Origin of the sequence: Congzhengia minquanensis (assembly GCF_014384785.1) — a bacterium.
Lineage (GTDB): Bacteria > Bacillota > Clostridia > UBA1381 > UBA9506 > Congzhengia > Congzhengia minquanensis.
Window position 1 is genome coordinate 1 of the sequence record NZ_JACRSU010000001.1, and the last position, 57,671, is coordinate 57,671.

Sequence of the window (57,671 nt, forward strand, 5' to 3'; positions counted from 1 at the left end):
GGCCTCTCGTTTTAAAAATGGTTATGCGAATGTAATTTTAAATGGTGTGGAAGGCTATATTGATTCACAATTTAATTTTTATGAGGGCAAACGCTGATGTATTTAGGCCAAGGGGTAGTTGTGATGACTACCCCTTTTAATTAATATTGAAAGAAAAAAACTTGTACTTTGTAAATTTATGTGATAATATAAAGATATTAAAAGCACGATTAATAAATTTTGTATAAGATTACGAGTAAAAATTTGCTGATAACTTCGGCTATCGTGGCGAATACCACGACCCCGAGTCGAGTTATATCTACCTCCGCATGCGATACTTAGACCCCAAAACAGGAAGCTTCACCACAGAAGATCCTATCCGCGACGGTCTGAACTGGTTTAGCTATTGTAATGGCAATCCCGTTAAGTTTACCGATCCGTGGGGAACTCTTCGCGAAGGTTATGCGGATGATAACGGCGTTTATCATACAGATCCTGATGCTGAAGAATTTGGCGAAGATTCCATTACGTGCCGTTTCCTATTCAAGTGATCCTAATTTTATTAATGGATTAGGTTATTTTGGGCAAGTTGAATCGGTTTCTGATGTTGCTCAATATCAGAACACTCCTTTTCTGAACAATGAATTAGACTCTCCTTTCTATACAGATATGAAGTTCACCAATTTGGAATGGGGTGAAGAACCGACTGTTGCTGAGGAATTTGGTCTTAACAATGTAGATTGGTCTATGTATTTAGGTATGACTGGATCAATACAAATTACTGGATTTACAAAGCATGGGTTAGCACAAGTAATAGGCATAGATGGAGTGGCTAGCGTTAAAGATGCTGCTGTAATTGAAGCAGTTAAAACGCCTATCGAAGTTATATATCAAGAAGCCAATGATACGATTAAATATATAGGCGAAAATGCTGTTGTAGTTCTAAATAAGGCAGGTAAGGTTGTAACCGCATGGGCAAAAAACATATTTGGAACAAGATAAAGGATAATATATGATTTCGTTAAAAACTGATTCAATTAATTTATTATACGATTGTTACATAAAACAAAGATCAAATTTACTTTGGGTATTAGAATGCAAAGATTTAATTAATATTGACCATAATTTAGGAAATCAATTGCGTGATGCCGTTGGAGATGAATTACTTATTTATGGTTTTAACGGAGATGAGCCTAATCAATATGGTATTTTACTTGAAAGTCTTATTGATGAAATTGGTAGATTGTTTATCTATAATTAAAATTAGGAGTGCTACCCCGAATATTTAGAACAATCCAAAGGAAGTGTGGGGAAACCCAATAATGCTAATTTTACATGGGAGGAGTTAATTGAACTTGGAAAAGAATTTCTCGGAAAATAATTTTGCTATTTGTTTTCAGTTTTCACTGGGCATTCGTGGGGAATTAACAACATTTGAAAAGGAATTAAGTGCATTAAAAAATATGAAACAAATTATATACGAAAAGAAACAAAAATTTCAAAATTATTTGATCCTCTTGATGCTGATTTTTTTTGTTATCAAAAATCATGCGAATATATGCGTGATTTAGATATCAAAGAAAAACATATCGGGGTATGTCCGAGAAATTTCCAGTGGAATTTGATGAATTTTTAAATGATATTTTAATACACAAAACATTATTAAATAAGATAGGAAAACAAGCAGATTGTTCTATCAGGGTAGCCTTGCAGGCAGATGAATCACAAATATATTTTGAAATTACCCCAAAACAAATGTCTTTACTTGCTGAAATAGGGTTAAGATGCGAGTTTTCAATTATATCTTTGGGGATGGTTGCTGATATTTAAAAAACTGTTCTCAACGTGGAATAAAAACTAAATAATTTATAAAGGGCAGGCTTATGTCTGCCCTTTAAATCATTTTGAATTTAAATGAAATAACCTCTTGAATTTTGTAAACTGGTAACCAGTTAGGCTGCAATGTTTTTTTAAGTCATATCATCTCCGAGTGCATCAATAACATTTTCTTTTTTTATCTTGCGAATGGCATAAAGCATAGTAATAAACATCACAAAAAATACGCTGAATATACTAATTCCAATGCTAGCCCACGGAAATTGAAAACCAATATCTGCTCTCCCGCTTGTCAAGCCTTTATAAGCGGTGTGCGGAGCTGGTGGGCAATGTCGGCAAGCGAATCGGCCAGGTGTTCTTTTTCATTCTTTAGCGCATCGTTTTGTTCACGAATTCGCAGGGTCATTTTCTATTTTTTGCCGCAGACGTTTGATATAAACAGTTAAAGTGTTATCGTTCACAAATTCTCCGGCTGCGTTCCATAGTTCATCAAGCAGTCGTCCACGGGTAATAATACTTTTAGAATTGTTAACGAACACCAACAACAGGCGATATTCCAAGGCGGATAGATAAATTTCCACACCGTCTTTTTTTACAATGCCACTCGCTGTATCGACAGTAACCACACTGGCTTCATCGCCGGAGGCAGTGAGAAAAATTACGGGTATATCCTGCACTTCTTTAATTTCGGTGCAGACCGAAAAGCCGTTTCCATCCAGCAGAGAAACGTCAATCGGCGCCAGGTCGAACAAGTTGTCCGATAGAAGGGCGAGGGCGACGCGCCGGCGCGCGGGTAACAGCAAACCCTTCCGAATGAAGCAAAAGCACAAGATTTTAAGCAATTGCCTGATCGTCTTCAACCAAAAAAATACGTTTCATTTTTCATTTCACTCTCCTTAGCACTTCGAAACAAACCACCTTTATTATAGTTCTTTTAACAGAAATACACAACCCAAAATACAACTTTTTTATGCTCAGCAAATAAATACCTGCCAAAACGGTTACACTATTTTCTGAGGTGAATGAGCATGAATGATAAAAACAAAAAATGCGGTGCGGAAAAAACCGCTACCAATAACCAGTGGACTTCAACGGCACAGGACCGTCCGACTGACAAATCGGAACGCAGGGATGGCCCGGGCGGAGAGGATGCAGATTAACTCTGCCCTCTTTACATATTTCTTGTAATGCTAACTATAGGCAAGTTTTATGTTGCCAATTTTATGTTAGCATTTATTTATAAGGAAGTGATGTGTATGAAAGAAAAATATTATAAGATTATTGGTGAAAATATTGCGTATTACAGAAAGAAAAAACATTTAACGCAAATCGGTCTTTCTATGAACGCAAATGTGTCCAGAGCCTACATAAGTCATCTTGAGGCAAAAAACATGAATCGGGTGCCTTCTTTAGACATGCTGTTTCACCTGTGCGAAATTTTAGACATTGAGCCATATCAGTTGTTTATTGAGCCAAAGGAACAAATAAAAAAATAGCTGTTAAAACAGCTATTTTTTTACATTCTGCTATTCTTTAGAACTTTCAGAATTTTTAAAATTTTCAACGCACACCAAGGAATGTAACATTCTATGGTCTTTAATTTCAAGAACTTTAATGTGCAGGCCATCGCTGTCAAGTTCAAATTTGCTTCCATCTTCCGGAATAGATCCAAATTTGGAGAAAACATATCCCCCAAAAGTTTCAAATTCGTTATCTGGATTTAAAATCACACCAAGATTTTTTTCAACTTCTTCAATTTCGGCATTTCCTGTTATGTTCCAGGTTTTTGAATCAAGCCGCTCAATGTCCATTCTTTCCCGCGGTAAAATTTCCTCGTCAAAATCCCCCACCAGCCTTTGAATTAAATCATTCAAAGTAATAATGCCTGTCATGCCGCCATATTCGTCAATTACAACCGCAAAGTAATGGCCGCTCGCTTTCATGTTTTTAAACAGCGTATCCGCTTTCAATGTTTCAGGTACGAAATAAGGAACCGTGACGGCCGAATTCATTACGTTTTCACGACTTTTGTTTTTCAGCCTGAAATAGTTTTTTGTGTTTAAAATGCCGATGACGTTATCAACCGTTTCGTCGCACACAGGAAACATGGAATGAGGACTTTCAAAAATCGTTTTTTCCCACTGTTCGTCTGTTTCCTCCAGCCAAAGCAAGGTTACCTCTGTGCGGTGCGTTGCAATCTCGTCGGCAGAAAGGTCGTCAAATTCAAATACGTTTTGAATAAGCTCCTTTTCTTCCACGTCAATGGCGCCTTTTTCACTTCCAGCATCCACCATCATTCTAATTTCTTCTTCGGTAACTTCTTCATCATCACTGTTCGGATCAATTCCCAAAAGCCTTAAAATTGCATTGGTAGACAGCGTTAAAAACCAGACCAACGGCGCAAATATTTTAGAAATTGCCGAAACCAGGGTCGAGATTTTAAGAGCCAGGGCTTCCGCGTTTTTCATGGCAACCCGCTTTGGAACCAGCTCGCCGAAAACCAACGTAAAATAAGATAAGATTAACGTAATTAAGACAACAGAAATGGTGTCCAGAGTTTTTTCTGAAACAGGCACGCCAAGGCTCATCAATCCGCTTACCAGCAAATCGGAAAAATTGTCCGCCGCAAAGGCGCTTCCTAAAAAGCCGGAAAGCGTAATTGCCACCTGAATAGTGGCCAAAAATCTGGCCGGCTGAGAAGTGAGCCTAGCTAAGCGCATAGCCCTTTTATTCCCCGCTTCTGCAAGCTTTTGCAGTTTTGTATCATTCATGGATATAACAGCAATTTCTGCACTGGCAAAAACAGCGTTCAGCGCAATTAATAAAACCTGCAGCAGTAATTGCCAAAGTAATGTATTACCCAATTTATTTCCTCCATTTTATTTTCAGTCATTATTTTTATACACAAAAAGGCACAACCCTACGTCAATAGCTGCTAAAGCCGTAGGTTATGCCTTACAAACCGAATATAAAGCTTTATAAAAAAAGAATTTGCAGTTTTATCATCTTCATCGCAACTATCCATGTTATCAAACATCACCTCCTCACTTATTTTAGAAACAGTATATCACAAACTGTATAAAATGTAAATATTTTAATGTTAAGTATTTGTTAAAAAATTTATTTCAACCGCGTTGTTTTGTTTACTTCTTAAATTAATCTCTAAAATATAAGTCTCTTGTATATACCTTATCCAAAACATCTTCAATATCAGGGTGGTATCTGTTAGCAAGAATAACATCTGACATTTTCTTAAATTCAGCTAAATCTTGAATTACCCTTGAATGAAAGAAAAATTCCTCATGTAATGCAGGTTCATAAACAACGACTTCTATTCCTTTTGCTTTTACTCGTTTCATAACGCCCTGAATAGATGACTGCCTAAAATTATCAGAATTTGATTTCATTGTTAACCTGTAAACGCCAACAACTTGTGGATTTTTTAAAATAATTCTATCAGCAATAAAGTCTTTTCGGGTTGTATTTGCAGCAACAATGGCTCCGATAATATTGTTTGGAACATTATCATAGTTGGCCAACAATTGTTTGGTATCTTTTGGAAGACAATATCCCCCATAGCCAAAGGATGGATTATTATAAAAATTACCAATTCGCGGGTCTAATCCTACCCCCTCAATAATTGCTTTTGTGTCAAGATTTCTCACTTCTGCATATGTATCCAGTTCATTAAAAAAGGCTACTCTGAGAGCAAGGTAGGTATTCGCAAATAACTTAACCGCTTCTGCCTCACTAAATCCCATAATTCGTGTTTCAACATGTTCTTTTAGAGAGCCATTCTTTAGAAGTTCAGCAAATGTATGCGCGGCTTTAACACAATTTTTATCATTATTATCAGTCCCCACAATAATTCTGCTGGGATATAAATTGTCATACAATGCTTTGCCCTCCCTAAGGAACTCGGGACTAAACAAAATTTTATCTGTTTTATATTGCTTGCGGACATGCTCTGTATATCCGACAGGAATTGTTGATTTTATTACCATGAAAGCGTTTGGATTAAATTTTAAAACAAGCTCAATTACCGCCTCAACTGCAGAGGTATCAAAGTGGTTTTGTTGAGGGTCATAGTTTGTAGGTGCTGCAATAACTACAAAATCTGCATTTTTATACGCTTCTTCTGCATTATCAGTTGCAGTTAACGATAAACTTTTTGATGATAAATATTCCTGAATTTCATTATCAGCAATGGGAGATTTTTTGTTGTTTATCATGTCAACCTTTTCTTTAATAATATCAATTGCGGCAACTTCATTGTGCTGGGCTAACAAAACTGCAATAGATAATCCTACGTAACCTGTTCCAGCAACAGTTATTTTCAATGAAAACACTCCTTAAATATTATAAAATAATTTATACCATTTAACCAAATCTGTTAACTCGTCATAATAAAACAGCTTCTCATAGAACAAACTGATTATAATCCAAAATCTTTAATTAATTTCAGTCTTTTAATTTCCTTCCGTGAAGCATGATTTTTACTAAAAAACACTTTCCATACGCCTACAGTTGCTCTCATCAAAAAGCAAAACGGATATAATAATGGATATCGATTTAAAATCGGATACTTTTCTTTCATCGTTTTATTGCTCACTACTACATTTCTCCTCATACCCCCTGAATTTTTTGTAAAATGATAAATTCTATAAAATCCTTTTTTGTGCTTGCTAATATATTTTGTTTTACCATACTCATGATAAAGCATGCTATCATTGTTTCCAGCAGAGACTAAAAAATCCTCTGCCAAATTAAGAATAAGACTATTATATTCCTTTGGTACCTCATAAACAAAATCAGCTTCGTTAAAGTGAAAATATTTTATCCCAAATCCAATACAAATTAATAAAAACTTATGATAGTGTAACTTGTGTAAAATATAATTCAGTTTTTCATAATTAATTTCATTTTTATATGCTTTTAAATAAAGTAAATTATCCATAAGTTGACGTACTGTTACCAAACCGGATATATAATGTTTAATAAAATGGAGAAAATTAAAAATCAAACCCTCTGTAATATTTAGCGTGCTGCATTGAATATTTTCAAAATCAAATTGTATTTTTTGATTCGAAAAACATCCCAAATCAGAAAACCAAAGTTCTGCAATGACTTTATCAAAATATTCTGTATGTAATTCAATTCGGCCATATACTTCGCTGATGCATTTTATATGGTGAGAACCGAAAGCTCGTTCTAAAATTTCAAATCCATTTTCCGCAAGAATTTTGCAGCTTTTTTTTTCATCTTGACTATCAATATATATATCAATATCTGACGAAATTCTTGAAAACGGTTCTGCGTAAAGCTTTGCTAATGTCTGCCCCTTTAAAATGCAACATGATATTCCATTATTTTCAAGTTTTTTAATTACTTCCGCCAATTTTACTGTTCGTAACAAATTATGATAAACTTCTAATGCTACAGCACTGTCTGAAATTTTAAGATTATCATTTTCCCATTTTTGTGCACCAATCACAATTACCGGCCAAACCCGATTGTCCACTGCATATTTTTTTATGAGAGGAATGTCATAACTTCTATTTATATCTGGCGCAATATTTTGGGCAGCACAGGAAAATAAATAAAGCATATTTTCGAACTCATTCGTCACACGAAACATCCTTTCAATTATCCATCATTTTCATTTCGATATTTTATAATTTTTGCCGGAACACCTGCAACGATAGCAAAATCAGGCACGTCTTTTGTAACAACCGCACCAGTCCCTATTATAACACCATTTCCAATAGAAATTCCCGGCAGAATCGAAACTCTGCCTCCTATCCATACGTCATTGCCAATGATGACGGTTTTTGATTCTTGATATCCCTGTTGAATCATTGGAATATCTGTTCTAGTAAAGTTATGATTTTTTGAATAAATAACGCAATCTGGTCCCATCATAACATCAGTACCTATTATGCACTTTCCACCAATGCAACATCTTTGTCCTAAACCCGAATTATCGCCAATTTCTACTTTTCGTGAAAATGTCGCATTATTTTCCACGTTTACATTTTTTCCGCATTTTGCAATAAAGTTTCTAACACAAAAATATCGAATTTTTTTAAAATATTTTCCTAAAAATAATACCTTTGAAGAGGGGAGGTGTTTTGCAAATAAAATATATATAGCATAAAAAAACAAACTTTTTAACTTCACAAGAATACTCCTTTTTATCAGTCTTTAAAGGATTTGAAATTAAATTTATACTCTTCCATAATAAGTGAAATTGCAAAATCGTTTTGATTTTGATTAATATTTTTTTGTGCCAAAGTGACATTTTGCGATCCTCTTATTACAAACAGCCACTGTGGAAAGTCGTTTGTATAAACGGCTTTGGTTCCTTTTTTAAAAGCCATTGCTTTTAACCATATATCGTCCGAATAATAGACATATTTTTTTATTTTCTCCACACAAAAAACATCATTATCAACACTATTTACAGGGAACAAGGCACCTGCACCATGTGTCGGACACAAACAGTTGGTTGGCGTGTTTAAGTATATTGCTTCTTTAACCCATTCTTTATAAGAACAAATTTTTCCGTCTGCAATTTTTATTTCATGGCCGCGATTACAACACACACAGTTTGGATATTCTTTATTTTTGTCTATCAATCTTTCTATGGCATATGAAGGATATAATAAATCATCATCAAAAGTAATAATCTTAGAATTGGGAAAAGTCCGAAAAGCATAATAATATTTTTTATGTCCTTTTAAATCGTCATCTACCAGATATATTTCTAATCCGCGCTTTCTTTGCCTTAATAAAGTTTTTGGCAAATGATTAATGCTGCTAAATTGCTCTTTTGAAAGCCATAGAATGATTTTATTTGGTTTTACAGTTTGATTCATCAGTGTTTCAATAGCATAAAAAACCGTGTGAATTCTTGCCGGAAAGGATGTTAATGAAACAATTACTTCTATCTCTCCATTATCTGTAATACCATTTTTCTTTGAAAATCTATTTTTTAAAGTGTAACGGAACCTTATGTAGATATTCGTAATAATTCCTATATATTTATAAAGTTTTATTTGTGTCTTTTTTGGCTTTCCTTTTGAAATATTAGCCAACAAGTCATACATTTTGTCCAACATTTGAAACAGCCCCTATTACACATCATTTAATTTAAGCCATAACATCTTTAGTTTTTTTTGCATTAAAGAAAAGTAAATAATAAAACCCATTCCAACACATATACAGGATCTAATATATAAGTTTTGAATATTATTACTAAACAGCATGTTTAGTATATAAACAATTACTCCAAGCAAAACATTAATAAAAAGAATTTGTCCTATTTTTTTCCAGGGAATGACATCTTTATATTTATAACCAATAACGTTTGCTGTATAATACAATTTTAACGCAATTCCGAAAAACTCGCTGATTAAGGTTGAAACTGCAGCGCCAATCATTCCAAACAATTTTAATAACAAAAAATTAAGAACAACATTTATAAGCAAAGTTATAACCGACGTTTTTAATACTAATTTTGTATTATTTGTTGCATTTAGAACAATTCCCCAAGATGTAATCTTAACCAAGGATGTAATTACATACACTTTGAAAATATTATTTCCTTCAAGATATTTTGCTGAATATAATATATTAATTACTATATCTGAAAAAACAAATAATATCATACAGGCAAAGCATAATACAACAGCTGATAATTCAATTGATACGCCCCAGGCTTCAATAGCCTCTTGTTTTTTGTTTTTTCCTATTAATGACACCATTTTAGGAAGCATCACCGTCGTAACGGCAACAGTCAGTAAATTAATTGGAAGTTCTTTTGAAACATTGGTATATACCGCCATCGCATCAGTACTGTAAAATCGTCCTATCATCAACTTATCCAACTCAATATTTAGGGTTGATACAATTGCCGCAATTCCCAAAGGAATACAATATTGTAATATTTCAATAATAAGATTTTTTTTAATTAATATATTTAATTTGCCCGACATTCTATATGCAGCATAATATAATCCAATAACAAATATTGTCTGAACGGCAATATAAATAATCATATAGGTATAAAAGTTTCCGTTATTTAATGCGAATAATACAACAGTTATTAAAAGCATAATACTATATAAGAGCCTATATAACATAAGATATGCAGTTTTATGATATGCAATAAATAAATTATCTGCAGAATTATTAAAAATGCTTATCCAAGGTAATAATAACACTGCAAATTTATATGTAAACAACATATTGTTATTGAAATACTTTACTACAAATGGGTATAACACCAACAACAGAATCGCAATTATTATGCCAAGCAACGAACCAAACGTAAAATATACAGATAAAAATTCTTGCCTGCATATTTTATCCTCCGTTCGGTTTAAAAAATAATTTATACTAGCCGGTAACCCTAAAACAAAAATAGAGGTTGCAATTGTTGCAATTAAATAAATTTGTGAATATGTTCCATATTCAGTTAATGTTCTGAATCTCGATAAAAACATAGTGATAACCATATTTATTAACATAGTTATTACTTTAGTAACGGTCAGCCAAGCAGCTTCTTCACCCACCTTCATAATATCATACCTCATTTTGCAATACATTAAGTATTCTTTTCAAGAATTTATTCCAGCTAAAATTCAAACGAGTCGATTCAGCACAATACTTACGCATTTTTTTATATTCAGCAGTACCATAAATTGTATGGGCTTTATTAAGTGCACGTACCAAAGAATTCAATGAATAATTCTCACAAACAAAACCGTTTTTTTCATTTTCAATCAGTTCGCCAACAGCTGTAAGTGTTTTACCTTCTTCTGTTTTAAAACCGATAACAGGTGTACCGGAGGCCATTGCTTCCAATATAACATTTCCAAACGATTCATAATAAGACGGTAATACAAAAAAAGATGCTTCACGATAAAACAATTCAGTATCTTTTCGAAACCCGGTAAAAAAAACATTTTTTGTTAATTGCAGCTTTTCAACCATATTTTTTACATACTCCAAGTCATCTCCTCCACCGACAATAATTAGATAACTATCTTTGTAATTGGATTTTTTAAAAGCTTCGATCAACATTCTTATGTTTTTTTCACGGACAACTCTTCCAACAAATAAAAAGATTTTTTTATTTGTTGGTATAGAAAATTCGTCACGAATTGTAGTTTTTTCAGTATTCATTGGAATAAATTTTTCTGCCACACCGGGATGTACTACTGAGACCTTTGTCGTATCACCGATAGCGTGATAAATCTGATTTTTCATATTATTACTGAAAACGACAATATGTTTCAGTTTTTTCAGTGCTTTAAGCTGAAAAAAACTTTCTTGCTTTAACTGAATATATCTGATTAATTCTAATATAAATGATTTTATATTTTCAGTTTCTTTCCTTTTTAAATTGTAATATTTTATAACACCAAGAGGTATATAAACAATTTTATTGCTATTATAATAATGACTGATTGCATAGGAAAGAAGATTATCTCTTGAAATAATAAAATCGGGTTTTTCATGTAAAATAATATTTTTTAAATCTTTAAAAGCATTTTTATATTCTAAATAAGGATGAAACAATACTGTTGCTTTTTTAAGATACCGACTGGGTTTATACCGAATAACTTTGCAAAAGTTGTTATTATCCTGTTGAACGCTATCTGTTCGTTTCTTTGCGACAACAATTGCTTCGAATCCCAGATTGTTCAACTCTTTCGCCATATAATAGATGGTGCTCTCTACACCGCCAATGACGTCAAAGCTATTTCTGTGCAATATGATAACTTTCATTTTGCCCTCCGGTTACTGATTAAGATATTTTACAATTTTTGCAGGATTACCTGCGACAATTGCAAAGTCCGGAACATTTTTTGTAACAATTGCTCCCATTGCAACAATTGCACCCTTTCCAATGTGAACACCTTTCAAAATTGTTGCGCTTTCACCAATCCATACATTATCTTCTATAACTACAGGTGCACTTCTTGAATGTTTCCACTTCCAAACATCATCATCAAAAAAATTATTGCATATGTTTATTCTTTCACTTACAGACGTTGGATGATTATTATTGTCGTAAATGGTAACATTATTTGAGATAATAACATTATTTCCAATTTTAATATGATTAACTGCTCCAATACGTGTATTATAACGTACAGTTACATTATCCCCAATTTCGATTATGCCGTTATCTTGCGTGTGATAATTTCCAAATAATACGCAATTATTCCCAAAGGAAATAGAATACTTATAATCGTAACGGCATGATACATAAAAGTCAAAAACAGTATTATCTCCTACAATACAACATTTTTTTATGTTAATTTTTTTTATCCAGCACAAAATACGATTTATATATCTTTTTTTTAAATTCATCTTTTTCCAATTTCCAATCACCGATATATACCTCCAATCACTTTATATCAACTTCTTCATGTTCTACACGAATATGATATTCTATAAAAGCAATCGCAAATCCTATTGTTCCCCATAGAGAAGTTAATTGCATCATTGAACTCGAAGAAATTGCGCCAATCGGAAATAGTAAAACTGACCATTTTAAAAAAAATGCTAAATTCCTATCGTTACAATTTTTTAAATTATTTTGAAGATATTTTAATTTCCGTATAAAATAGAACATTGATAAAAAGAAAAATATAAAAACAAATATTCCATAATCAGCAAGAAGCTCAATTAAAAAGTTATGCGCTACGGAAACATGACCAACATTATAAAAATTTTTAGAATACTCATTCATAACAACTCGGTGACACCCTGCTCCAACCCCTAGCCCAACAGTTTGCAAGCACATTAGTACACCATTTTTTGCTAAATTAATACGAACCAATCCTGAATTTCCTTCTGTTGATATTGAAGTTTGTAAATTTTTTGCATCTAAATCAACCAAAGCATCTTTAAGCCAAGTAGAAAACTGCGGTACACTGCTTAACACAATTGCTATAGCAATTATTGCAAACAAAATTCGACCCCATTTATCCTGAAACATTTTTAATACGGTAACTAGAGAAAAAATTAATATAACAATTAATATTGTTCTGGATTGACAGGCTGCAACACAAATGAACGTTGTTAATACGCTGTATATGGACATTATTTTAAAAAGAAGTCTTTTTTCATATATCATACCATAAAGTATAAAAGGAAACATTTGAAGTAAAAACATAGCAAAATCATTTGGATTTCTATAAGTAAATCCAGGCATATATTGCAATTTCAATCTACCCTCAGTGTCAATATAATCTTTTAGCAAATGCTTTCCTGTGCTTGCTTCCCAAAGTCCAATGGTTGTTGCAACTACACTTAATATTATAAAAAAATGTACCATTTTATATATTTTTTCTCTTTCGTCTATATGGTCAATCATAACACAAAAATATAAAAAAATTAACAGTATATAATAAATATATTGTATACAAAGCTTTTTGTCAGGTGCCCATATAAGTGAAAAAATGGAATACACAAACCATATAAGCATAAATTGAAGCATCTCATTTGTCTTACATATATTTTCTAATCGTAAATTTTTATGATTCCACGCAATTATAAATGCAATAGCAATGCAAAAATGATACAAGGAAGCTACGCCTACATACAACACTGATGACAATATTGTGGAAACAATTGTAATATACACAAATAAATTTTTGAAGTTAAGAGCCATTTTATTGGAATATCCTTTCAAATTGTCCTTTTGAGTTCACCAAATTTTCTCGAAGTTGAACTTTTATTGACTTTTTTTGCGAAACAATATCTTTAATCGCATCTTTGATTCCTTCAACAGAATTATGACATATATATCCGCTGTTTTCATCAATAAGTTCTCTTACAACTGGGAGATCTGTCGCTAAAACTGGCGTTCCAACTATCATAGATTCTGCAGCTACCATAGAAAAAGTTTCATGATAGGAAGAAAGCAAAAACCAATCGGCGGCTTTCATGTACGGATACGGATTTTCCTTGTATCCAAGTAAGATTACTTTGTCGTGAATGTTATAATTATGAATTAAATGCTCAATTTTAGCATATTCAATACCGTTTCCAGCTATATACCATTTAAATTTTAATCCTTCTTTCCACAACGGCAACATAGCCATTATCGTCCTCTCAATTCCTTTTTCTGCTACAAATCGACATGCCGAAAAAAAAACTACCCCTTCATCACAACCAAATGAAATTGATTCCGACAGACTTTTTTTACGAATTTCGTCTACTGGAAGATAGTTATAACAATAATCGCATTTGGATTCTAATTCAGGAAAAAGAGAAAGGAATGATGTTTTTGTTGCTTTAGATACACAAATTATTTTATCCAGCTGCGAATAAATCTTTCTATTCTGCTTGGTTCCTAAACCCGTTGCAACAAAATCACTATGTATCCAGCCCATTTTAACATCTGAATCGCATTTTTTTAAAATAAATCTAACAAATCCACTCACCATTGTTTTTTTGTTGGTTTCATGGTGATATGCTACGGCATAATCATAGTGCACTTTTAATTTTTTTTGAAACAGGAATGCAATTGATATTGGCAATGAATTTCCGAAAACTTTTGACCAAGCAGTGGATAAAATTTTAAAAATTATCTGAATTATATTTTTAGTTTCCAACACTCTTGAAAAACTCATCCCCATTGTTTTAACCAATAAGCTAGGTTTTAATATCTTGATATCAACAGGTATTTGGTTTTTACATACGTCATCGTTGTTGAAAATTAATAAATCAATCTGTATATTATTGTTTATAAGCTGCAATGCTTTTAGCATATTTACTAAAGCATGTTGTATACCACCAAGCTCAAATGATTTATTAACAATCAAAATTTTTTTTTTCATATTATGTTTAACCTTTACATCAAAAACTAAATTAAATACTCTTATAAGAAGTTAATTCAAAATATTTCTCCAAATATTGTTTCATCTGAAACTTTGAAAAAACACTGAATTCTGATACTCTACGATTAGTCAGACTTCCTTGGAATATACTATCAATCTTTGTTGCCGGGTGTATCACTAATTCTACGACATCAATATTGTTGGAAATCATTCTATCTCCAAAGTCCATCTTAATGAATGATTCTTTTGAATCAATAAAAGTAGCCAATCCATTTGGCGACTTAACACCTTTATGTATCATTTTACGCTTCCAAGAATTTAAAACAACGAGCTTTAAATTTTCCATAAAATTAAATTTTAAACTATTCTTTAAATTATTCTTTGGTTTAATCCATACTTTCTTATGATATCTCATTTTTTTTATATTTAACTGCAAAGCAAGCGTAAAGAAAAAATCAAATGCATACAAATTAACATGTACATTTTGGTGCGTATTCCAATACTCTGGTTCACCAAATAATCTTACATATTCATCATACTGTAGAATTAATTCTTGGGTCAACTCCGTTAAATTAATTTTTTTATGTTTCATTTTTTCTACAAATATTGACGGTGAAAAAAAATTACCGTTCGCATCAACTAAAGTTGACACATTTTTGGGATCAGAAAGCGGTTTTCCGCAACTAACTGTCCAATGAAGTCCGAACGATATATGCGGATATTTTCTTTTTACCTCTATGGCTGATGAATAATAAGGCATATTCATCATCACATTTGTCGACGTAACAATTCCGCTTTTAATGCATCGTTCAATCCCTTCATTAACACCAGGCGACATGCCATAATCATCAGCTGTAACAATCAGTTTCATTAACCATAACTCCTAAAAAAATGTTTTAACGCTTGTAAGTAATGCTTAGTAAATGTTGCAATATAGAATAAAAAGAAATTACTATTTGCAATTTTTACAAACAACGATTCTGAATGATTAAATGAATAATTAAGTAATTCAGAATTTATAATCTTAAGTAACTCTTTATGAATTTGTGCATTTTTTCTGTCTTTTCTATCTACACATTCCCATATTTCTATAATTTTCTGACAATTAAAAATATTTAATACATTAATACCAAATGTTGAAAATAAACAGTTCTCATTTCCTGCCCAACGCCCGAGTCTAATTTCTTCAGAAAATAAATCGCAAATATATTTCTTATCAAACTTCTTTGAAATTTCCTGATACCATTTTTTACTCTGCTTTAATGCCTGTAACGATGTATTATGCACCTTACATGCATAATAACGATACCCCATAAAAATTGGTGGAATGTTTTTATGAAGCGAACTTTTCCCAATTTGTCCGAGGATATCTCCATTTAAAATACATGAGTTTCCTGCATCCTTTATTAAAGTTGCAATCAACTGTAAGGTATATTCTGAATACATTCCTTTACCAAATATTTCGTTTGCTATATCAAATTGTTCGGCTGTTGGTATTTTATCTTCAATCAAAAAATGCTTTATTTTATATTTTTTTGTAATCTGCATAGGAACTGCCAAGTCTGAATCAGTTAAAGACATTTTATGCGTCATTGTATAAGATTCAAATTTTTTCCCTAGCAAAACCGCAAATACTACTCTGCTGTCATATCCCCCGGTTAACGGACATTTAATTTCAAAATCATTAATAATTTGGTTCTTTATATGATTAATAATCTCTAAACTCTTTTGGGCCGCGATCTGAGGAGAAATGATATTCTTTATATCTTTTTTCGTTATTCTAACACTGCAATTGTTTTTTATTTCGTAATAATGATTTGGCAATAATAAATAAACGTTTTCATGGAAGGTTATATTGTTCGGAAGTGTTTTAGCTTGGTCACTACCTTTTAACATATAAAGACTATTTTTAGATAAGTTACATTTAGCATATTTTGCGACTAAATATTCATGCGATGAAATATGCTGAATTTTCTTACTATTGGTGTAATATACAGGCAAACTGGCTGTTGCGTCTGTAAATACATAATAAGTTCCATTTATATTCAAAAAAATTATATATTTACCTGCCAATCTTTTAGAAAATGATATAAACATATCTAATGTTTTTATCTTTTTTGCTATATAATCTGAAAGATTTCTTGGTTCAATAATACCGTCACCATCGATACAATAGCCAATTATAACAACGGAAATGTAATCTGTGATAGCATATTGAAGGTTAGTTTTATTGCTGATATATATATTCCAATCTAAAAAAGAAATTTTTTTATCAAATTCAGAAACATTAGATCCTTTATTATTTGTCATGTAATATGTAAATACTGCATTTTTAAATATTGCATCAATTTTGTTCATTTGTAAATCTCCCAAGTAAAATGGAATTATAAATTTCGCAATAAGTTTCTGCAATACTTTTCCATGAAAATTTTAAAACTTTTATTTTACAATTTTCACAAAAAACATCATAATTTATTAATATTTTTTTTATAGCGCGAACGATATCATAGATATTTTTGGGATCAATGTGGTATCCTACCGTGCCCTCTTCAAACTGTCCGTCAAAACCTTGTCCAGCAGTGTAAATCACAGGCAGCCCCTGACTCATAGCTTCCGCATAAACCAAACCAAAAGATTCTGTAAAAGAAGGCATTACAAAAATATCATTCTTTCTGTATATATCAATCAATTCTTCTTTTGGCAACGGTTCTAAATAATTGGTATTTTTATCGGAAATAATTCTATTAAATACTTTTTTGTTTTCAATTTTCCCGATTACAGTAAAGCTAATTTTATATCCTTCTTTTTCTAAAATTTTAATTGCTTTTTGCGTGGTAATTATATTTTTATTTCTATCAATTCGTCCAGCATAAATCAAATTCAATTCTTTATTCATAAGTCGGCAGGTATGCGGTAAATCCATATTTTTCACTAAATGATTCAACCAAAAGTCATCAATTCCATTTGGAATGACATATGATTTTTTCAATAATTCTGTCTGATACTTTTTGGGAACATATTTATTAAATATTTGATTTTTATAAGAATCAGACAAAAAGAAAATTGCAGCAGCATTTCGCATAATTTTAATTCCGCGCCTGCGCAGATGTACCATATACTTCAAAAAGTAATTCACATCGGTATTGCGTATTGCCACCACATATGGAACACGATATGTTTCCGATAATCGCATAGCGCAGTTACCATCAGTAAAAAGTGTATAAGCATGTATACAATCAAATGTTTTTATATGAAATTGAGAATCAATACTTTTCAATATTTTAGTCTGCTTATGATCAAAAACTAACCTATCCCATTTTGCAAAACATTCCGAAACCGTAACGTTGGAATTGGATTTTATTACAGTTTGTGTTTTGTCATAAGTCGGAACAAAAATATGATTTTCAATATTTAAATTTGTTAAATGCTCAGCCATTATTTGGTGTAGTGGCGTTCCTAAATAATTACAATTTATATGTAACAATTTCATACAACACCGTTCCTTTGAAGATGAAATTTATAATCTCCAATAACGCAGTCCCTTGCTTTTGAGATCACTTACTTTATACAACCCCTTTACATCAATCAAAATTTTTTCATTTTGCGGAATATCTTTATAAAGATTGTTGATATCATCAAGAGTCATTGCTTTAAATTCATTATGTGCTACAGCAATAATAATACAATCAGCATTTTTCACATCACTCATTGTTTTTAAATCAACGTCATATTCTGTCTTCGCATCTTGTTCGGTTGCCCAAGGGTCAACAACAACAGGTGAAATTTCATATTCCTTTAATCTTTTTATAATATCGGCAACTTTAGAATTTCTAGTATCAGGACAATTTTCTTTAAACGTAAGTCCCAAAATAACAACCTTTGCCGATTTCGGCGATTTTCCTGCTATAATCATCTGTTTAATTGCTGCATCTGCAACAAAGGCACCCATTCCGTTATTAACCTTTCGACCGGAAAGGATTATTTGACTGTGATAACCAAGCTTTTCTGCCTCATAGGTAAAATAATAAGGGTCAACACCAATACAATGGCCACCGACAAGTCCTGGTCGGAAGCCCAAAGCATTCCATTTCGTGTTCATTCCATCTACAACTTCATTTGTATCAATATCCATACGATCAAAAACCATAGCCAATTCGTTCATAAATGCAATATTTATATCGCGCTGGCTATTTTCCACCACTTTAATCGCCTCTGCTGTTTTAATGGTTGAAACTGAATGCGTGCCAACTTCAATGACTAGGTCATATATTTTTTGAATTTGTTCCAGAGCTTCCGAATCGCTGCCAGATACAATTTTATGAATGTTTTCCAATCTATGAATTTTATCTCCGGGATTTATTCTTTCTGGTGAATATCCAACCTTAAAGTCAGCGCCGCATTTTAAGCCAGATTCTTTTTCTAAAATCGGTATGCATATATCTTCTGTAACACCGGGGTAGACAGTAGATTCATAAACTACAATTGAGCCTTTGGTTAAATGCCTTCCAACTGTTTCGGATGAACTGATTATCGGTGTTAAATCTGGTGTTTTGTCTTGATTTATCGGTGTAGGCACAGCAACTATTATAAAAATGGCTTCTGACAATTTCTTCGCATCTGATGTAAATTCAAGCGGAGTATTTTTTATAATTTCATCGCCTACTTCAAAGGTAGGGTCTATTCCATTTTTATACTGTTCAACTTTCATTTGATTATAGTCATAACCAATTACATTTATTTTTTCTGCAAAAGCGACAGCAATTGGCATACCAACATATCCCAACCCAATAACCGCAAGTTTTCCTTGTCGATTTATAAGTTTCTCATAAATAGATTTCATTTTTTAATACTTCCTTAAAACCTGATTATAAAATAATTATATCATTAAATAAAAATTAAGTCAACCAAAACATAACGGCTCCAATTTGGGGTATAATAAGGTTTAACATGAGATTTTTTTGGAGGTAGAAAAATGGTTTCAGGTGATACAATTGAGCTCTTAAAAGAGTGTGACGCAGGTATAAAAATGGGAATTCGTGCAATTGACGAGGTTATGGACCGCGTAGACAACCATAATTTAGAAAATATATTGCAGAATAGCAAAGAGAAGCACGAAACAATTGAGGATGAAATTAAGGAGTTGCTGAATTCCTACGGCGATTCAGGAAAAGATCCATCTGCAATGGCAAAAGGCATGTCTTGGCTTAAGACAAATATGAAAATGTCCATGGATGAAAGCGACGAAACAGCGTCGGACTTAATTACGGACGGCTGCAATATGGGTATAAAGTCTTTGCAGAAATATTTAAACGAATATGAAAGCGCAGACGACAGGGCAAAAAGCCTAGCTAAAAAAATTATTGCAACAGAAGAAACACTTTTAGAGGATTTGAGAAGCTATCTTTAAAAAAACGGAAACGATTTAAAAAATCGTTTCCGTTTTTTCTAATTGTTTGTTACATAAATTTTTGTTCCCAACGGAACGTAATATGTAAGCCATTTAATATTTTCAGGCCGCACCCTGACACAGCCATGGGATATCATTTTTCCAACCCGTGCGTCGCGGTCGGTACCGTTGTTATTAATTAATGTGCTGTGAATTGCATAACCGCCATAAAACCGCATAATTGGCCCTACATAATATCCGTCATACTGCCATCTGGTCTGATATTGATAATACCGATACTGTCCCGTTATCGTTGGCGTGCCCGGCGCTCCAATGGAACATTTAAAATATTTAATACATTTCCAGCTTCCGGCTTCCCTTAAAAAGACAGAAACCATATAATTTGATTTAGAAACCCAAATCAAATAATCGGTATCACTCCAAATATGGTTGCTATTCACAATATCTTCCGCTTTTCCTGCCCAGGTATCAATGGAAAAAAGCGGGCAAACAGCTATGTGCGCGCCGTCAGACACCGTTAGCTGGCCATCTGCATCACGAAATGCATAGGTCTCCACAAAAAATTCCTGTCCCAGTGCAAAATCAACATCGCAATAGTTGAGATATTTGATTCCGGTTGTGGCCACCAGCTTAAATTTAGCGCCAATTTCATATTCCGGAACTGGAAACTCCAGCGTCAATCTGCCTGCGCTGTTAATTTCCGTGTGCTGGTTATAAAGCCATTCTCCGGCTTCGTTAAATATATTAAAACGCAACGTAGAAGGTTTTATCTCGCCTTCCGGCTGAACAACATCAACAACCAGCGTAAATTTATTAGATGTAATTTTCCCCTCTGCAGATACAGCGGAAAAGCACGATAAAACTGCAGTAAAAACCAAAAGGAATGAGAAAATGTTTTTCTTCATAGAAGCTCCTATTCTGTTGTGTCAAACAACAATCAAATTTTAATCTTATATAGTTATAAATATACCATAAGCACATGACTAAGTCAATTATTTTTATGAAAAAGCACCCGCTAAAATAGCGGGTGCTTTTGTTTGCATTCTGTTCATCACTGTTTCTTCGGTTTCATAAACATTTGCTCAGCTGCCATCGCCAATATATCTTCGACATCGACAGCGTCTGGAGGGAATTTACACAATGCATCAGACACTTCCCGAAACTTTAAAATTTCGTCAGAAACTTTTTCTGGTTTTAAATCAACATACATTTTTTCCAGCAATTGAATCAATTGCTGGTTTGTTTTCTCACGTGCATGTACAATGCCAGCGATTGCCTCTGCTGCTATCCCGTCTACATTATTTACGGAGTCTATGGCTTCACGGATGTAGGCAATATCCTTCATGATTTTATCAATTTGTTCCAGCACATATTCCATAGTTAACACAGATGTTTGATTTTCTGGTTCTCTAACAATATTATTTTCCATATTATCCTCCAAACTTTTATTTGGCGGACACGCAAGGCAAATTTTATTTTCTGATAAAAAGCGTGCCCTGCCTTTTTTAACAAGCCCTTTGGCCCTTTTGGGAAAAGTCGCTTCATATTCATTTCCATTTTCATCAACCACAATAATGTTTTTTGCTATGGGTATCATCCCCTTTATCGTTGGTGAAATAGGCGGCATTACAGTTTTTTGTTATGGTTGTCCTCCCCTTTGCCGTAATTGTATTATATCATCATTTCTTTTTTTCGTCAATAAAAAAGTCAGCTGAATCAATCAGCTGACTCTTAATCTTGGTCTGAGTGGGGAGACTTGAACTCCCGGCCTCTTGAACCCCATTCAAGCACGCTACCATCTGCGCTACACCCAGACAACGATAATTATTATAGCAAATAAATTAAAAAAAGTCAATAGGATTTTACGATATAAATAAAAAAAGTAGCGCCCTAAAGCGGTTGCTTCAAGGCGCTAAACTTATAACTAGTTTAATTCAGCAAAATATTTAATGGTTCTAACCATCTGGCTTGTGTAAGAGTTTTCGTTGTCATACCAGGAAACTACCTGAACTTCATAAAGGTCGTCTGCAATTTTCGAAACCATAGTCTGTGTCGCATCGAACAGTGAACCGTAGGTAATTCCGATCACGTCAGAAGATACAATCTGATCTTCGTTGTAGCCAAAAGAATCAGAAGCAGCAGCTTTCATAGCAGCATTAATTCCTTCAACCGTTACATCTGTGCCCTTAACAACCGCTGTGAGGATTGTTGTTGAACCTGTGGGAACAGGAACACGCTGAGCAGAGCCAATGAGCTTTCCGTTTAATTCCGGAATAACCAGGCCAATTGCTTTTGCAGCGCCGGTTGAGTTCGGAACGATGTTCACAGCGCCGGCTCTTGCACGTCTTAAATCGCCTTTTCTGTGAGGACCGTCAAGAATCATCTGGTCGCCGGTATAAGCGTGAATTGTAGACATAATGCCGGACTGGATCGGAGCATAATTGTTTAATGCGTTAGCCATGGGGGCTAAGCAGTTTGTTGTGCAGGAAGCAGCTGAAATAATTTTGTCTTCCGGTGTAAGCGTATCTTCGTTAACGCTGAAAACAACTGTTTTAAGGTCGTTGCCCGCCGGTGCGGAAATAACAACTTTTTTAGCGCCTGCATCGATATGAGCCTGCGATTTTTCTTTTGAGCAATAGAAACCTGTGCACTCTAATACAACGTCTACGCCAATTTTTCCCCACGGAAGGTCCGCAGCCTTAGGCTCTTTGTAGATAATAATTTTTTTGCCGTCAACTACAATGTAGTCTTCGCCGGCTTCAACTGTATGGCCGTCATATCTGCCCTGAGAAGAGTCGTATTTTAACAGGTGAGCAAGCATTTTCGGATCTGTTAAATCGTTAATTGCTACAACCTCATACCCTTCTGCGCCGAACATCTGTCTGAATGCTAAGCGACCAATACGACCAAAACCATTAATTGCAACTTTTACTGACATATTTTTACCTCCTAAAGTATTGTTATATATTTATCAAATATATCTTACACCATAATGACAAATTTTTCAAGTCCTCTAATTCAAATTTTTACAATTTATATAAAATTTATTCAGCGGGCTTATAATTTTTCAGGACTTTTACAGTTTTCATTACCGGTTTTTCAATAAGCGTCTCGCCGTCTACCGGACTGTTTGCAATTTCGTCCACATACTCCATACCCTCAACCACTCTGCCAAACGCCGCATAATTCCCGTCTAAATAATCGGCGTTACCGTGCATAATGAAAAACTGGCCGCTTGCGGAGTCTTTTACATTTGTTCTTGCCATGGAAACCACGCCCCGTGTATGGGACAGGCCGTTTTCAAATCCATTGCTGGAAAATTCGCCTTTCACCGTTCTTCCCGAACCGCCCATACCGTCGCCGTTAGGCGAGCCGCCCTGAATCATAAAATCTTTCACAGCGCGGTGAAATGTGAGGCCGTTATAATATTTGTCATTTACCAGCTCTAAGAAAAACGCCACCGATTTCGGCGCATATTCGGGTAATAATTCAATAACGATATTTCCGCCTTTTTCAAGCTCTATTTGAACATATTGTTTTTCCATTTGTTTGTCTTCATCTCCTTTTTTTCCACAACCTGAAAATGGTATTACAATACACATCATTGCCAATAAGAATATGGCAATTTTTCCTTTGCTCATACGCAAACCATCCTTATAAAAATTTTTCACAAGTTATATTTTACCATAATTTTTCAAAAAAACAAGTGAAATTAAATAAACTTTTTGTTAAATGTGAAAGGAAAGCGGTTTTGTCAAAGAAACATAACAGCCGCTAAACTTGCTTTCAGCCGCCTTTAAATCCGGCATAGTCTCAAAAATTCCAAAACAGGTAGCACCGCTGCCGCTCATTAAGGCGCATACTGCACCCAACTCTTTTAACTGCTGCAAAACCTTTGTTATTTTGCCGCACAGCGAGGTAGAAACCGCTTGCATTACATTTTTCATATAATGCGACGCAAGGTGCAAATTACCCATTTCAAGGGCGCTGATCAACGCACGGTTGTCAACTGTGCTGTAAACCAAATTCTGATCCACCATGTCATAAATGGTTTTGGTGCTTATTTTCTCATTTGGATTTACCAAAAGAATCCAAACATTCTCCGGAAGACCGGCTACTGAGGTTAAAATTTCACCAATTCCAGTGGCCAAGGCTGGCTTTTCTTGGATGCAAAACGGCACGTCGGCACCAAGACAAAGTCCAAGCTCCATCAGCTGTCTTTGGGAAAGCTGCAGCCCGCACAGATGGTTTACCGCTTTCATAACAGCCGCTGCATCTGTGCTGCCTCCCGCCATTCCGCCGGCTACAGGAATGTGCTTTTGAATAAAAACATCAAACCCGCAATTTAAACAAAATTGTGAAATCATTAGTTCACATGCTTTATACGCTAAATTTTCCTGTCCATCAGGAACTTCAGGATTATCTAATTTTACAAATACAGCGCCAGAGCTGTTTTTGTCTACCGATACAACGTCGCACAGCGCCACAGACTGCATCACCATGGAAACATAGTGGTATCCGTCTTCCCGCCGTCCGGTAATGTCAAGTGATAAATTTATTTTTCCGTGTGCATTTAAAATCAATGTCAATGCTCCTTAATTTACGAATTCAAATTCAATGTCATAGAGCTTAACTGTGTCTCCTTCTTCAATACCGGCCTCAACCAATGCGGCGATAATGCCGTTTGTGCGGAGGGCATTTTGAAAAAACTGAAGCGACTCATAGTCGTCAAAATTTGTGCTTTCTATAATTTTTAAAATCACATCGCCCTGAACGGAATAAACGTTATTTTGCACGCTGATATCAAAGTCTTTTCCCGCCATCTTTACGCTTTCAAAATCGTCTTCCTCCACATCAAATTCCGGGATGGGAATTTCTTTTAGCTTGGAAGCAACAGTTTTCATAAGTTCCTGGGTTCCCTTGTGGGCCGCGGCAGAGATAAAAAATACCTCAATACCGCGCTCCTTCATGGCATTTTCAAATTCTTTCTGCAAGCTGTCGTCATACAAAACATCCATTTTGTTCCCAACGGCAATTTGTGGTTTTTGCGCAAGTGCGGGGTTAAACTTTTCCATTTCCTCACAAATAATATCAAAGTCTTCTACAGGGTTTCTGCCCTCTGTTCCGGAAATATCCACAATGTGAAGCAAAATCCGCGTTCTTTCAATGTGCCGCAAAAATTCGTGACCTAAACCAATGCCGGTGTTGGCACCTTCAATAATCCCCGGAATGTCGGCCATAACAAAACTGCCCGCCTCCCCTGCCGTTACCACTCCCAAATTAGGCTCAAGGGTTGTAAAGTGGTAATTTGCAATTTTGGGCCGTGCACTGCTAACCGCAGACAACAGCGTGGATTTTCCCACATTGGGAAATCCCACAAGCCCCACGTCTGCTAACAGCTTTAGCTCTAAGGTGAGCGTCCGTTCCACGGTTTTTTGGCCTGGTTTTGCAAACTTGGGAACCTGGCGGGTAGGCGTTGCAAAATGTACGTTTCCCCAGCCGCCCCGGCCTCCTTTTGCAGCAATAAAACGGTCGCCGCTTTTTTTTAAATCGGCAATAATTTTTCCACTCTCTGCATCTTTCACCAGCGTACCGGCAGGAACAGAAATCAAAATATTTTCGCCGTTTTTCCCTGATGATTTTTTTGCGCGGCCGTCCTGGCCGTTACCCGCTTTATAAATTTTTTTATACCGAAAATCCGTCAGTGTGGAAAGCTGTGCGTCTGCCACCAGCACTACATCGCCGCCGTTTCCGCCGTCGCCGCCGTCCGGCCCGCCGGCCGCCACATATTTTTCACGGTGGAAAGAAACCAGCCCGTTTCCGCCATTTCCGGCCTTTACTGTAATTGTTGCAATATCTGCAAACATAAGTTCACTCCTTTTAAGGATTCTGCAAAATCAAAGACGCATCTTTAGCGTTAAAAATGGTAACACTCCCGTCCGTACATAAAATAATATACACAGGAAGTGGCATAACCGTCTTCGCACTCATATATTCGCTGGGAATGTATAAACAGCCTTCAATTCTGTAAATCGTCTTGCCGGCTGAATTGGTTTGGTACATAAATTCCAAAAGAACGGATGTCACATTGCAAAACGTTTCTTTGGCGGAGGTGTCGGCGTATTCGGTGTAAAACCAGGTACCCTCCAGTTCTAAAATGCCTGCATTGTCCGCCTTCGCTTTCAGCCGAACACCTTCTATTTTATACTCATTGTATCTTGGCATTATTTCAAAGGTTAGTATGCCATTTTCTAAATGCTTATTATACATAAAATATGTTTTTCTGTCAAATCCTAACTGTTTTAAATGTTCTTCCGCAAGCTTATCCGTTCCGCGGCTAAGTGCGTCCGCCTCAATATTTTCAACGTTTCTGTTGTTGCTGTAACGAATTTTGCTTCCGCTTATCGAAACAACAGCGGAACCAGACCTATATTCAAAATTGTCCGTCTTTTCATATTCATCCCCCAGCAGCTTCTTCACCGTGTTCTCTTTGTCAGAGGCTGCGCTTTTCATGCTCACATGATAATCTGCATATTTCTTTTTCCGAATTAGATCTTCACTGATATGAATTCCGTGCTCCGACAATGCAGTGACCGTACTTTCAATTACCTGTTCATCAATGCTGTTTGCACTGTGCTCCAAAAGAATATAGGTTGTAAAAAGCAAACTATTCACAATTAAAAATAGCACAATTAAAATTGTCTTTGTTCTGCCCCAATTCATAAAATACTCCTATTGTTTTAACAGAATTGTCACTTTACCGGCAATGCTCAAATTACAGGTCGAGAAAAAGAGAGCGCCAAAAGGCACTCTCTAAGCCCTAAATTACTTTTTCTTCACAATTGGCAGCGTAATCAGAACCGATGTCCCCTCGCCGGGTTTGCTGTCGATATGGATTTGCCCGCCATGGGAGTCAATAATGCTCTTTGAAATTGCAAGTCCGAGGCCTGTGCCGCCAAGCTCACGGCTCCGCGCCTTATCAACACGGTAGAACCGTTCAAAAATTCTGGATAGGTCTTTCTCGGGAATGCCAATGCCCGTATCCTGCACTTCGATTTGAATTTCATGATACACCTTTCCGGCCCGGACTAAAATTTTTCCGCCGTTCGGTGTATATTTAATGGAATTGGATATGATATTGTAAAGTACCTGTTCCAATTTGTCACTGTCGCCATAAAATTCCGGAAGCTCTGACGACTGCTTAAACTGCAGCCGGTGACCCTTTTCGCTGGCTACCAGCGTCATTGTGCTGACCACATCGTGAATCATTGCTTTCAAAGAAAAAACGGTTTTATTTAATGACGCAGAATTTTCCAAACTTGACAGCACCAAAAGGTCTTTCACCAGACGAGTCATCCGGTCTGTTTCGTTTAAAATTGTGTTGGTAAACGCAGCGGCCGTCTTATTGTCTTTTACAAAATCCAGCAAGGTTTCTGCATACGATTTCACAGTTGTCAGCGGCGTTCTCAACTCGTGGGACACATTCGCCACAAATTCCCGGCGGGAATTTTCAAGCTTTTGCTGTTTTGTAATATCATGTAAAACGGCAAGCACGCCGCCGGTTTTATTTCTTTCATCATCAAAAACTGCAAAATTTACCTTCAGGGCAATATTGTCCTTTGTCACTTCCCGCTCGCAGCTTCGTTTTTCCTCAAGATATAGCAGGTCGCCGATGAGAATATCCGCGCCTAGAATAGAAAACAGCTTATCAAAACGATATTGTTCCACATTCTCAATATTCAGCATTTTTCTCGCTGTGGAGTTGATATGAATAATTTTTCCATCCGTTCCAAAAGCCATAACGCCGTCCGTCATGTTCTGCAAAATTGCCTCAATTTTGTTCTTTTCTGTGGAAATATCAGACAGCGTTCCCTTAAGCGTTGAGGACATATCGTTAAAGGTTTCCGCAAGGATGCCAATTTCATCGTCTGCCTTAATATTTTCCACTCTGGGGTCAAACTGCCCCTCAGACAGACGCTTTGCCCGTTTCGTGAGATTTGAAATCGGCGTGGTGATGGCCCGGGATAGAAAATACCCGATAATTATGGATATAATAATCCCCAGGACGACGGCCTGAATGATAATCTCAAAAATGTGTTGAATAATTTTTGTCAGCTCTTCTTTGGTATCCTTAATGTAAATTATCTGTCTCCCGGATGGAGTATCAACCGGCACGGCATAGTCCATGAACTGCTTCCTTGCGTTCGTGCTGTTTCCTACATTACCAGTCAGCGCCGTAATAAAGTTGTCCGAATCCACATATAGGCCGGAGCTTCCCGCAGACGAGCCGTCCAGCACCGTGCCCGAGTCTGCGGAAATAATATAATAGTTCCGGTAAGAGTCTATTCCCAGACGGGACATGGTTGCCCGCATGGTATTTTTCACAAACTCCGTGTCGCCGGCCGCACCATTTTCCAGGCGCGCTAGAAAGCTTTGGCTGAAAGTGTCGGCCATTTCACTCGCAAACATGTCATGGTAGAAGACAGAAACACGCAAAACCAAAAACGATCCTGCCACCGTCATAATTGCAAGCACCAAAAGCACAAACACCATAACCAGCTTCCACTGCAAACTTTTAAACATTCCAACGGATCCTTTTTTTGATTTCATTTCCGGAAATAATAGCCAACGCCGCGTTTGGTCAAAATATATTTTGGATTGCTGGAATCGTCTTCAATTTTTTCACGCAAACGCCGAACCGTTACATCAACCGTTCTCACGTCTCCGTAAAATTCATAGCCCCAAACGCTGGATAGCAATGCTTCCCTAGTAAAAATGCGGTTGGGCTGTGTCACTAAAAACTTCAAAAGCTCATACTCTCTTAAGGTAAGGTCTAAAACGTCGCCGTTTTTAATCGCTTCATATTGGGTGGCGTTGATAATAAAATTCTCGTCCACCTTAATCTTATCATCCGAATCGCCGGCAGCGTCGCTGGTCACGCGGCGCATGTTTGCCTTCACCCGGGCAATCAGTTCCCGCACGGAAAATGGTTTTGTGATATAGTCGTCTGCGCCGAGCTCTAAGCCCAAAACCTTGTCTACCTCCTCATCACGGGCGGTTATCATTATAATGGGAACATTTAATTTTTCGCGGATTTTGCGGCAAACATCAAAGCCGTCCATTTTCGGAAGCATAATGTCTAACAAAATCAAATCGGGATTTTGTGTCAGTGCGCACTCTAAAGCACTTAACCCGTTATCCGCAGTTAATACGTCAAAACCCTCTTTTTCAAGATTAAATTTTAATATATCCACGATTGGCCGTTCATCATCTACTACTAATATTTTGCGTTCCATTAAGCAGCGTCCTTTCGTACAAACTGTATATATTTTATCAGAAAAAAGTTAAAACAACAAGTATTTTCGTATATTTTAAATGATATTGATCAGCACCTCCGAAAGCTTGCGTTTCGGAACTGTAAGCGTTTCACCGTCTAAAAAATATTTTACGTCATCATGTTCTAATTCACTGCAAACAGGATGTTCTTTTTTATATCCCAACGCAACCATATACAAAAGCTCCAAATTATCTGGAGCGCCTAAAATTCTACAAATTTCTGTCCGGTCAATGGCGCCCATAATGCAGCAGCCAACGCCGTCTTCCTCTGCAGCCAGATTCATTGACATAACAGCGGCACCGGCGTCAAATTCCGCGGTTGACGAAGCAACCGTTTTGTCTTTAAAAATGGCAATAAACGCGGTTGGAATTTCATTTGCATCCGGCAAATAGGATCCTTTTAAATAAGCCGCCCATTTTACGTGCTGAAGAAGTTCTTCAACGCATTGCTGATTATGAATAAGCATATATTTTAGCGGCTGCATATTTGCGCCGGACGGAGCCAGACGAGCACTTTCAATATATGAAATTAACAATTTTTCAGGAATTTTTCTTTGACAAAACTTTCGAACCGTTCTTCTGTTTTTTATCAAATCTTTTACATACATATCCATTCTCCAAATAATTCACTTAGTTCTTATTATAAAATATTTTTATAATGATGTCAATTGAATTCAGGAAAAAGAAAAAAAATATATTTTATGTTGAAAATTAAAATTAAATGTAATATAATAGAATAGAATATATTTTCTAAGGAGAATACAAATGCGAAATATCCTCTCCGTTATGCTAATTTTAATGCTAACTGTTTCTAATATATACAGCATTTCTTACGCTGAAGAAAGCACAAAGAGCACAGAACCGCAAACAACACAAAGCAGCAGCGATAAAAGCAACCGCAAGAAAACTGCAGATGACAGTTCAGATAAAAAGACGGACACGAGCGACAGTAATAGCAACGAACCCGATGACGCGTCTAATTCAAAAAATGATGCGGATAGCAATGAAACATCGAACCAACCAGACGTACAATCAGACGCCGCAATTTTGATAAACAGCAATACCGGCAAAGTTTTATATGAAAAAAATTCGAATAAGCGGATGTATCCCGCCAGCACCACGAAGATTATGACGGCATACATCGCGTTAAACCGGCTGGATTTCACGTCTGAAATCACTGCCAGTAAAACAGCAGTCAGTATCGCCAGCGACAGTTCTAAAATGGGGATTATTGAAGGTGAAGTGTTAACTACAGAAGAACTGTTATATGCGCTTTTGGTTCAGTCTGCAAACGATGCGGCCAATGTTTTGGCCGAGGCTGTTTCCGGTTCCATTTCCGATTTTGTTAATTTAATGAACCAAACTGCCCAAGATTTGGGAATGTCAAATACGCACTTTGCAAATCCCCACGGTTATCACGACGATAACCACTACACCACCGCATACGACATGTCAATTATTGCGCAGGAAGCAATGAAAAACTCTGTTTTTGCAAAAATTGTTTCAACGAAATCTGTCGAAATCCAACCGACAAATAAGTACGATAAGGTACGAAAGTTTTCTACAAGGAACTCTTTAATCAATGTAAGAAGTAGCTTAAAACTGCAATATCAATATGCCAACGGCATTAAAACAGGATATACTGACAGTGCCGGACAATGCCTTGTTGGAAGTGCGCAAAGAAGCGGAATGGATTTGGTTACGGTAGTGTTTCACGCACCGGAAAATGATCCGGAACGGGCATTTATTGACACAAAAAATTTGTTTGAATATGCATATTCAAAATATCGCATTAAAACCGCTTTAACTGCCGATGAGCTTGCCTCAACCTGCAATGTGAAATGGGCCGCCGGCAAATCCCATTTGGTGCTGAAAGCCAATCAGGACGTTAAAATACTTTTGCCGCGCGAAAATTTTAATTCTGAGCTTTTAACAAGTGAAATTAAGATATACGATGGCATTGCCGCCCCCATTAAAGAGGGGGAGGAATTGGGGGAAATTAAATATTATTATGATAAGCAGGAGGTTTCCACAGCAAAGCTGTATGCAAGCCGTAATGTTTCGAGAAGCTATGTAAAACAATTTTTGTCTTATATTCTGAACATTTGGTTTTTGCTCATTTTGGGCGTAGTTGTTGTAATTATTCTTTTAAGGCGCATAAAAGAAAAGCGACGTATTGCCAGAATGCGCCGTTTCAGAAAACAACATAACAGGGGTGGTAGGTGATCATGGGTAGCATTACCAACGATTTTGACAAAAATGTGTTTTCATCCAATTTAAAACGGCTAATGAATAAAAACAACTTAAAAAATAAAGATTTAGCTACTTTGCTTGGGTTATCAAAATCTGCAATTAGTAATTACATCGCTGGAATTTCTGTTCCTAGAACCGAAGTGCTGTCAAAAATAGCACAGGCTTTTGACGTTCCAATTGAGACGCTCATAAAAAAGCCGCCGGAACCAGTCAACCAGAATTTTAGAGAAGATAAATTTGATGTCTATCAGGTCCCGCTCTTTTCAGACAAGCTTGTTTCCGCTGATATCATTTACAGAAACGACAATTTTAACGGTAGCCTCACCTTCCCCTTTCCGGTTTATGGGGACATGGATTGTTATGCCGTTTATATTTCAGACGAGCTTTTGGCTCAGTCGGGAATTACGAAAAAAAGCATTGTAATATTTGCTTCTTGTTTAGAGACTAACAACGGTGAGCTTGCTGCTGTTTTATTAAAAAGAAACATGAAAATCGCAGTCAGGCGGGTTTTTTGGGAAACCAACAAAATAACCCTTGCTACAGACCAAACATCTGAAAGTTTTAAATATAAAAGCAAGGACGATGAGATTGTTGTGCTGGGTAAGGTTGTTTTTGCTACTTTTTCTCCAAACGCATAGAAAAGACGGTGAACCAATTTATGGTTCACCGTCTTTTCTTTATATTTATTTTTCAATCCAATTTTCATCTGTGCTGGCAATTTCAATGTTTTTGACCAGCGGTTTCACGTTTGTTAAATCGCCCCAGATAAACACTTTTGCCATCGTGGGCACACCCGTATATGCAATATTAGCAGTAATCAAATCGGCGTTTGAAACAGTACTCTGATAAATTCCTACCAGTTCTTTCGCGTCGTTATACAGAGCAACCATGGCGGTGCCAGTGTACGGCGCGTCAAAATATGCGTCAACTGCCGCAGTGTTTGATGTTTTATCTACTACAACAGAATTTACACCCGATTTTGCCAGGCTGATGGAATAGAGCCTGTTAACACCCGGTATGTTTGCCGATTCTGCGACAATTTTAAAGGTGTGACTGCCAGCTGTTAAATAGATTTTTTCTGCTGTGGTCTTTAAAAAGCTTGACCCGCCGCTGAACGGCACAGGTACATTTACCGCTTCCCCACCGTCAACACTGAGCGTATAAAACGCATTGGGCACAGTTTCGCTTGCTGCATGGTCTTTAATATATGCGCTGAAGTCGTAATATCCGTCGCTTTCTGCAATGAATGTGTAGGTATATGCCAGGCCATTCATGAATACGGTGCTTCTGCAGGATTTCCCGTCAATTATCTGTTCTCCGCCCTGTCCAAACTGATTGATATAAGACCATCCGGAGTTTTTCGGACCATCTGCAGTAGCGTCCCAAGCACGGATAATCACCTCATTGGTGCTTCCAACTTCCGGGTCCATTCTGCTTACCCAAAGCTGATTTACAATGCTCATAAAATTCTCATCATCTGTTATCTCAACAGGCGGTGTGGTGGACGATGTGCTCTTATAACCGTTATTAAACTTTAAGGTAAAGGTATGTTCACCTTTATTAAGCTGCACACCATACATAATTAATTGACGGTCAATTACTCTGTTGTACGAAACGTTGGTATTATCGTAAAGCGGCACTTTATCGCTGTTTGTGCCATTGCTTTCAATATATTTATGCATAAAGCCTGTCAGCGGTTCCGAACCGTCATCTACATAAATATCAAAACCGCACTGAGGGGTTAAGGAGTTCATATAGACCGTATAAAGCCCGTCCTTTTGAATATTAATGGTATATTTAATTTCGCTCCCTGCTCCAAATCCCAGAGATGTGCCCTCATTTGCTGCGCAGACATCTCCGGAACTAGACGTATAAGAAAACAGGTCAATTGCTGTGTCTCCCTCTGAAGCAATGTCGGTGATAGCAGGATTCTGTGTTAATTTCTCGCGGAAAGACAGTGTGCTTATTTTAACACCATCAGTTTTCGAGGTAATGGTCAGCGTATGCTCGCCATCGGTAATTTCTTTATCTTCAAAAATCGTGCCATATTTCATCAGCGGCGTTTCCACTGGAGCTTCCGCGTCTAATACATATTCAATGGATGCCCCTTCAGGTACTTCAATTTTCTTAGCATACAGTTCCAAAGTCTTTACAGTGTCGCTTTTAAATTTGAGCGAAATAGACTCGCCATTGTTAATGGTCCAATATTTGTCTGCATTAATGGCTCCAGCGCTGCCGGCAAAAAAAGGTTCCGTAGCAAAGACAGGCGCACTGGTGTCTGAAACATCTAAAACAGACATGTTGTTTGCTTCTGTTTGCAAGTCGAACTTAATTGCACCAATGTAAGCTCCTTGCTGCGAACCGGCAGTTGAAATCTTTAAAGTATGCCTTCCACCGCTCAAATAAAACTGAGATGTAGTTTCAAAAAATTTTTGTCCTGCCGGTTCAACTTCCTTTGAAAAGGAGGTAATCAAAACACCGTCTAACGAAAAGTGATTTTGAATAATTTTTGTTCCGGAAAAGCCATATGTTCCGGTATAAGTAGTAATCGCATAAACCCCTGGAGTTTCCACATCTAACGTATATTCCACCCAACTGGTGCCCGGGTGCATGGAACGATACTGCGAGTCTTTTCTTGCAAGGTCAACTGCAGCATAATTGCCCACAAGCGTATATTCAGGGTCAATTGCAGTCGCGCCTTCAAAAGAAGCAGGGATTCTGACAATGGCAGCATTGTCCGTAATGCTCGTGTTCGTAATATCTGCCGGAGAAATAGCTGTTTTATCGTTAATAGGAAGATCCAGACACCTGAAATCAACAGAATATAAGGGCGCCAAATCCGCCGAAGGCGTGATTTTTACGGTATACTCCACACCTGCGGTTAGGTCAAAATTTCTCGGGGAAGCGCCTGCAGCCCCGTTGATCCGCTCAAGCACTGGGTTTATGCCTGCCATCTGACTGTGATACAATGCTTTATAGCTTGGCACATCGTAAATCACGCCGTCGGAATCTTCAACGGAAAAGGCGATGGTGTTAGAACTATCGCTAACCTGAAACGACTGTGGTCTTAAAAACCAAGCAGAATAGCTGCCCGTTTTCTGGGGCGTAAAGGTAAACGAATATTCCTCTCCGGCCAAAACCGTTACTCCGCTTGCCGGTTCCCCGTCGGTTGTTGTTGTGAATTCAATTCGGGAAAAGTTGGTGTCTGCGTCTACCTGTTTGACACTAACTGTGCTTTCCGCGCTAACCTGCACGGCACAGGTTGCCAAAACCATTATTAAGGATAACAGCATGGCAAATTTCTTTTTAACATGAAATTCCATAAAATCTCTCCCTTTCTTATTTATTGAATTTAGTTTATTGTATCAAAAATTTAAAATAAAAGCAAGTAAATTTGTGCATTTTATTAAAAGAAAAGAAATATTTTTTACTAAAACTTTACAAAACGCCAAAATTTTTCATAAAATTTAAATTTCTTTTTTTCTTTTACATTATTTTAACATATTATATCTTTCAGTTTTTACAAAAATAAAAGATAATAGTATTGTCAAACAGACGATTGCACAAACTACTTATAAAAAGGAGAAATGATTTATGAAAACAAAAAAATTTTTAGCAGTTTTAATTTCAGGTATTTTAATGGCGGCTCTTCTTTCCGGCTGCGGCACAAATAAAGGCGGTGACAATTCTGCAGCGAACACCGCTGGAACAAATTCAGAAGCAAAGCTTTCCGGCACAATCAAAATGGCAGGCTCCACTTCAATGGAAAAACTGGCCAATGCACTTTCAGAAAGTTTTATGGCAGAAAACCCCAAGGTGTCCGTCACAGCAGAATTTATTGGTTCTTCTGCCGGAATTGAGGCCGTAACCTCTGGTTCTTCCAATATTGGCAATTCCTCAAGAGCTTTAAAGGACAGTGAAAAGTCAGCAGGGATTGCAGAAAACATTGTGGCAATTGACGGTATTGCGGTCATTGTTAACAAAGGCAGCGCGGAAGAACTGACAAAAGACCAGCTCGTCAGCATTTATAAAGGCGAAACAAAAAACTGGAGCGATGTTGGCGCGTCCGGCGGCGCAATTGTAGTGGTAGGACGTGAAGCCGGCTCCGGCACACGGGATGCATTTGAGGAAATTCTTGAGTTAAAAAATGAATGTGCCTATGCAAATGAATTAGACAGCACCGGCGCAGTGATGGCTAAGGTTGCTTCAACTCCCGGCGCTATTGGGTATGTTTCGTTAGATGTTTTAGACGACTCTGTAACTGCATTGAAAATTGATGGTGTAGAGCCTACCGAACAGAATATTAAAGACGACAAATATTTGTTGTCAAGACCGTTTATTATGGCGACAAAAGGCGAAATTTCTCAGCAGAACGAACTGGTAAAAGCATGGTTTGACTATATTGAATCCGATGCTGGCCAAAAAATTATCCAAAAGGTGGGTTTAATCACCGTAAAATAAGGACCGGTGCAGAATGAGCAATCAAACGTCAATCATAAACAAAAATAATAAAAAATCCGTAATTGAGAATGCGGCAAAAATAATATTTACCGCATGTGCATTGGTTGCAATCTGCGCCGTATTCTCCATTACGTTATATATGATTTTAAATGGACTTCCGGCCCTTCAAAAGGTCGGTATCACCGAAATTCTCTTCTCCTCGGTATGGAAACCAACGGCCGCCGCCCCCTCCTTTGGAATCCTTTACATTATCCTTACATCCATTGTCGGAACTTTTGCGGCAATCTTAATCGGCGTTCCCATTGGAATTCTAACTGCGGTATTTTTGTCAGAAGTTGCCCCGCCAAAGCTCATTGCCGTCGTAAAACCTGCGGTTGAGCTTTTGGCAGGCATTCCTTCCGTCATTTACGGACTTTTGGGTATTATGATTTTAAATCCCTTGATGTATAAGCTGGAGCTGAAACTGTTTGAAGGCAGCACAACGCACCAGTTTACCGGTGGTGCAAACCTGATTTCCGCAGTTTTGGTGCTGGCAGTCATGATTTTGCCCACCGTTATTAATATTTCTGAGGCTTCCCTGCGGGCGGTGCCGGGATATTTAAAATCAGCGTCACTTGGATTGGGCGCCTCAAAAATACAAACTATTTTTAAAGTGCAAATCCCCGCTGCAAAATCGGGAATTATGACCGCGGTTGTCTTAGGAATAGGCCGTGCAATCGGCGAGGCTATGGCAATCACCTTGGTTTCTGGCGGTTCTGTTAATCTTCCTCTGCCCTTTAATTCCGTCCGGTTTTTAACCACGGCAATCGTAAGTGAAATGGGATATTCAGAAGGCACGCACAGGCAGGTGCTGTTCACAATCGGTCTGGTTCTGTTTCTGTTTATCAGTCTGATAAATCTCGGACTAACCAAATTTTTAAAGAGAGGGGATTTAAAAAATGGATAACTCTCTCACAAAAAGAAGAAAACGTGTATCAGATAAAATATTATATTTTTTTATTTACCTTTCTGCGGCATTTTCTGTGTGTTTGCTGGCAGGCATTATCATTTACGTCTTTGTTAAGGGGCTTCCTGTGGTAAACTGGCAGTTTCTCACCACAGTTCGAAGTGCACTGGAAGAAACGGAAGGAATTGCCGGGAACATTATAAATACGCTTTATATCATTGTAATAACCCTCATCATCGCAACGCCCATTGGCATTGGTTCGGCCATTTATTTAAATGAATATGCCAAACCGGGAAAATTTGTGAGAATGATTGAGTTTACAACAGAGACCCTGGCAGGCATTCCCTCCATTATTTTCGGACTGTTCGGCATGGTGTTTTTCGGAAATACGCTGGGCCTGGAATATTCTATTTTAACCGGCTCACTGACGCTAACGCTCATGGTATTGCCGCTGATTACCCGAAACACCCAAGAGGCCTTAAAAACCGTTCCTGCTTCCTGGCGCAGCGGCGCTTTGGGACTGGGTTCAGAAAAATGGCACATGATTCGTACCATTCTGCTTCCCTGTGCAAGTTCTGGAATTATCACAGGGGTAATTCTGGCAATCGGCAGAATTGTGGGCGAATCGGCGGCGCTCCTGTTTACTGCAGGTTCCGGATATCTGCTTCCCCGCTCTGTCTTTTCAAAAATATTTGAATCCGGCGGAACCCTTACAATTGAGCTTTACTTAAGTATGTCAAAGGGTGAATATGACATTGCGTTTGGAATTGCAGCCGTATTGGTAATTATCGTGCTGTTAATTAACTTTTTAACCCACGCCGTTACCAAAAAGAACGACATTACAAGGAGAATGAACAATGGGTAAGATTGATGCAAAAAACTTAAATCTGTTTTACGGCGACAACCATGCGTTAAAAGACGTAAACATAAGCCTTCAGGCCAATTCCATCTCCGCTCTGATTGGCCCTTCCGGCTGCGGAAAATCGACCTTTTTAAAGACGCTGAACCGCATGAATGATTTAATTGACAGCGTAAAAATAACAGGCGAAGTTCGGTTAGACGGCGAGAATATTTACGACCCGAAAGTGGACACAACGGTTTTAAGAAAGCGTGTTGGCATGGTGTTTCAACAGCCAAATCCATTTCCGATGAGCATTTATGACAACATTGCCTATGGCCCGCGCATTCACGGTATTAAAAACAAACACGAGCTTGATAAAATTGTGGAAGAAAGTCTGCGCGGCGCTGCCATTTTCGATGAGGTAAAAGACCGGCTGAAAAAATCTGCCTTAGGCCTCTCCGGCGGGCAGCAGCAGCGGCTTTGTATTGCCCGGGCGCTGGCTGTTTATCCTGAAGTTCTGCTTATGGACGAGCCAACCTCTGCCTTAGACCCCGTATCCACCTCAAAAATTGAGGATTTAATGGAAGATTTAAAAAAGAATTATACCATAGTAATTGTAACCCACAATATGCAGCAGGCCGCCCGCGTATCCGACTACACCGCGTTCTTCTTGGTGGGTGAAATTGTGGAATTTGATACCACAGACAATATCTTCTCCGCACCAACCGACAAACGGACAGAAGACTATATTTCAGGGAGGTTTGGTTAATGCGCATTAAATTTGACGAGCAGTTAGAAATTTTAAACAACGAACTGACAGAAATGGGATTTTTAGTAGAAAAAGCGATTACAAGCGCGGTTGACGCGCTGCGCAAAAACGATAAAGATTTGGCACAGCAGGCCATAGCGTTCGATTCGGAAATTGACCAGAAGGAAAAGGACATTGAGGCGATTTGTCTGCGTCTGCTGCTGCATCAGCAACCTGTGGCAACAGATTTAAGAAAGGTTTCCTCCGCTTTAAAGATGATAACGGACATGGAGCGCATTGGCGACATGGCCTCGGATATTTCTGAAATCACCATGATGGATTCTGAATTGCTCGCCGTCAGCAATTTAGAACACATCAGCCAAATGGAAAAAGAAACCATTCAAATGGTGAACGAAAGCATTAAGGCCTTTGTAAAAAAAGACATTCAGCTGGCGCAAAAGGTGATTGATGACGACGACATTGTAGACGCATTGTTTGAAAAGGTTAAATCTGATTTAATTGAAATTATGCGAACGGATGTTTCCGTTTGCAACGGCGCTGTTGACCTTTTAATGGTTGCAAAATATTTTGAGCGTATCGGAGACCATGCAACAAATATTGCCGAATGGGTTCTATTTTCTATTGAGGGAACACATGTGGAATAGTTTCAGTTGAAATAATAATAATAAAAGGGCATTGTTTGCCCTTTTATTTTTATTATTTATTTGATTTTTTAGCGCAATTCTGATATAATGACTTAAATTAAGATCGATTCGTTAAGGAGAAAACAATATGATTACATTTGAAGATATTAAAAACAACGAAGCCGTTCGGACATATATCGCCCAAGCGGACAAATCGCTGGTTGCGCTGGGCTTTACCGAGCATAGTTTTGCCCATGTTACAACCGTAGCAAACACGTCGAAATATATTTTAGAAACCCTGGGCTACCCTGCTCACGACGTAGAGCTTGTGCAGATTGCCGCCTATCTTCACGACATTGGAAATTTGGTAAACAGAATTGAACACTCTCAGAGCGGCGCAATTTTAGCATTCCGAATTCTGGATAAAATGCAAATGCCGGCGGAAGATATTGCACTGATTGCAACTGCAATTGGAAATCACGATGAGGGCACCGGCGTTGCCGTAAACCATATTGCCGCCGCACTAATTTTAGGCGACAAGACCGACGTGCGCAGAAGCCGCGTAAGAAACCAGGATTTTACCTCCTTCGATATTCACGACAGGGTAAACTACTCTGTGAAAAAATCCGTTGTGAAAATCAACGAGGAAAAAACAATTATTAAGCTTAAATTATTTTTAGATAATCACTTTGGTTCTATTATGGACTATTTTGAGATTTTTATGGACAGAATGATTCTTTGCCGCAAGGCAGCGGAAAAGCTGGGACTGGAATTTAAGCTGATTATTAATGAGCAGCAGTTAATTTAAGGAGTGACGGAAATGAAACTTACATTGCTCGATGCCGAAACTCTGGGCGGCGACTTAAACTTCGATTTGCTGAAAGAATTTGGCGATATCGTTGTGTTCCAAAACACATTGCCCCATGAGGTTGCAGAACACATTGCAGACAGCAACGTGATCATTATTAACAAAATAAAAATAAATGAACAAAATTTAAAAAATGCTCATGACCTGAAGCTAATTTGTGTTGCCGCCACAGGTTATGACAACATTGATTTGGCATATTGCAAAGCGCACGGTATTGCTGTGTGCAATGTGGTTGGCTATTCCACACACAGCGTTGCACAGGTAACGCTTGCAATGGCTTTGTCGCTTTACACCCATTTGCCGGAATACAGCGCGTTTGTAGACTGTGGGCAGTATTCAAAAAGCGGTGTTGCAAACCGGCTTACCCCCGTTTATCACGAGCTGTTCGGTAAGGTTTGGGGCGTTATCGGCCTGGGAAACATAGGAAAACAGGTGGCGCGCACAGCAGAGGCTATGGGCTGTCGCGTAATTGGCTTTAGACGTACCCCGGACGAAGACTATCCCTGCTGCGCCCTTGATTATTTATTGCAAAACGCAGATATTATATCCGTCCATTTGCCGCTGAGCAAGGAAACACGAGGGTTAATCAATGAAGAAAGAATTGCGTCCATGAAGCGAAATGCCATCTTCATCAACGTGTCAAGGGGAGCCATAGCAGACGAGACAGCCTTGGCAAAAGCAATTTTAGACAAAAAAATCGGTGGATTGGGAATTGACGTATATTCGGCGGAACCGTTTCCTGAAAACCATCCATACACTGCCCTGCTTGATCTCCCAAACGTTTGTCTTACACCCCACATGGCCTGGGGCGCATTGGAAGCCCGACAGCGCTGCCTCAATGAAATTGTACTCAACATCAAAGCATTTTATAGCGGTGAGCACCGCAACCGCTTGGTTTAAAAAAGGAGGTTTTTAAATGTTTATCGACCATGATATGCATATCCACACACACTATTCCCCCTGTGCCGACGCTACGGCCACAGCTGAACACTACATACAAAAAGCTCACGAGCTGGGCCTGAAAAAAATTGGTTTTGCCGACCATATGTGGGACAGCGCTGTGGAATGCACAATTCCGGACTATCGAAAGCTGACCTATGAGCATATTTCGCAAATTAAGGAAGAGGTCAAGGCACTAGATGCCGGCGGCATTGAAATTCTTTTTGGCTGCGAAACAGAATGTGATAAAAACGGAACGGTGGCTGTCAGCGAAGAAGTTGCCGAACAGCTTGACTTTTTAATTGTACCGCAGTCGCACACACATCTCACTATGCCCAAAGATTGTTATGAACCCCACCGGAAACACGCAGAATTTATGCTGGAACGGTTTTATAACATAGTTGAATCACCTGTAAGCAAATATGTCACCACCATTCCACACCCCTTTTGTGCGGTAGCCTGCCCCTATGACAATCGGGAGCTAGTCCGTCTGATTACCGATCAGGAGTTTTCCGACTGTTTTCGCGCTGCCAAAGAGAAAAACATTGCAGTTGAAATTAATGCCGGGGCGTTTGCAGGTAAATCAATAGGAGAAATTCGAACAGATCCTATGCTTCATATGCTGAGCATTGCAAAGTCTGCCGGCTGCAAATTTGTGTTCGGTTCCGATTCTCACAGAAGCACGGGACACGATGGTTTTTTTAAAAACTATGTGATTGCCTGCCTGTTAGAATTAAAACCGGAGGATATTGCAGAATTTGCAAGATAACAAAAAAGCGGCTTTAGCCGCTTTTTTTATTCTTGAATTAAATCTAACAATCCCAAATTACAGGTCGTGGTAAATGGTTTCATGTCTTCCCGCCGGAATTGATTCGCCCTGCGAAGCTCCTCGTCGCAAAAGTGCAGTGCAGCAAGACGCATGGGCAGCCATTCGCGCATAACACCTTTGTGTGCGTTAAGCTGTTGATGAGGCCATAGAAACGGATTAATATAATAGGGTTTAAAAAACGAAATACTTTTTTTTATTCCTTTCCCCTCTTTGGTTATAAAGTTCCATAAATCCACGCCCTTGTGATACGCCAGTTCGCAGGTAATTGCACATGCTTCGAGATTAAAAAGCGTATAAAAGTAGGAAATTGTCCGTGTCAGTTCGTCGCTGAACGCACCTTCGTTGTTTGTCTGATTTGGAATGACGTCAGTTCGATATTTTTCAAAACATTCGTTCATAAGTGCATCATCACCCGCAAAGGCACTGAACACCGCAGCCTGTGTATTCCACCAGTTGGCATGGTTGTTAAAATAGTTTTTCTCTTCAAGTCCTTTTTTGCTGTGGTTCATCCAGTAAACATAATCGCGGAACCAGTCTTTCACCAATTCTATTTGTTCTGTGAATTTGCCGGTTTGCTCAATGAGATTTAGTCCTGCAACAACTTTAATCAACTGTGCAGTATCGATAATGCCTATGCTTCGCCCGTCACAAATGCCGCGCACAGCCTGACCATACTCCAAATGGGGTGACATTTTTGTTGCTTTATTCACAAACCAAATTTCAGCCAGCGATACTGCCTTTTGCATATACTCATCACTTTCTAAAAACAAGCCTGCCTGGGCCAAACCAGCAATAACATCACTCAGCGTTTGCATATCCTCGAAATGATGGTTAAACCTATTCGGGTTTACCTCTCCGTCTCTCCGAATATATGGCCCTCCCGGATTTTTTTCATCCGGCCACCAATAAGGGCCTTCACTGAAGTAATCGTGAGAATTTCCGCTTGCGGCAGGACTTTTATGAAAGGTAACGCTTAAAGGCGGCGTTTGCATAAGCGTATCTGCTTTATTTTTCAAAGTCTGCTGCAGCTCCGAATTACCATTTAATTTTTCTTTTATATGAATAATATCTTCTGCTTTCATAAACAAGTAGGACATGCCGGCTACCAGCCTTTCTTAATTTACTTTATGGTTAAAATCAGATAAAATCTCCGAAATTTTAATCTGCTGCGGACAAACTGCTTCACAGCTCCTGCAGCCAATACAAGCCCCGGGCTGCTTGTCGGGTGTTAACGCCTGAAGCGCCATAGGCGCAATGAAAGCAAAATCTTTTGTAAATGTATGCTCATTATAAAGCTCCAGCAAATATGGAATATCCAGTCCCTGCGGGCAATGGCTGGTGCAATAGCGGCATGCGGTGCATGGAACAGTAGTTTTGCCTGTCATTTCGTCTGCGATTTGAAACAACACCTTTAATTCGGCCTCAGATAATGGCTGCTCAGTTTCAAATGTTTGAATATTATCCAAAAGCTGGGTTTCGTCAGACATACCGGAAAGAATCATTGTAACCTCCGGAATCGTCTGTAAAAAGCGGAACGCCCAAGACGGAATTTTTGCTTCCGGTCGAAATGCCTGCAGCATGTTTTCCTGCTCCTCAGACAGCCGCGCAAGCTTTCCACCGCGCAACGGTTCCATTACCCAAATCGGAATATGATATTCATTCAGTAGATCGACTTTTTCCTTTGCATTTTGAAATTCCCAGTCAAGGTAATTTAATTGAATTTGGCAAAATTCCATGTCGCTTCCATAGGCCTCAAGAAAACGTTTCATTGTTTCCAGTGTGCCGTGTGCAGAAAATCCAAGGTGGCGAATTCGCCCGTTTCTTTTTTGCTCCATTAAATAATCGTATGTTTTATATGTATCATTATCCAAGTATGCGTCAATGTTCAGCTCGCAAACATTGTGGAAAAGATAAAAATCAAAATAGGAAACCTGACACTTTTCAAGCTGTTTTTCAAAAATTTCCTCATGCCGGCCAAATGAAGACAGATCATATCCTGGAAATTTTGTTGCAAGAAAAAACGAACTTCGGTTATACTTTTTCAGCGCCTTTCCCATAAACCATTCGGAATTCCCGTCGTGATATCCCCATGCGGTATCGAAATAATTCACGCCGTTAGCAATGGCCTCGTCTACCATCTTTTGGGCCAACGCTTCATTAATATTTGCTTCAACCCCGTTCACGGTTGGCAGGCGCATGGCCCCAAATCCAAGCATGGACAGACTTTCTCCCTGAAAATTTCGATAAATCATTTTTATCCTCCTCAACATTGTTAGTTCAAAATATACATTGTGAAAAAGACAGGCCATAAAGGCCTGCCACATTTAAGAGTGTGCTTCAATGTTACACTCTTTTGATAAAAATTTAAATTATTCATAGAAAAGATAGGTATTCTTACCGCTTTGCTTTGCTTGATAGAGCGCTTTATCCGCTCTCATAAAGAGTGTTTCAAACCTCTTAGTTTCCTCTGTTGCAAAAGCTGCGCCAATCGTACAGGTTACCTTTAAGTCATTCTGTTCTTTAATTTTTTGGGAAGATATTTCTTGAAGTATGCTTTGCAATTTTTCCTCAAGCTGTTTCCGCCCCCCGTGAAATTCTTTCAGGAATACGACAAATTCATCCCCGCCATATCTACCTAAAATATCTGTTGCTTGGAACGTCTTTTTAAGGCTATTTGAAACTGAACAAATAGCAGCTGTTCCGGTTTGATGCCCGAAACTATCATTAATTGTTTTAAGATTATCCACATCTATAACCAGCATTGCACTTTCTAAACCTTTGTCAGAAGCAAGTATATCGCTTATTTTTTGTTGCACGGTACCGCTGTTCAGGAGCCCCGTCATACTGTCAAACATGGCAAGGTATTCCTTTTCAAGTTTCAGTGCCTCATACTGTTGTACGATTCCGTAAACCAGAAGTATAAACAGTTCGGTTATAATGTAGGACACAGAAAGCAATTCAAAATTACGCGGAATAAATTTTTCTACAAGCCATATTACAGTGTTGCAAAGAGTTGCCGAAAGCAAGAATATTGCGTGCAAATAGGAAACAATTCTCTTTTTGCATATTGCATAAATGACAACAGATAGTTGCGCGATCATATAGGAAATGAGATAAACAAGGTATATTTTATGTAATATCCCATATTCTCTTACAATTTTTGTAAAACCTTCTGATTGATCAATTTCAACGGTTTTATAGTAGATAGGAAGGATTCCAGGGCTTGCAGCAATAAACAAAACTACAATACTGATTATAATTAGTGTGGGATTCAGCCATTTTGGACGGTCTATTTTACAAATAGTCAATAACATCATCAATAGAAAATAAGGCAAAAAGACTTGCCCTAAATAGGAAAGACGATTTGCATTTAAGGCAAAGTTCAGGCTTGGCGCAATGGATATTAAAAAATACCCCAAATTTGCCAAGAAAATTGATATGAACAGCAACAACAAATACTGATCTTTTTGTTTATCAACTAAAAGGCATATACCAATTAGAATAAATGCAATAATGGTTATTGTTCCATATATGGCTGACACACTTTATCCCTCCAATGCTAAAAACGGTTTATCAATCATTCGGAGATTGCCGCAATGGGGTTATATACATACTTCGGAAGGGTACGCTTAAAAAGGTGTATAAACCATAAATTTGATCGATAGATTCAATAATATATGTATATTGTATCATATTTATTTCGTCTTTTCAATAAATAGTCGAATACGCCCCCAAAAAACAATATTCTTGAGGATTTTGTTTCATATTGTCTTGGTGGAGCATAGGGGATTCGAACCCCTGACCCCAACACTGCCAGTGTTGTGCGCTCCCAGCTGCGCTAATGCCCCATTTACTTTATAAAAAATTTAACTGAAAACGACCTGCCCCACGGCAAGTCGTTTTCTTGGTGGGCCTTCAGGGACTCGAACCCGGGACCTACCGGTTATGAGCCGGTTGCTCTAACCAGCTGAGCTAAAGGCCCAAATGGTGACCCGTACGAGAATCGAACTCGTGTTACCGCCGTGAAAGGGCGGTGTCTTAACCGCTTGACCAACGGGCCACAAAAGCCTGTAACCCGTTAAGGTTACAGGCTTTCTGAATTGGTTGCGGGGGCCGGATTTGAACCAACGACCTTCGGGTTATGAGCCCGACGAGCTACCAGACTGCTCCACCCCGCGCTATTCACAACAAAGCTATTATAGCATATATATAATTGGTTGTCAATAGTAATTTGAAAATTTTATGCTATTTTTTATTCTTGGTTTCACGATTTTGTAAAACAACATATGATAGTAGTAGAAACATCAATTTTTAATATGAATGGAGATGACAAAATGTATATTCATGTCGTTCAGCTGGGGGATACTTTATGGAGCATTGCGAACCGTTACGGCGTTTCCACGCAGCGCATCATTTTGGACAACGGTTTAAATGCACAACCCTTTTTAGTTGAAGGTCAGGCGCTTATCATTTTGGTGCCTGAAATCATACATACCGTGCGCAGAGGGGATACACTTGCCTCAATAGCCTCAGTATACAACACAACAGAAATGGAACTTCTTCAGAAAAACCCAAATTTAATTCAAAACCGTCAGCTACGCGTAGGGCAACAGATTACAATTCGCTTTCAAGGCGGCAATGAGCGAAACGTTTATATTAACGGTTATGCATATCCATATATCGACCGGGAAATTCTCACCAGAGCACTTCCCTACCTTACAGATCTGACGCTGTTTAGCTATGGATTCACAGAAACAGGGGAACTTATTCCCATAGACGACCAACCGCTCATAAATCTTGCCTATCAATATAAAACGGCGCCTATTATGCTAATTTCCTCCATCACTGAAGACGGTAATTTCAGCGGTGAAAAGGCAAGTCTTTTGTTCAATGATTTACGGCTTCAAAACACGGTGATTAACAATATGATTGCAGTAATGGATGAAAAGGGCTATCTTGGACTGGACATTGATTTTGAATATGTAAATCCTGAGGACGGCGAGGCGTTCATCGATTTTGTTAGAAACACCACTGAAAGAATGCATCAAAACGGTTATCGCGTTAATGTCGACCTGGCGCCGAAAACATCATCAAACCAGGAGGGGCTTTTATATGAAGCACATGACTATGCCAGACTGGGTGCCATAGCAGACACCGTGCTGATAATGACATATGAGTGGGGATACACTTACGGCCCGCCGCTTGCTGTGGCCCCTCTCAATAACGTGCAGCAGGTGGTAACCTATGCTGTTTCGCAAATTCCATCCAATAAAATCATGCTGGGAATTCCGAATTATGGATATGACTGGAAGCTGCCTTATGAAAAAGGCGTTACCCGTGCTACCAGCATAGGAAATGAAGAAGCGATTCGCATTGCGGCAGAAAACGGCGCAACCATTCAATTTGACGAAATTGCCCAATCGCCTTTTTTTGAATATTACGCAAGAGATAGAAGCAAACACATCGTGTGGTTTGAAGACGTACGTAGTATTTTAGGAAAATTTAACCTAATTTCTGAGTTTGCTTTGCGGGGCGGTGGATATTGGAATGTGATGCGGCCGTTTTCACAAAATTGGGCACTACTAAGCCAAAAATTTAAAATTCAAAAGGTTGTGCAATAGTCTGTATTTATTTTTTTCGGAATAACCGTTGGATTTTGCACGCGTCAAAAGCCATCCGTATCAAAAGAACCCTGCAGAACAAAATCTGCGGGGTTCTTTGTTAGCGTGTGTTAGTACTTTCTCCAAACCATTTTATTTACAACGCCTGTGTAGCTTTGAATTAGTTTTACAACCTTCGTTGAAACATTTTCGTCGCTATAATCCAGAACAGGTATGCCAAAATCGCCATTTTTATTCATTTCCACAGCAGTATAAACCGCTTGCAAAACCTGTTCGGTTGTAATTCCAGCCAATACAAAATTCCCTTTGTCAAGGGCTTCGGGCCGCTCTGTGCTTGTGCGAATGCACACAGCAGGAAACGGGCTTCCAATCGACAGAAAGAAGCTGCTTTCTTCAGGCAATGTTCCGCTATCTGATACAACTGCAAATGCGTTCATCTGCAAATTGTTATAATCATGAAAACCCAAAGGTTTGTTTTGAATAACATTTTTGTGAAATTTTAATAATCATCGTAATCACCTTTACCTTCAATCAGGGTAAGGCAGTACGGATACATTGCATCAGCCACGGATTTCATCTCTTCCCGACCGTTGTCCTGTCTGAAGCTCCTCATGATCTCATACTCCTTCGGTATCGGCATCATCTGTTTGATTGTAACTTTTTCAGAACTCATTAGCGGCATTAACATCGTCTTTCAGTTCAGCGCAATAAGACATCCAAATCCGGTAACATATTTAAACTGCTGGGCAATACCTTCAGATGACAGATACGTTAGAATATGATCATGTATAAAATTTTTGTCGTTTAGTTCAGAGAAACCATCTGTATTACCTGTAACAAAATAAATTATCTTCTGATTGTATTTCCACATACTTTTTAATGTGAATCAAGGTTTCTGTAATCAAAAACCATTTTAACAACATTGAGCAACTCGGTTTTATAATCAACCCGATTTTTCTGAAAAGCAGTGTATGCCTGAGACAATGATAACTTTGATTGTTTTTTAGCCTGCTTAAGGTCAAGTCCATCAATTGAATAACAAGAGACCCCATATGGACTATCAATCGCGCCCAATGTTTTTTGAATATTCTTTCCTACCTTGTTGAGTTCTTTTTCTAAATACTTAAAAGTCAAGCAACTTTATAAAAATTTCAGAAGTGCGCTGGATACATTGTTTCTTCGATCAACAACCATATCCAAGATAATGTTTGTATCAAGAAGAATATATTTCATTAGAATCTGCCCCTCTATTCAAAAATAAAGACCAATACAAAGCGTTCATAGCTCTCCGTGCAGTTCGTAGACATACACTCCATTAACTATCAATTTCTTAAAGCTCTCAACGAGCGCAAGCTTTATCTTGAAAGATTTCAACGCAATAATATGCCTGGATGTCACTGTAAACAGCTTTCATTTTCTCCACACCATTTTATCTACAACGCCTGTATAAGACTGAATAATCTTCACCACTTTTGTAGAGACGTTCTCTTCAATGTAGTCTGGTACTGGAATACCGTTATCGTTGTTAGCGACCATATCCACAGCCGTAGAAACCGCCTGAATGAGGTGTTTTGTATCAATACCGGCTAAGATAAAGCACGCCTTGTCTAAAGCCTCCGGTCGTTCTGTAGATGTTCTGATACACACAGCTGGGAATGGATGTCCAACAGACGTAAAGAAACTTGACTCTTCGGGAAGAGTCCCGGAATCTGATACAACAGCAAAAGCATTCATCTGAAGACAATTATAGTCATGGAATCCCAGTGGTTCGTGCTGAATCACACAAGGATCCAATTTAAAGCCCGTTGCTTCCAGACGTTTCTTAGAACGTGGATGGCAAGAGTAAAGAATAGGAAGATTATACTTTTCCGCCAACGTATTGATAGCTGTGAACAATGACAGGAAATTCTTCTCAGTATCGATATTTTCCTCTCTGTGAGTAGATAGCAGAATATACTTTCCCTTCTCCAGTCCGAGTTTTGCGTGAATATCTGATTCTTCAATCTCCTTTAAATTAGCGTGTAAAACTTCTGCCATCGGAGAACCTATCACATAAACACGCTCTTTTGGCAGACCACACTCATGAAGATACTTACGGGCATGCTCTGAATAAGCCAGGTTGACATCAGAGATGATATCCACAATCCGTCTATTCGTTTCTTCCGGCAAACACTCATCCTTACAACGGTTGCCGGCTTCCATGTGAAAAATCGGAATATGCAGCCGCTTCGCAACAATCGCTGACAGGCAGGAATTAGTGTCTCCAAGAATCAACAGTGCATCCGGATGGATGGTATTCATCAGCTTATAAGAGCAATTGATGATGTTGCCGACCGTTGCTCCGAGGTCATCTCCCGCTGCGCCCATATAGACTTCCGGATTATCCAGCTTGAAATCATGGAAAAACACGCCGTTTAGATTATAGTCGTAGTTCTGACCCGTGTGAGCTAGAATCGTATCGAAGTAGATGCGACACTTGTTGATCACAGCGGCTAAGCGTATAATTTCCGGTCGTGTGCCGACAATGATTAAAAGTTTTAATTTTCCATTTTCTTTCCAGTGAATGTCACTGTAGTCCGTTCGTATGTTCAATTACTCCACCTCCACAGGCTCACCAAATGTATCCGGATGATTCGAATCAAACTGCTCATTCGCCCACATGACTGTCACAAGGTTCTCTGTATCCGACAGATTGATAATGTTATGGGTATATCCAGGCAGCATATGAACCGCCTCTATCTTCTCACCTGAAACCTCGAACTCGATAACTGGGTAAGGATTCCCGTTCTCATCCACACCAATCTTCCGCTCTTGGATCAATCCATGGCCTGATACGACAAAGAAGAACTCCCATTTACTGTGATGCCAGTGCTGGCCTTTTGTAATTCCCGGTTTACTGATGTTAACAGAGAGCTGACCACAGGATTCCATTTTGAGAAGCTCTGTAAAACTGCCGCGATTGTCCACATTCATCTTCAGCGGAAATGATACTTTCTCCTTCGGTAGATAAGAGAGATACATTGAATAGAGCTTCATTGCAAAACTGCCCTCTGGTATCTGCGGCATCACAAGTGTCTGTGGCTGCTGTTTAAAGGATTCCAGCAGATCCACGATTTCGCCAAGGGTAACCTTGTGTGTGGTCGGCACATAGCAGTACCGTACATCTGTTTTACCAATAGCAGTCACCCCGTCAAATTCACAGTGATTTTCCTCTCCATTCAGAGCCAGCAATATTTCTTCTACGAGATCATCGATATAAAGCAGTTCTAATTCCGTACTCCGATCATTCACCTGTATCGGTAGATCGTTTGCTATGTTGTTGCAGAATGTCGCCACAGCAGAATTATAATTCGGTTTGCACCATTTACCGAAAAGGTTCGGGAAACGATAGACGAGGACTTTTGCTCCTGTCTCTTTGCTGTAGTTGAAAAATAATTCTTCCACTGCGAGCTTTGATCTTCCGTAATCCGACTGTCCGTACCGACCAATCAGTGTCGCCTGGATAGAAGATGAAAGCATCACAGGGCAAGTATTGTTGTATTTCTTCAAGGTATCAAGCAGAGTAGACGCAAAACCAAAATTACCTTTCATAAATTCGGACTGGTCTTTCGGTCTGTTCACGCCTGCCAGATTAAATACAAAATCACAATCCTTGCAAGCGGATTCTAAGTCTTCCTGCGTGGAACTAATGTCATAGGAAACAATCTGTAAATCTGTAGGATTGTCTAGTCCCTTTATTTTATGTACTCTGTCTTTCCCATCTCGGATACACTCAAGACTCGCCACGAGATTCTTTCCGACAAAGCCTTTTGCACCGGTCACTAATATCTTCATAACTCTGCTCCAATCATATTTAACCTTTCAATTTATCCGTTAACCATTTTCGCTTACTGTTAATCCATTGGTTGCTCTCTACAGTTCTCCACACAATCCATAAAATAAAAAGTATACATGGTAATGTAATCGCAAATGCAGTAAGTGTAGCTTGATTGTATGAATAGCATCCTCTGAATACCTTAAATAACCCTGCCTCCAATCTTAACATCAACGGCCAATGAACCGCATACGTTGTAAAAGAAATCTTTCCAATCTACACGATTGGTTTAACCTCTAATATCTTTAGTACAAATCCATAATTCAGAATGCACCACATACATGTCGCTATACCCGCCGCGCGATAGACGCCCTCTCCGACAAAAGATGTCAAATAAGGATATACGCCGTTACTCTGCTTTGGAATGCATGCAAGAAAAGTCCCGACCAAAAATACAGGTATCAGAAAACGTTTTTTACTAATTCCGTCTGTATATATTTTGTCTAGCCATGTGGTGTTCAGGTTCACGATAATAATATAAATCCGCTACAAATGTCCCAAATATAAAAGAAAAAAATTTGGTTTCCCTGCCAAAAACAGAAAACCCGCAAAAATCACATACATAATTCTACGCCATTTCTTTTCTTTTGATAGAAGACAAAGCCTCAGCATTATTATATATCCGAATAATTCGTAACATATCGTCCAGAATGGTCCCACATAATCACTGCCCGACCAAAATGGTTTAAAAAGATATTGCTTATCACGTTGCGAATTGTTGGTTCAAAATTACAATAGCCCAAAAGAAAATCATAATTCCTGACATGCTGTGAAATATCCAAGTGAAACATTAAACCTGTAAACATAAGCACAAGCGAAAATAATGTTGCAGTAGCCACCACAGGGAAAAGTCTCAAATAACGTCCTACTGTGCTTTGAAACAAGTCAATATCTTTCTTTTTAAATACGCTGCTCGCCGTCAAAAAGCCGGAAAGCACAAAAAGTATTGTACCGCTATGTTGCCGTTAATCAGCGCAGACAACGGAGAGGAGGCAAATATCTCCAGTCCCGTCCCCCCTCGCATACTTTTCAGTCCACGACAGAGTGTACATTTCAGGATAATATGCGCATATAAAATGACATAGAATCACATTTAATGACATAAGCCCTCGCAAAACATCCAAGCCTTTCAATCTTTTCATATCAACGACTCCTTACTTTTTCTAGTTTTCCAACGCTTCTTTCACATAATCCGTCGTCAGGATCTTCTGCACGGTTCCGTCTACGTCTAATCGTTTCGTATTGTGACTGGTGTACGCCTCGTCCGCCTGCGTCTGGACTTGTCCTTCCACAAAGAACTTATCATAATTCAGGTCACGGCCATCCGGAGGCACACGGTAATAATCGCCCATATCCACACTTCTGGTGCACTCTTCATTTGTCATCAGCGTCTCGTATAACTTCTCGCCGTGTCTTGTCCCGATAATTCTCGTTCCTGTATCATCGAAAAGTTTCTGCACAGCCTTAGCCAAATCTCCGATTGTGCTAGCATCTGACTTCTGCACGAATAAGTCACCCGGTTCTCCGTGCTCAAAAGCAAACAACACCAGGTCTACCGCCTCGTCCAGATTCATCAGAAACCGTGTCATATTCGGATTTGTAATGGTGATCGGATTTCCCGCCTTTATCTGGTCAATGAAGAGCGGTATAACAGAGCCGCGGCTGCACATGACATTACCGTAACGAGTACAACAGATGGTTGTCTTCCCGGCAGCCACACGAGCGTTGGCACCGATGACCTTCTCCATCATCGCCTTACTTATCCCCATAGCGTTAATAGGATAGGCCGCTTTATCTGTAGACAAACACACTATACGTTTCACTCCTGCGTCAACGGCAGCATGAAGAACATTATCTGTTCCTTCTACGTTCGTCCAGACAGCCTCCATTGGGAAGAACTCACAGGATGGAACCTGCTTTAATGCTGCTGCATGGAAAAGAAAGTCCACGCCCTGAACAGCATTCTGAACAGATCTCATATTGCGGACATCGCCTATGTAAAATCTGACCTTTGAAGCCATCTCTGGATGCTTCGCCTGTAGGTCATGCCGCATGTCGTCCTGTTTCTTCTCGTCACGTGAGAAAATACGGATTTCTTTGAGATCAGAGTCCAGAAAATGTTTAAGGACTGTCGAGCCGAAAGATCCCGTTCCTCCCGTGATCATTAATGTTTTGTCTTTAAAAAATTTTGATGTATTCATATTTACAAACTCCTATTAAAAATCTTTAAGTATCACGATAATACTCATAAGGCCTCTTAGGCCCTGTAAATTCTTTATTATTTTATAAAGCCCCCTTTTCAAAACAGGCCATTGCATATCCATGTATAAAACAAAACAATGAAATGACACTTGGAACCGCTTCACAAACAGGTTCTAAACACCAGTAAGTCATTATCGAACTAAAAATACCCAAAATAAGCAAAGCTGCTTTCCAATCTGAACCATATTTAACAATGCAAAATGCATCTTTTAAGGACAGAATGCAGTAGACGAAAAACAGAAATGCCGGAATGATGCCGGTAGTATATGCTATATTCAGCCAAGTATTATGGATAAAATCCAATGTTGAAGAAAATCGCATTGTATATTTCCCCCAAGGGTGTACAAATATTTGGCTCAATGCAGCTGTAATCTGACCTTGTCTCGTTGATAAATCCGATACTTTATTGACTGCGTTCAAGCGAATTATCCGTCTAAACAAAGGCAAGTCAGAAATCCATGTTTTTATCCCAAATAAATTCAGCGAATAAACCATATATATAATGAATATTACCAGCAGAACATAAAACATATATTTTAGCTGTCGTTTCAAATCATAATGAAATTTAATTATTGTCACTGCAATACACAGGATCACATTGATTATCGACGCATAAACAACTGTTCGTGTTGACCCAAAGGCGTTATATAACATTCCTACTGTCCAAAGGCAAATCAACGTTATTTTCAAGAAAGGTTTATCTTGCATTTTCAGTGCAGAAAATATATAATACGTAACCCCAGCAAGCATAATAAAAAGTGAAATCTGACCTGTCATAATCCATTCAGATTTCGTCCACACATCAACGGTAGACCGAACTTCGGATGTTACCAGTAATGTTCTATTATTAAGAAAATTCATTGCCCCGTGCAAGCCTAAACCAATAACAACAACCCAAATAGGCAGATCCCATTTTTTTAAGTCAATACGCTGCGAATAGCCAATCCAAAACATAGAAGGGAAACTAAACAATATAATTGCCTTGGAAATGTTTCTTTCTCCCATTTGGTTATAAACATATATATATATTGCAGAAAATAAAAACAAAAATGCCATACGCAATATCTCCTTGCGTGGAATTATATATTTCCCGCCTATTAAAACTGAACACAGAACAAATAGAAGAAAAATTTTATAAAACATATTCATAAAATTTATGCTCATCAGGAAAAGCAATGTATATATTATTGTGTTATTGTAATCAAGGTGGATTCTAAGAAACTTATCTTCAATTCTATCCATATGGATTCAACCTCACCAGTAGCATCCGTTTTCAATTTTTCCAGCATGACTTGGTATTTCATCTATGCCTGGTTTCACCCAATATTCATTAAAAAATCGTCTTAGCTCTGAATTTTCCCAACGATTTCCCCGGATACCAAACAAAAGCTGCGTAGCTCCTCCCAAATGTATGGCTTGCTTTCCCATTCGTTTAACCGCAGCTGCCAGTGGAAATCCATACGCTCCGCATCCAATGATTGCAATATCGAAATTCAACTTTTGAATATCAGTTATCATATATTTTAACGCCTCAAACCAGTTTTGGAACCGTGTATCCTTTTCTCCTGCGATTGTTTGAATCGCTTTATAGGTAATCAATTTGCATTCAGGCCAAAACCCATCATCAAACAATTTATCTTTATTCTTAAATTGATTACTAATCGTATTTGCAAAAGGATGTACAATCAATACTTTTTTTCCAGCAAGTGCATGGGTCCAAGAAGATTCAATATCATAATACGGTTCGAAGCAATAAAGTTTTACTCCCTGCGCATTAGACGCAAATGTTTTGATAGTGAATATTTCTAACATATCATTCCACAATCCAATTACATCAAGATATTTACAATCGGATACCATCAATTGTCCAAATTGTTCTATGTATTTTTCTTCTTCCGGGAAAAAGCCCGCATTAAAGCAAAGCGTATGCATCACTTTTTTTGAATATCTGTAATCCTTATCCAGCTTTCCTTTGTACAGCTCATTAATTGCAGAGAGTTCCACAGACCCAAACCTCGCCGCCATAAATGGAGCGTCTTCGCAAATCATACGGCTAAACATTTGATTTACTTCACGAGGATAACTGATTACCCTATTACCGTTTATATAATAGTATGGCGCATCTTTTTTCACAATTTTTTTGTATGTTTTTCTATAGAAGCTATTTAATAACCCAAGGTTATAATCTAATCTATTTATTTCCCTCATCGTAACGAAAATCTCCTTTTAATAATACTAGCAAAAAATTGATGCCAGAGTTCCTTGAATTTCGTAGTTCTAAAATATAACAACACAAAGAAAAGATTACTAACAGTAACACATATTATTAATTGCAAAATAAATGTAAGCAATCCGTTCACTTCTATTAAATTGCAAATTGCACAGCACAAAATTCCGCCTGCAATAGTACTTGCAAGATATTTGGTGTAAACAATAAAAAATTTATAAGGCTTTTCATCGAGAACATGCTTATAAACAATTTCTGCTTCAACCCAAAATGTTGTCGTCAGTGCCGAAATAGTCGTACCTATGATCACTCCGATAAATCCAGTGAATTTTAATAGAATCAAAGACGCAACTAAATTCACTGCCGCCTCAGCAATAGGCCTAAAACGATCATTCCAAAATAATCCTGCCGAGGATTTAAAAGCGGAGATGACCTGGCGCATCCCAGTGATATAAAAATTTAGCACAATAAAAAATACAATCGGTAATCCCAGCAAATAGCTTTCATCAATCCACACCTTGCCTATAAAGCTATTTAAGAGCACAAACAGGCAAATACTACTAAAACCATACATCCAAAAATTAACAAACAACAATTTATCAAATGTTTTTTTTAAGTGATTCGTATTTTCCGTGTTAATTAAATTTCCAATACTAGCTGTAAGCGGGCTAAAAATATATGCCAATAATGTCTGCGGAATTCCTAAAATCGTCACGTAATTTGAATATATACCGACCCATCCGATTCCAACAAAAGCTGAAAGCAGCAGGTTATCCGTCCCTGATACGCACACTCCCCCTAATTTGTGCATAACTAACGCCATCGTTTGTTTGAATATCTCGTGTTTATCTTTCTCCGGGAGCTTCTGTGCCTTTTCATTTATAAAAGGGTACATCTTAGTAGCCACTTTTGATATACGAATATTCGCTATTAAATTGGCATTTATCTGCACGAGCAGATAAATAACAAAATCCTTCCATAGAAGAAGTACAATTATTTGAACTATATTTTGCAATATCAGAAATAGGTATCGATTAATTGTGTCGATATATCCTTTTTGATCTGTGTTAATAATTAATTTCTTATATGAAAAGAAATATGTTGACGCCGTATTAAACAGATACAGAAAATATATGAATTTTATATGTTCTATACCTTCACCGCCAGAAATCAAATACTGCAAAAATGGTATTAATACAAGCCCTGCCCCAAAAACCACCGTTCCTATGATCCAATATGCTTTTTTATAAAATTGCATATACATCTTAATTCGCTCATAATCCTTGTCTGCAACCGGTTTGTACATTTTATAGACGATTGCGTCGCCAATACCCAATTCAGCTAAGGACATGATTGTAAGGATGTTGCTAAAAAGGCCGCTTACTCCCAGATACTCTTTGCCTAACGCATATATAAAAATTGTCCTGCATATAAAGTTGAGTACAATATTAAATATCTGTCCCACTACCGCAGTACTAACATTTCGCATTGCATTTTCGGTTCGCGTATTTTTCATCTAATTGGTCTCCTTAATTTATAAAGAATCCTATGCTTGACACTGATTATTACCGGAAAATACAAAATCAGAAAAGCATCACATTTTCTTTGTGTGCTCACAGATTTACATTTTAAGATGCGTTTCTTTTGCTGCTCAAGGCATTCTCTTATCTCCTTCTCCCAAGTCCTAATTTTTGGAGTACGTTTAAAATGCTGCAAATGAATGTACATTCCAACAGCAAT

53 protein-coding genes, 5 tRNA genes and 4 pseudogenes (1 of these 62 running past the window's edge) are annotated in these 57,671 nt (G+C 38.0%); 19 read left to right on the forward strand and 43 right to left on the reverse strand.

The annotated features are described in order from the left end of the window. Positions 1 to 260: 260 nt before the first annotated feature. The 5 genes and pseudogenes from H8698_RS13455 to H8698_RS00020 form a co-directional block, all read left to right on the forward strand. Positions 261 to 530 (forward strand): annotated as a pseudogene (locus H8698_RS13455) (RHS repeat-associated core domain-containing protein); the annotation flags it as partial. Then, positions 448 to 981 (forward strand): hypothetical protein, encoded by a 534-nt coding sequence (locus tag H8698_RS00005; RefSeq protein WP_249310440.1) that lies wholly within the window; start codon positions 448 to 450, stop codon positions 979 to 981. The pseudogene H8698_RS13455 and the gene H8698_RS00005, both read left to right, overlap by 83 nt. Positions 982 to 991: 10 nt before the next feature. After that, positions 992 to 1,240, forward strand: coding sequence for a hypothetical protein (locus H8698_RS00010; protein ID WP_249310442.1), 249 nt, complete (start codon positions 992 to 994; stop codon positions 1,238 to 1,240). Positions 1,241 to 1,328: 88 nt separating this feature from the next. Continuing rightward, on the forward strand, positions 1,329 to 1,550 hold the full coding sequence (locus H8698_RS00015; protein ID WP_249310444.1) for a hypothetical protein: 222 nt from the start codon (positions 1,329 to 1,331) through the stop codon (positions 1,548 to 1,550). 43 nt (positions 1,551 to 1,593) lie between these two features. Continuing rightward, the gene (locus H8698_RS00020) at positions 1,594 to 1,809 is read left to right on the forward strand and encodes a hypothetical protein (protein ID WP_249310446.1); all 216 of its coding nucleotides are present in this window, start codon (positions 1,594 to 1,596) and stop codon (positions 1,807 to 1,809) included. Between the two features lie 310 nt (positions 1,810 to 2,119). On the opposite strand, the pseudogene H8698_RS00030 reads toward H8698_RS00020, so the two are convergent. Both H8698_RS00030 and H8698_RS00035 read right to left on the reverse strand, forming a co-directional pair. Continuing rightward, a pseudogene (locus H8698_RS00030) lies at positions 2,120 to 2,224 on the reverse strand (sensor histidine kinase); the annotation flags it as partial. Then, positions 2,202 to 2,643, reverse strand: a pseudogene (locus tag H8698_RS00035) (response regulator transcription factor). The pseudogenes H8698_RS00030 and H8698_RS00035, both read right to left, overlap by 23 nt. A gap of 200 nt (positions 2,644 to 2,843) precedes the next feature. On the opposite strand from H8698_RS00035, the gene H8698_RS13225 reads away from it, so the two are divergent. Then, positions 2,844 to 2,975, forward strand: a complete 132-nt coding sequence (locus H8698_RS13225) for a hypothetical protein (RefSeq protein WP_283245348.1) — start codon at positions 2,844 to 2,846, stop codon at positions 2,973 to 2,975. 96 nt (positions 2,976 to 3,071) lie between these two features. Next, a complete protein-coding gene (locus tag H8698_RS00040; protein ID WP_177678411.1) occupies positions 3,072 to 3,311 on the forward strand; it encodes a helix-turn-helix domain-containing protein in 240 nt (79 codons plus the stop codon). A 30-nt stretch (positions 3,312 to 3,341) separates the two neighbouring features. On the opposite strand, the gene H8698_RS00045 is transcribed toward H8698_RS00040, so the two are convergent. The 14 genes from H8698_RS00045 to H8698_RS00110 all read right to left on the reverse strand — a co-directional run bounded on the left by H8698_RS00045 (position 3,342) and on the right by H8698_RS00110 (position 19,515). After that, on the reverse strand, positions 3,342 to 4,679 hold the full coding sequence (locus H8698_RS00045) for a hemolysin family protein (protein ID WP_249310448.1): 1,338 nt from the start codon (positions 4,677 to 4,679) through the stop codon (positions 3,342 to 3,344). Between the two features lie 291 nt (positions 4,680 to 4,970). Further along, positions 4,971 to 6,155 (reverse strand): nucleotide sugar dehydrogenase, encoded by a 1,185-nt coding sequence (locus tag H8698_RS00050; RefSeq protein ID WP_249310450.1) that lies wholly within the window; start codon positions 6,153 to 6,155, stop codon positions 4,971 to 4,973. A gap of 95 nt (positions 6,156 to 6,250) precedes the next feature. Further along, the gene (locus H8698_RS00055; protein WP_249310451.1) at positions 6,251 to 7,444 is read right to left on the reverse strand and encodes a nucleotidyltransferase family protein; all 1,194 of its coding nucleotides are present in this window, start codon (positions 7,442 to 7,444) and stop codon (positions 6,251 to 6,253) included. A gap of 17 nt (positions 7,445 to 7,461) precedes the next feature. After that, positions 7,462 to 7,995, reverse strand: coding sequence for a DapH/DapD/GlmU-related protein (locus H8698_RS00060; RefSeq protein WP_249310452.1), 534 nt, complete (start codon positions 7,993 to 7,995; stop codon positions 7,462 to 7,464). A gap of 17 nt (positions 7,996 to 8,012) precedes the next feature. Then, positions 8,013 to 8,936: a hypothetical protein gene (locus tag H8698_RS00065; RefSeq protein WP_249310453.1), complete on the reverse strand. Its 924-nt coding sequence runs from the start codon at positions 8,934 to 8,936 to the stop codon at positions 8,013 to 8,015. Between the two features lie 15 nt (positions 8,937 to 8,951). Beyond that, positions 8,952 to 10,397: an oligosaccharide flippase family protein gene (locus H8698_RS00070; RefSeq protein ID WP_249310454.1), complete on the reverse strand. Its 1,446-nt coding sequence runs from the start codon at positions 10,395 to 10,397 to the stop codon at positions 8,952 to 8,954. A gap of 4 nt (positions 10,398 to 10,401) precedes the next feature. Next, a complete protein-coding gene (locus H8698_RS00075) occupies positions 10,402 to 11,610 on the reverse strand; it encodes a glycosyltransferase family 4 protein (protein WP_249310455.1) in 1,209 nt (402 codons plus the stop codon). Between the two features lie 12 nt (positions 11,611 to 11,622). Beyond that, positions 11,623 to 12,219, reverse strand: a complete 597-nt coding sequence (locus tag H8698_RS00080) for a DapH/DapD/GlmU-related protein (protein ID WP_249310456.1) — start codon at positions 12,217 to 12,219, stop codon at positions 11,623 to 11,625. Between the two features lie 16 nt (positions 12,220 to 12,235). Further along, positions 12,236 to 13,504: an O-antigen ligase family protein gene (locus H8698_RS00085; RefSeq protein ID WP_249310457.1), complete on the reverse strand. Its 1,269-nt coding sequence runs from the start codon at positions 13,502 to 13,504 to the stop codon at positions 12,236 to 12,238. 1 nt (position 13,505) lies between these two features. Continuing rightward, entirely contained in the window at positions 13,506 to 14,675 is a 1,170-nt protein-coding gene (locus tag H8698_RS00090) for a glycosyltransferase (protein WP_249310458.1), read from the reverse strand. 31 nt (positions 14,676 to 14,706) lie between these two features. Next, entirely contained in the window at positions 14,707 to 15,546 is an 840-nt protein-coding gene (locus tag H8698_RS00095) for a carbohydrate deacetylase (RefSeq protein WP_249310460.1), read from the reverse strand. Next, complete coding sequence (locus H8698_RS00100) at positions 15,546 to 17,033, reverse strand: hypothetical protein (protein WP_249310462.1); 1,488 nt, start codon at positions 17,031 to 17,033, stop codon at positions 15,546 to 15,548. Before H8698_RS00100 ends, H8698_RS00095 begins: the two co-directional genes overlap by 1 nt. Next, positions 17,020 to 18,165 carry a glycosyltransferase family 4 protein gene (locus H8698_RS00105; protein ID WP_249310464.1) on the reverse strand — a complete coding sequence of 382 codons (1,146 nt, stop codon included), beginning with the start codon at positions 18,163 to 18,165 and terminating at the stop codon, positions 17,020 to 17,022. Before H8698_RS00105 ends, H8698_RS00100 begins: the two co-directional genes overlap by 14 nt. Positions 18,166 to 18,192: 27 nt before the next feature. Then, positions 18,193 to 19,515 (reverse strand): nucleotide sugar dehydrogenase, encoded by a 1,323-nt coding sequence (locus H8698_RS00110; protein WP_249310466.1) that lies wholly within the window; start codon positions 19,513 to 19,515, stop codon positions 18,193 to 18,195. 132 nt (positions 19,516 to 19,647) lie between these two features. Here H8698_RS00110 and H8698_RS00115 point away from each other — a divergent pair, with 132 nt between their 5' ends. Next, positions 19,648 to 20,082, forward strand: a complete 435-nt coding sequence (locus H8698_RS00115; RefSeq protein WP_249310468.1) for a hypothetical protein — start codon at positions 19,648 to 19,650, stop codon at positions 20,080 to 20,082. A 38-nt stretch (positions 20,083 to 20,120) separates the two neighbouring features. On the opposite strand, the gene H8698_RS00120 is transcribed toward H8698_RS00115, so the two are convergent. The 11 genes from H8698_RS00120 to H8698_RS00170 all read right to left on the reverse strand — a co-directional run bounded on the left by H8698_RS00120 (position 20,121) and on the right by H8698_RS00170 (position 30,026). Continuing rightward, positions 20,121 to 20,987 (reverse strand): L,D-transpeptidase, encoded by an 867-nt coding sequence (locus tag H8698_RS00120; protein ID WP_249310470.1) that lies wholly within the window; start codon positions 20,985 to 20,987, stop codon positions 20,121 to 20,123. A 146-nt stretch (positions 20,988 to 21,133) separates the two neighbouring features. Beyond that, entirely contained in the window at positions 21,134 to 21,679 is a 546-nt protein-coding gene (locus H8698_RS00125) for a hypothetical protein (RefSeq protein ID WP_249310471.1), read from the reverse strand. Between the two features lie 141 nt (positions 21,680 to 21,820). Further along, positions 21,821 to 21,896, reverse strand: a tRNA-Pro gene (locus H8698_RS00130). 110 nt (positions 21,897 to 22,006) lie between these two features. Beyond that, positions 22,007 to 23,020, reverse strand: coding sequence for a type I glyceraldehyde-3-phosphate dehydrogenase (gap, locus tag H8698_RS00135; protein ID WP_177679165.1), 1,014 nt, complete (start codon positions 23,018 to 23,020; stop codon positions 22,007 to 22,009). A gap of 106 nt (positions 23,021 to 23,126) precedes the next feature. Then, positions 23,127 to 23,723 (reverse strand): peptidylprolyl isomerase, encoded by a 597-nt coding sequence (locus tag H8698_RS00140; protein WP_249310472.1) that lies wholly within the window; start codon positions 23,721 to 23,723, stop codon positions 23,127 to 23,129. 87 nt (positions 23,724 to 23,810) lie between these two features. Beyond that, the gene (gene ispE / locus H8698_RS00145) at positions 23,811 to 24,665 is read right to left on the reverse strand and encodes a 4-(cytidine 5'-diphospho)-2-C-methyl-D-erythritol kinase (protein WP_249310473.1); all 855 of its coding nucleotides are present in this window, start codon (positions 24,663 to 24,665) and stop codon (positions 23,811 to 23,813) included. Positions 24,666 to 24,677: 12 nt separating this feature from the next. Next, positions 24,678 to 25,949: a GTPase ObgE gene (gene obgE, locus H8698_RS00150; RefSeq protein ID WP_249310474.1), complete on the reverse strand. Its 1,272-nt coding sequence runs from the start codon at positions 25,947 to 25,949 to the stop codon at positions 24,678 to 24,680. 13 nt (positions 25,950 to 25,962) lie between these two features. Beyond that, positions 25,963 to 26,805 (reverse strand): two-component system regulatory protein YycI, encoded by an 843-nt coding sequence (locus H8698_RS00155; RefSeq protein ID WP_249310475.1) that lies wholly within the window; start codon positions 26,803 to 26,805, stop codon positions 25,963 to 25,965. A gap of 102 nt (positions 26,806 to 26,907) precedes the next feature. Next, on the reverse strand, positions 26,908 to 28,665 hold the full coding sequence (locus tag H8698_RS00160) for an ATP-binding protein (protein ID WP_249310477.1): 1,758 nt from the start codon (positions 28,663 to 28,665) through the stop codon (positions 26,908 to 26,910). 23 nt (positions 28,666 to 28,688) lie between these two features. Beyond that, positions 28,689 to 29,378 carry a response regulator gene (locus H8698_RS00165; protein ID WP_177678537.1) on the reverse strand — a complete coding sequence of 230 codons (690 nt, stop codon included), beginning with the start codon at positions 29,376 to 29,378 and terminating at the stop codon, positions 28,689 to 28,691. A gap of 75 nt (positions 29,379 to 29,453) precedes the next feature. After that, positions 29,454 to 30,026 carry a nitroreductase family protein gene (locus H8698_RS00170; protein WP_249310479.1) on the reverse strand — a complete coding sequence of 191 codons (573 nt, stop codon included), beginning with the start codon at positions 30,024 to 30,026 and terminating at the stop codon, positions 29,454 to 29,456. 157 nt (positions 30,027 to 30,183) lie between these two features. Between H8698_RS00170 and H8698_RS00175 the strand changes: the two genes are divergently transcribed. Next, entirely contained in the window at positions 30,184 to 31,644 is a 1,461-nt protein-coding gene (locus H8698_RS00175) for a D-alanyl-D-alanine carboxypeptidase family protein (RefSeq protein WP_249310482.1), read from the forward strand. Positions 31,645 to 31,646: 2 nt separating this feature from the next. Further along, positions 31,647 to 32,309: a helix-turn-helix domain-containing protein gene (locus tag H8698_RS00180; protein WP_249310484.1), complete on the forward strand. Its 663-nt coding sequence runs from the start codon at positions 31,647 to 31,649 to the stop codon at positions 32,307 to 32,309. Positions 32,310 to 32,354: 45 nt separating this feature from the next. Here the strand turns inward: H8698_RS00180 and H8698_RS00185 are convergent, their stop codons facing one another. After that, positions 32,355 to 34,994, reverse strand: a complete 2,640-nt coding sequence (locus tag H8698_RS00185) for a carbohydrate-binding protein (protein ID WP_249310486.1) — start codon at positions 34,992 to 34,994, stop codon at positions 32,355 to 32,357. Between the two features lie 271 nt (positions 34,995 to 35,265). On the opposite strand from H8698_RS00185, the gene H8698_RS00190 reads away from it, so the two are divergent. The 8 genes from H8698_RS00190 (at position 35,266) to H8698_RS00225 (ending at position 41,887) form a co-directional block, all read left to right on the forward strand. Continuing rightward, positions 35,266 to 36,132, forward strand: coding sequence for a phosphate ABC transporter substrate-binding protein (locus H8698_RS00190; RefSeq protein ID WP_177680601.1), 867 nt, complete (start codon positions 35,266 to 35,268; stop codon positions 36,130 to 36,132). Positions 36,133 to 36,145: 13 nt separating this feature from the next. Next, on the forward strand, positions 36,146 to 37,078 hold the full coding sequence (gene pstC, locus H8698_RS00195) for a phosphate ABC transporter permease subunit PstC (RefSeq protein ID WP_249310488.1): 933 nt from the start codon (positions 36,146 to 36,148) through the stop codon (positions 37,076 to 37,078). After that, the gene (pstA, locus tag H8698_RS00200; RefSeq protein ID WP_249310490.1) at positions 37,071 to 37,943 is read left to right on the forward strand and encodes a phosphate ABC transporter permease PstA; all 873 of its coding nucleotides are present in this window, start codon (positions 37,071 to 37,073) and stop codon (positions 37,941 to 37,943) included. The genes pstC and pstA overlap by 8 nt, the downstream gene beginning before the upstream one ends. After that, positions 37,936 to 38,688, forward strand: a complete 753-nt coding sequence (gene pstB, locus H8698_RS00205; RefSeq protein ID WP_249310492.1) for a phosphate ABC transporter ATP-binding protein PstB — start codon at positions 37,936 to 37,938, stop codon at positions 38,686 to 38,688. The genes pstA and pstB overlap by 8 nt, the downstream gene beginning before the upstream one ends. Then, a complete protein-coding gene (gene phoU, locus H8698_RS00210; protein WP_177678167.1) occupies positions 38,688 to 39,332 on the forward strand; it encodes a phosphate signaling complex protein PhoU in 645 nt (214 codons plus the stop codon). Before pstB ends, phoU begins: the two co-directional genes overlap by 1 nt. 127 nt (positions 39,333 to 39,459) lie before the next feature. Further along, positions 39,460 to 40,119 carry an HD domain-containing protein gene (locus tag H8698_RS00215; protein ID WP_177678162.1) on the forward strand — a complete coding sequence of 220 codons (660 nt, stop codon included), beginning with the start codon at positions 39,460 to 39,462 and terminating at the stop codon, positions 40,117 to 40,119. A gap of 12 nt (positions 40,120 to 40,131) precedes the next feature. Then, positions 40,132 to 41,079 (forward strand): NAD(P)-dependent oxidoreductase, encoded by a 948-nt coding sequence (locus tag H8698_RS00220; RefSeq protein WP_249310494.1) that lies wholly within the window; start codon positions 40,132 to 40,134, stop codon positions 41,077 to 41,079. Between the two features lie 16 nt (positions 41,080 to 41,095). Next, positions 41,096 to 41,887 carry a PHP domain-containing protein gene (locus H8698_RS00225; protein ID WP_249310496.1) on the forward strand — a complete coding sequence of 264 codons (792 nt, stop codon included), beginning with the start codon at positions 41,096 to 41,098 and terminating at the stop codon, positions 41,885 to 41,887. A gap of 26 nt (positions 41,888 to 41,913) precedes the next feature. Here H8698_RS00225 and H8698_RS00230 read toward each other — a convergent pair whose 3' ends face one another. The 7 genes from H8698_RS00230 to H8698_RS00260 all read right to left on the reverse strand — a co-directional run bounded on the left by H8698_RS00230 (position 41,914) and on the right by H8698_RS00260 (position 46,125). Further along, positions 41,914 to 43,044 (reverse strand): alginate lyase family protein, encoded by a 1,131-nt coding sequence (locus tag H8698_RS00230; RefSeq protein WP_249310499.1) that lies wholly within the window; start codon positions 43,042 to 43,044, stop codon positions 41,914 to 41,916. Between the two features lie 18 nt (positions 43,045 to 43,062). After that, positions 43,063 to 44,199: an aldo/keto reductase gene (locus H8698_RS00235; protein ID WP_249310501.1), complete on the reverse strand. Its 1,137-nt coding sequence runs from the start codon at positions 44,197 to 44,199 to the stop codon at positions 43,063 to 43,065. 117 nt (positions 44,200 to 44,316) lie between these two features. Continuing rightward, positions 44,317 to 45,489: a diguanylate cyclase domain-containing protein gene (locus tag H8698_RS13350; RefSeq protein ID WP_249310503.1), complete on the reverse strand. Its 1,173-nt coding sequence runs from the start codon at positions 45,487 to 45,489 to the stop codon at positions 44,317 to 44,319. Between the two features lie 230 nt (positions 45,490 to 45,719). Continuing rightward, positions 45,720 to 45,795 (reverse strand) — tRNA-Ala (locus tag H8698_RS00245). A 57-nt stretch (positions 45,796 to 45,852) separates the two neighbouring features. Next, a tRNA-Ile gene (locus H8698_RS00250) sits at positions 45,853 to 45,929 on the reverse strand. A gap of 3 nt (positions 45,930 to 45,932) precedes the next feature. Further along, positions 45,933 to 46,007: transfer RNA gene (locus H8698_RS00255), tRNA-Glu, on the reverse strand. Between the two features lie 41 nt (positions 46,008 to 46,048). Continuing rightward, positions 46,049 to 46,125 (reverse strand) — tRNA-Met (locus H8698_RS00260). Between the two features lie 156 nt (positions 46,126 to 46,281). On the opposite strand from H8698_RS00260, the gene H8698_RS00265 reads away from it, so the two are divergent. Continuing rightward, positions 46,282 to 47,568 (forward strand): glycoside hydrolase family 18 protein, encoded by a 1,287-nt coding sequence (locus tag H8698_RS00265; protein ID WP_249310505.1) that lies wholly within the window; start codon positions 46,282 to 46,284, stop codon positions 47,566 to 47,568. 110 nt (positions 47,569 to 47,678) lie between these two features. On the opposite strand, the pseudogene H8698_RS00270 reads toward H8698_RS00265, so the two are convergent. The 8 genes and pseudogenes from H8698_RS00270 to H8698_RS00305 all read right to left on the reverse strand — a co-directional run. Next, positions 47,679 to 48,053 (reverse strand): annotated as a pseudogene (locus H8698_RS00270) (UDP-N-acetylglucosamine 2-epimerase); the annotation flags it as partial. Between the two features lie 925 nt (positions 48,054 to 48,978). Beyond that, the gene (locus H8698_RS00275; RefSeq protein WP_249310507.1) at positions 48,979 to 50,160 is read right to left on the reverse strand and encodes a UDP-N-acetyl glucosamine 2-epimerase; all 1,182 of its coding nucleotides are present in this window, start codon (positions 50,158 to 50,160) and stop codon (positions 48,979 to 48,981) included. Then, complete coding sequence (locus tag H8698_RS00280; RefSeq protein ID WP_249310508.1) at positions 50,161 to 51,402, reverse strand: polysaccharide biosynthesis C-terminal domain-containing protein; 1,242 nt, start codon at positions 51,400 to 51,402, stop codon at positions 50,161 to 50,163. Between the two features lie 1,203 nt (positions 51,403 to 52,605). Further along, the gene (locus H8698_RS00285) at positions 52,606 to 53,643 is read right to left on the reverse strand and encodes a polysaccharide biosynthesis protein (protein WP_249310509.1); all 1,038 of its coding nucleotides are present in this window, start codon (positions 53,641 to 53,643) and stop codon (positions 52,606 to 52,608) included. An 82-nt stretch (positions 53,644 to 53,725) separates the two neighbouring features. Next, entirely contained in the window at positions 53,726 to 54,760 is a 1,035-nt protein-coding gene (locus tag H8698_RS00290; RefSeq protein WP_249310510.1) for a hypothetical protein, read from the reverse strand. A gap of 198 nt (positions 54,761 to 54,958) precedes the next feature. Then, positions 54,959 to 55,912 (reverse strand): hypothetical protein, encoded by a 954-nt coding sequence (locus H8698_RS00295; RefSeq protein ID WP_249310511.1) that lies wholly within the window; start codon positions 55,910 to 55,912, stop codon positions 54,959 to 54,961. After that, complete coding sequence (locus H8698_RS00300) at positions 55,909 to 57,447, reverse strand: lipopolysaccharide biosynthesis protein (RefSeq protein ID WP_249310513.1); 1,539 nt, start codon at positions 57,445 to 57,447, stop codon at positions 55,909 to 55,911. Before H8698_RS00300 ends, H8698_RS00295 begins: the two co-directional genes overlap by 4 nt. After that, positions 57,444 to 57,671: the 3' portion of a glycosyltransferase family 2 protein gene (locus H8698_RS00305; protein ID WP_249310515.1), read on the reverse strand. 762 nt of this gene lie beyond the right edge of the window; only the last 228 of its 990 coding nucleotides appear in the window; its start codon lies off the right edge, out of view — the gene reads right to left on this strand; it ends in the stop codon at positions 57,444 to 57,446. Before H8698_RS00305 ends, H8698_RS00300 begins: the two co-directional genes overlap by 4 nt.

Bases quoted from the DNA above. Each gene is read 5' to 3' on its own strand.
- H8698_RS00005 (WP_249310440.1), top strand. From the start codon at position 448: ATGATAACGGCGTTTATCATACAGATCCTGATGCTGAAGAATTTGGCG.
- H8698_RS00010 (WP_249310442.1), top strand. From the start codon at position 992: ATGATTTCGTTAAAAACTGATTCAATTAATTTATTATACGATTGTTAC.
- H8698_RS13225 (WP_283245348.1), top strand. From the start codon at position 2,844: ATGAATGATAAAAACAAAAAATGCGGTGCGGAAAAAACCGCTACCAAT.
- H8698_RS00040 (WP_177678411.1), top strand. From the start codon at position 3,072: ATGAAAGAAAAATATTATAAGATTATTGGTGAAAATATTGCGTATTAC.
- H8698_RS00065 (WP_249310453.1), bottom strand. From the start codon at position 8,936: ATGTTGGACAAAATGTATGACTTGTTGGCTAATATTTCAAAAGGAAAG.
- H8698_RS00070 (WP_249310454.1), bottom strand. From the start codon at position 10,397: ATGAAGGTGGGTGAAGAAGCTGCTTGGCTGACCGTTACTAAAGTAATA.
- H8698_RS00075 (WP_249310455.1), bottom strand. From the start codon at position 11,610: ATGAAAGTTATCATATTGCACAGAAATAGCTTTGACGTCATTGGCGGT.
- H8698_RS00085 (WP_249310457.1), bottom strand. From the start codon at position 13,504: ATGGCTCTTAACTTCAAAAATTTATTTGTGTATATTACAATTGTTTCC.
- H8698_RS00090 (WP_249310458.1), bottom strand. From the start codon at position 14,675: ATGAAAAAAAAAATTTTGATTGTTAATAAATCATTTGAGCTTGGTGGT.
- H8698_RS00095 (WP_249310460.1), bottom strand. From the start codon at position 15,546: ATGAAACTGATTGTTACAGCTGATGATTATGGCATGTCGCCTGGTGTT.
- H8698_RS00100 (WP_249310462.1), bottom strand. From the start codon at position 17,033: ATGAACAAAATTGATGCAATATTTAAAAATGCAGTATTTACATATTAC.
- H8698_RS00105 (WP_249310464.1), bottom strand. From the start codon at position 18,165: ATGAAATTGTTACATATAAATTGTAATTATTTAGGAACGCCACTACAC.
- H8698_RS00110 (WP_249310466.1), bottom strand. From the start codon at position 19,515: ATGAAATCTATTTATGAGAAACTTATAAATCGACAAGGAAAACTTGCG.
- H8698_RS00115 (WP_249310468.1), top strand. From the start codon at position 19,648: ATGGTTTCAGGTGATACAATTGAGCTCTTAAAAGAGTGTGACGCAGGT.
- H8698_RS00120 (WP_249310470.1), bottom strand. From the start codon at position 20,987: ATGAAGAAAAACATTTTCTCATTCCTTTTGGTTTTTACTGCAGTTTTA.
- H8698_RS00125 (WP_249310471.1), bottom strand. From the start codon at position 21,679: ATGATACCCATAGCAAAAAACATTATTGTGGTTGATGAAAATGGAAAT.
- gap (WP_177679165.1), bottom strand. From the start codon at position 23,020: ATGTCAGTAAAAGTTGCAATTAATGGTTTTGGTCGTATTGGTCGCTTA.
- H8698_RS00140 (WP_249310472.1), bottom strand. From the start codon at position 23,723: ATGAGCAAAGGAAAAATTGCCATATTCTTATTGGCAATGATGTGTATT.
- obgE (WP_249310474.1), bottom strand. From the start codon at position 25,949: ATGTTTGCAGATATTGCAACAATTACAGTAAAGGCCGGAAATGGCGGA.
- H8698_RS00155 (WP_249310475.1), bottom strand. From the start codon at position 26,805: ATGAATTGGGGCAGAACAAAGACAATTTTAATTGTGCTATTTTTAATT.
- H8698_RS00160 (WP_249310477.1), bottom strand. From the start codon at position 28,665: ATGTTTAAAAGTTTGCAGTGGAAGCTGGTTATGGTGTTTGTGCTTTTG.
- H8698_RS00165 (WP_177678537.1), bottom strand. From the start codon at position 29,378: ATGGAACGCAAAATATTAGTAGTAGATGATGAACGGCCAATCGTGGAT.
- H8698_RS00170 (WP_249310479.1), bottom strand. From the start codon at position 30,026: ATGTATGTAAAAGATTTGATAAAAAACAGAAGAACGGTTCGAAAGTTT.
- H8698_RS00175 (WP_249310482.1), top strand. From the start codon at position 30,184: ATGCGAAATATCCTCTCCGTTATGCTAATTTTAATGCTAACTGTTTCT.
- H8698_RS00180 (WP_249310484.1), top strand. From the start codon at position 31,647: ATGGGTAGCATTACCAACGATTTTGACAAAAATGTGTTTTCATCCAAT.
- H8698_RS00185 (WP_249310486.1), bottom strand. From the start codon at position 34,994: ATGGAATTTCATGTTAAAAAGAAATTTGCCATGCTGTTATCCTTAATA.
- H8698_RS00190 (WP_177680601.1), top strand. From the start codon at position 35,266: ATGAAAACAAAAAAATTTTTAGCAGTTTTAATTTCAGGTATTTTAATG.
- pstC (WP_249310488.1), top strand. From the start codon at position 36,146: ATGAGCAATCAAACGTCAATCATAAACAAAAATAATAAAAAATCCGTA.
- pstA (WP_249310490.1), top strand. From the start codon at position 37,071: ATGGATAACTCTCTCACAAAAAGAAGAAAACGTGTATCAGATAAAATA.
- pstB (WP_249310492.1), top strand. From the start codon at position 37,936: ATGGGTAAGATTGATGCAAAAAACTTAAATCTGTTTTACGGCGACAAC.
- phoU (WP_177678167.1), top strand. From the start codon at position 38,688: ATGCGCATTAAATTTGACGAGCAGTTAGAAATTTTAAACAACGAACTG.
- H8698_RS00215 (WP_177678162.1), top strand. From the start codon at position 39,460: ATGATTACATTTGAAGATATTAAAAACAACGAAGCCGTTCGGACATAT.
- H8698_RS00220 (WP_249310494.1), top strand. From the start codon at position 40,132: ATGAAACTTACATTGCTCGATGCCGAAACTCTGGGCGGCGACTTAAAC.
- H8698_RS00225 (WP_249310496.1), top strand. From the start codon at position 41,096: ATGTTTATCGACCATGATATGCATATCCACACACACTATTCCCCCTGT.
- H8698_RS00230 (WP_249310499.1), bottom strand. From the start codon at position 43,044: ATGTCCTACTTGTTTATGAAAGCAGAAGATATTATTCATATAAAAGAA.
- H8698_RS00235 (WP_249310501.1), bottom strand. From the start codon at position 44,199: ATGATTTATCGAAATTTTCAGGGAGAAAGTCTGTCCATGCTTGGATTT.
- H8698_RS00265 (WP_249310505.1), top strand. From the start codon at position 46,282: ATGTATATTCATGTCGTTCAGCTGGGGGATACTTTATGGAGCATTGCG.
- H8698_RS00280 (WP_249310508.1), bottom strand. From the start codon at position 51,402: ATGAAGATATTAGTGACCGGTGCAAAAGGCTTTGTCGGAAAGAATCTC.
- H8698_RS00285 (WP_249310509.1), bottom strand. From the start codon at position 53,643: ATGAATACATCAAAATTTTTTAAAGACAAAACATTAATGATCACGGGA.
- H8698_RS00290 (WP_249310510.1), bottom strand. From the start codon at position 54,760: ATGGCATTTTTGTTTTTATTTTCTGCAATATATATATATGTTTATAAC.
- H8698_RS00295 (WP_249310511.1), bottom strand. From the start codon at position 55,912: ATGAGGGAAATAAATAGATTAGATTATAACCTTGGGTTATTAAATAGC.
- H8698_RS00300 (WP_249310513.1), bottom strand. From the start codon at position 57,447: ATGAAAAATACGCGAACCGAAAATGCAATGCGAAATGTTAGTACTGCG.